Genomic DNA, 52,382 nt, shown 5'->3' with positions numbered 1-52,382 from the left:
GGCTTATCGTTTCCAGTAGCGTTGGTGCGATGATGGTCTGGCAACGGATATTCCGGTTGGTTAGGTCGACGTGACGCAGACGACGGTTCTTCATCGTCGGCCGTGTCGGCCTGGTCGCGCTTGCTATTCCGGCATTCATGCTCATCAACAGCGGCGTACTGGGGGTGATCTTTGCCGGGCTGCTGATCATTGCCGTGCTGCTGAACTTCTTCATCGGCGTGATGGCGTCGACGCTACCGGCAATGTTCCCCACGCATATCCGCTACAGCGCCCTCGCCAGCGCCTTCAACATCTCGGTGCTGATCGCCGGCCTCACCCCGACCATCGCCGCCTGGCTGGTGGAAAGTACTGGCAACCTGTACATGCCGGCCTATTACCTGATGGTGATCGCCGCCGTGGGGCTGGTCACCGGCCTGACCATGAAGGAAACCGCCAACAAGCCGCTGCGCGGCGCGGCACCGGCAGCATCGGATATCGAGGAAGCGCGTGAGCTGCTGCAGGAGCACCACGACAACATCGAGCAAAGGATAGAGGACATCGATGCGCAGATTGCCGAACTGGAGGCCAAGCGCAAGTTGCTGGTGCAGCAGCACCCGCGCATCGAGTGATCAGTGTGGCATGTAGCCACGCTGCCATGTTCGTGGAATGAACCGCGACACCAGGGCCAGCACGCAGGCCAGCGAGCAGCTGCCGGCTAGCGCCTGCAGGCCCAGGTGGTGCTGCAGCCAGGCACCCAGCGCGGCGCCCAGCAGCATGCCGGCCCAAGGCACCAGTTGCACCCGCCAGCCATTGCGCCGCTCGCCCAGCAGCCAGCGCCCCAGCCCACGACCGAAGCGTGACAGGGCGCCGGTGACGTAGGTCAGGCCGATGGGCAGGCCGTTCACCTGTTCGACCACGGCGTTGATCATGCCCATGGCCAGTGTGGCGGCGAGCAGCGCGGGCAAGGTCGCTGCCAAGGGCCATGCGGCTGCAAAGCCCAGCAGGGCCGCGACCACCAGCAGCACCGGCCAGGCCCGACGACGGAACGCGCGCGCCAGCAGCACGCCCAGGGCGTTGCCGATGACGAAGCTCAGCACTGCAGCACTCAGGCGCAGCACCAGGGCCAGGTCCGCATCGCTGATGGCGACGGCCAGACGCGTGGTGTTGCCACTCATGAATGACACGAAGTCGCCCAGCGCCAGCAGGCCGATGGCATCGGTCATGCCGGCCAGTACGGACAGGCCGGCGACCAGGCCGAGGCCGACACGACCACGCAGAATCTGCAGGCGCAGCCGCTTGGCAGTGCGCGCGGGGAGGGTGTTGGGCAGCATCCTCGGGAACTCAGCGAGGCATTTCGCGGGCCAGGGTGCTCTTGATCGTGCGCTCCACCACATCGACCAGCACCATTGTCTGGTGGTCCACTTCGATGTTGAGCAGTTCGCCGGCTTTGTAGCTGGGGAAGGTGGTCTGGCGCAGGGTTTCCGGGATCAGGTTGATGGTGATCACGTTGTCCTCGACATCGGCTACGGTCAGGCTGCAGCCGTTGACCCCGATGAAACCGCGCGGGAACACGTACTTGCCCCATTCCGCTGGCATGCGGAACTTGATGAAGGCGCCGGTTTCCTTGATCGACAGCTCGACGATTTCGGCGGTGGTGGCGATGTGGCCGGCCATCAGGTGGCCGCCGACTTCGGCGTTCATCTTCGCCGAGCGTTCGATGTTGACGCCCTGGCCGGCCTTGAAGTTGCGCAGGTTGGTGCGCTCGAGGGTGGCGGTCATGGCGTCGAACCTGACCTGGGTGCCGTTGATTTCGGTGACCGACAGGCAGGTGCCTTCGACACTGACGCTGGCGCCGATCTTCAGCTCGTCGAGCAATTCCGGGGTGAGGTCTATGGTGAACTGGTTGTGGCCCGGGTAGGTGGTCACATCAAGCAGAGGGCGGACGGCCTGGACGATGCCGGTGTACATGGAGTTGCTCCTGGGCACGGAAAAGAAAACCTCCGAACGCTATGCCCGTGGAGCGGTAAAAGCAAGCCAGCCATTGGTCTGGACACTGGAAACCCACAGGCACGGCGCACTTTGTCAGCTGGAGGTGACCCTGTGGGAGCGGGTTCACCCGCGAAGCAGGCGACGCGGTAGATGGCACCGGCTGCGCCGGTGTTCGCGGGGTGAACCCGCTCCCACAGGTATGGTGCATTCGTTCAGGTGGTGGGGCCCCTGTGGGAGCGGGTTCACCCGCGAAGCAGGCGACGCGGTGGATGGCACCGGCTGCGCCGGTGTTCGCGGGTGAACCCGCTCCCACAGGTATGGTGCATTCCTTCAGGAGGTGGGGCCCCTGTGGGAGCGGGCATGCCCGCGAAGCAGGCGACGCGGTGGATGGCACCGGCTGCGCCGGTGTTCGCGGGCGCGCCCGCTCCCACAGGTATGGCGCATTCCTTCAGCTGGTGGGGCCCCAGTGGGAGCGGGTTCACCCGCGAAGCAGGCGATGCGGTGGATGGCACCGGCTGCGCCGGTGTTCGCAGGTGAACCCGCTCCCACAGGAATCGCGTGGCTGCCGTTCAGAGCTTTACCGGCGAAGGCAATGGGGCAAATCCAACTCAGACATGCCCACTGCTGTTGACGATCCGCAGGCACAGCGCCTCATACGGGTCCAGGTTCACCATCAGCCGCCCATCCTCGGTCAAATCCCCTTCGACCGTTTCATTGATCATGTCCACCACCGGCCCCGGCGTGAACCCGGTCAGTTGCAGCTCCTCGGCAATCACTTCCTGGCCAAAGTTCAGCGCAGTGATCTGGATGCCACGCCCGGCCGGCAGCTCATGCACCATCACCAGCAAGCCGGGGCTGCTGACTTCGGGCACCAGCACCTGGCGGCTGGTGGCAATGCCATAGGCCTGGCGCACCGCCAGCAGCTTCTTCACCTTGCAGGCAAACGAATCGCCGTTCTCCAGCTGGCTGTCCAGGCTGCCATACAGCGCCCGGGCTCGGGGCATGCCACGCACAGACGTCTGGGCCTGCGGCTCCAGCCCGGCCAGGTCGTAGCCGCCGCGGTGAATCCAGCGGGTATCGCCATCCAGCATCCGCTGGGCGACCGCTTCGGCTGGCAAGGGCAGGGCGCCTACCAGGTCCCAGCCGGACAGCGCCACCACACCCGGCTGCATGGCGTTGTACATGACCAGCAGCAGGTGCATCTTCTGGATCAGCTCGATTTCTGCCACCCCGATCTGCCCAAGGTCGCGGATACCCAGCGCGGCAGCGATCAGGCTGGCCGTGGTACAGGCTATGCCATTGGTGACGAAGCGCAGGTTGTATGGTGCATGCTCGCCCGACAGCCGTTCGTAGATCTCTTCGCGGATGTGCTCGCGCAGGATGCCGCCGGGCAAGGTCTGGCCTTTGTACAGGTACATGTCGTGGGCATGCAGGGTCCAGAAATGCACCAGCTCCACGGTCAGCTCGTCATGATTCTGCAGGGCATGGATCAGCGAGGCCGGGTCGATGCCGAAAGCATGCATCTCCTTGAGCATCAGGCGCAGGAACTCGGTGTCGCCAGTCAGCAGCGCATGCTGGTAGGCCGGCCGGGTAATGAAATCGTAGGACAGGTCGGCACCGCCCCTGGACATCTGCGCGATGTCGTCGAGGGTCAGGTTCAGCTCCTGGAAGCTGAAACCGCCGGCCTTGCGGATCATGCCGCCGATCAGCTGGTTGCTGACGATCGACAGCGGGTGGCTTTCCGACCAGGCAGTGCCGCTGGCGCGGGTCTCCACACCGAGAAAACCGTTGGCATCCAGGCGCAGGCCACGTGCACCCAGGCAGTCCAGGGCGTGCAGGGCATCGCCAATGATCATCTGCTGGGCGGCGAAGGTCGGGTCCAGCCAGTTCAGCGATGGCTGGCCTTCCTTGAAGTAGTGCAGGTACACCCAGCGCCGTGTCTTGCCATCCACACCGGTCACCGGCGGCGTGGCGCTCCAGTCGGTTTCCTTCACACCTGGTTCGAAGAAGATAACCCGTTGCAGCTGGCCAACGATGTAATGGCGGGCCTTGAGCTCGTCGCACTGGGCCGGCAGCAGATTGACCGCGTCGCGCCCAGCAGCCACTTCGGGCAGCAGCGGCCAGTCTTCCTCGCGGATTTCGACCATGTGGTACAGCCCCGGATAGGGACCGTAGGCCAGCTCGGCCAGGCGAAAGTCGGCGCCCTTGCCCGTGTGCGAGGGGATCAGGTCGTCGATGGTCACGGCGTTGTGCGCGGCGGCCATGCGGCTCATCTGGATCAGCTCCTGCTCGCTGCCGTACAGCGGGTCGATGTCGAAACTGATGCGGTCGAAGTTGCCGTCCACGCTGGGGGTGAGTTCACGGCCACGAATGCCGCCGGACAACTTGATCGGGCCGGTGTGCAGGCCCTGAATGCCGATCTCCGACAAACGCTTCCACAGCGCCTCGTGGCCCAAGGCGCCAAGCACCGAACAACCTTCGGGGGCGATGATGGCATCGGGGTAGACGGTCAGCCAGACCGAAGCGATTTCAATGGCGCGGCGGGGCTGCGCTTCGGCGTAGGGCTGTTGCCACAGGCGCGACTGGCCCGAGTACAGGTGGGTGCGTTGCTGGGAGGCCTTGAGCATGGCACGGTCTTCGAGCCATTTGACGTATGACGGGTCGGGTTGGGTCATTTCGCGTCCTCTTTGCGTGTCGGCAGCGGCTCAGGTTATGACGGCTGTGGCGGCTGATCGTTCGGCTTGGGATTGCTTTTGGCTGTTTCGCGGGCGCGCCCGCTCCCACCGGATCTCTACACACTTCGAGAACTGTGCAATACCTGCGGGGGCGGGCATGCCCGCGAAGAAATTCCCACTGATCAAGGTTTGCGAATACGCAACTACCGTATGGGCTTGCTGATTTGTTTGCCAGCCTGAGAGGCGACCTCCAGTGCTTGGCCGTCCCGTTGCTTGCCTTGCCGAGCCAGGCCTTCGAGCTGCGGAATCAGCATGCCCTCCGGCAAATGACGCCAGAACCGCCCGGGCATGTGCAAGCGCAAGGCGTCGGGGTTGAGGCGGGCGGGGTTGAAGGTATGACGATAGTAGGTGCGCCATAATTCGGCACCAGGGTCTTCGGCGTTGCGGGCCCATTGGCGCCAGGGTTCGGGGCACTGTCGCTGGTAGTCGAAAGCCTGGCCATCGAAGCGTATGCCGTCGTGGGCCGTGGCAATCATCCAGCGCAAACGCCCCAGGCGGTCGGCGAAATGCTCACTGGCGCTTTCCAGAATGTCATGCGCCGGCTCGTGATAGGCCACCAGGTCGAGTTGCAGCTGTTCAGCCAATACTTCGGGTAGTGGCACGAAGCGTACAAACGCATGCAGGTGGTGTGCTTCGCGATTGACCTGCTTGATCCGTCTATGCAGCTCACTGCCCAATCGGTCACCCGGCAGCATTGCAGTGCGGTCGCCATGGGCCACCCGCCAAAGTACCTCGTAAAGCAGGTTCCAGCGGTGCTCGCAACGGTAGCGGGCCGCCTGTTCCAGCTGGCCGAGCAGCGCCGCAGGCACCTTGGCGCGAAAGGGACCGGAGCCTTCCGGCAGCGCTGTCGGTACGGCCAGCAAATCAGCCACCGGCCCTTGCGCCCAGGTGACCTCCGACGGGTCGATGCCATGCCCCAACAACACCCGGGCCTGGTCACGCCAGGTGGCGAACAGGCCGTCGCAATCGAGCGCGATCATCCCCACAAGCCCATCTGCACCGGGGCCTGCGGCTCACGCAAGCGCGCCCTCAGCAGGCCGCTGCGCAGTTCGGCCTGGGGCGGGCGGTAGTCGCTGGTGACAATGAATGGCCGCGCCTTGTCCAGCACGCAGCGCAACTGGATCAGGTCATCGTAGCGAATGCGCCGTTCGCGTCGCAGGGCTACCAGGCGCTGCACGCTGCGCAGGCCGATGCCGGGAATGCGCGCCAGTAGCGCCGGCTCGGCACGGTTCACATCCAGCGGGAACACGTCGCGGTTGGCCAGCGCCCAGGCCAGCTTGGGGTCGATGTCCAGTGCCAGATTGCCGCTCTGGCCCAGCAGCTCGCCGGCCTTGTAGCCATAGCCACGCAACAGGAAGTCAGCCTGGTACAGACGGTGCTCGCGCAGCAGCGGTGGTGCGGCCAGGGGGACGCTGCCGGGGCTGTCAGGGATGGGGCTGAAGGCGGAGTAGTACACACGCTTGAGGCCGTAGCCTTGGTACAGCGATTCGGCATTGCGCAGCAGTGTGCTGTCGTCGGTGCTGTCGGCCCCGACGATCACCTGGGTGCTTTGCCCGGCCGGGGTAAAGCGCGGCGCCTTGGGTTCGTGGGCCACGGCTTGCTGGCCCTGGTGGATCACGCCCATGGCCTGGCGAATGGTGTGCGCCTGTTTTTCCGGTGCCAGGCGTTTCAGGCTGGCGTCGGTCGGCAGCTCGATGTTGACGCTGAGCCGGTCTGCCAGGCGCCCGGCCTCCTCTATCAGCAACGGGTCGGCATCGGGGATGGTCTTGAGGTGGATGTAGCCACGGAAGTCGTGCTCTTCGCGCAACAGCCGCGCCACGCGGACCAGCTGCTCCATGGTGTAGTCCGCCGAACGGATGATGCCGGAGCTGAGGAACAGGCCGCTTATGCAGTTGCGCCGGTAGAAGTCCAGGGTCAGCCGGACCACTTCCTCGGGGCTGAAGCGTGCGCGTGGCACGTTGCTGGATCGGCGGTTGACGCAGTACTGGCAGTCGTAGAGGCAAAAGTTGGTCAGCAGCACCTTGAGCAGCGATACGCAGCGCCCATCAGGGGTGTAGCTGTGACAGATGCCCATGCCATTGGTAGCACCCAGCCCATCAGCCCCGCGCGAGTTGCGTTTGGGCGCGCCGCTGCTGGCGCAGGATGCGTCGTACTTGGCAGCATCGGCAAGGATGCCGAGTTTGGCGATGAGTTGCATGGGCCTGACCTGTGATACTGAGTATTCATACAGTATTTTGAGACGTGGCGGATTGCAAGTGATTGTGCACCAGCCACGCCCGACCAAATCCGTCATCTAAGCTTGTGGCTGACTTACGGATAGCAACGAGGCAAGGGGGAGGTTATGAGGATCACCATCAAGCCGGTACTGGCGCTGACCGGGCTGGCCTTGGCATTCGGCATGCTCGATGCCCAGGCCGCGGAAACCAGAAGGGTCGATGTCATGCTGGTGGGCGGCGGCATCATGAGTTCAACCCTGGCCGTCTGGCTCAATGAGCTGGAGCCGGGTTGGTCGATGGAAATGGTCGAGCGCCTGGACAAGGTCGCCGAAGAAAGCTCCAACGGCTGGAACAACGCTGGTACCGGCCACTCGGCCCTGGCCGAACTGAACTACACCCCGGAGAAGGACGGCAAGGTCGATATCAGCAAGGCGGTGGAGATCAACGAGTCGTTCCAGGTCACCCGTCAGTTCCTCGCCTGGCAGGTCAAGCAGGGCGTGCTGAAGAACCCGCATTCCTTCATCAACACTACTCCGCACATGAGCTTCGTCTGGGGCGACGACAACATTCGCTTCCTGAAGAAGCGCTACGAGGCGCTGCAGGCCAGCCCGTTGTTCAAGCCCATGCAGTACTCCGAGGACCACGAGCAGATTCGCAAGTGGGTACCGTTGATGATGGAGGGCCGCGACCCCAACCAGAAACTGGCCGTGACCTGGACGCCGATCGGCACCGACGTCAACTTTGGCGAGATCACCCGGCAATACGTGGGCTATCTGCAGACCCGGCCGAACTTCGACCTCAAGCTGTCGACCGAAGTGCAGGCGATCACCCGCAACGACGACGGCTCCTGGCATGTCGAATACAAGAACCTCAAGGACGGCAGCAACGCGGCCACCGACGCCAGGTTCCTGTTCATCGGCGCAGGTGGTGCAGCGCTGCCACTGCTGCAGAAGTCGGGTATCGAGGAGGCCAAGGACTATGCCGGTTTCCCGGTCGGTGGTTCGTTCCTGGTCACCGACAACCCGGCCATCGCCCAGCGTCACATGGCCAAGGCCTACGGTATCGCCGCCACCGGCGCACCACCGATGTCGGTGCCGCACCTGGACACCCGTGTGCTCGATGGCAAGCGCATGATCCTGTTCGGGCCGTTCGCCACCTTCTCGACCAAGTTCCTCAAGCAGGGCTCGCTGCTTGACCTGTTCGCCAGCGCCAGTGTGCACAATGCCTGGCCGATGGTAAGAGTCGGGGTGCGCGAGTTCGACCTGGTGCAGTACCTGATCGGCCAGGTACTGCAATCTGACGATGACCGTTTCGAAGCGTTGCGCACCTACTTCCCCGAGGCGAAGAAAGAGGACTGGCGGCTGTGGCAGGCGGGCCAGCGGGTGCAGATCATCAAGAAGGACGAAGCATTGGGTGGTGTGCTCAAGCTCGGCACTGAAGTGGTGACGTCCAAGGATGGCAGCATTGCAGGATTGCTGGGTGCCTCGCCTGGCGCCTCGACCGCGCCGCCGATCATGCTCGATGTGCTGAGCAAGGTGTTCAAGGACAAGATGGCATCGCCGCAGTGGCAGGCGAAGATCAGGCAGATCATCCCGTCCTACGGCATCCGCCTTAACGACCACCCGGACCAGGTGCAGAAGGAGTGGGCATACACCAACGAGGTGTTGCAACTGAATCCTCCCGAGGGCGCCGTTACGCCGTAGCAAGGTACCATGCGGCGACCACCTCGATGCCTGCTTCGCGCAGGCGCCGTGCAATGTGGTCGCCGATGAAGCCGGCCACGCCGGTAATCAGTACGGGCATGCTGGCTGCACCTGGCCGCGGCCGATGCCGTAGTAAGTCAGGCCGGCGGCGGCCATGTGCTCGGGTTCGAACAGGTTGCGCCCGTCGAACACCACCCGGTCGGCCAGTTGTTGCGGCACCTTGTCCAGGTTGAGCACGCGGTATTCCTGCCATTCGGTGACGATCACCAGGGCATCGGCGCCGCGCAGCGCGTCGTCCTTGCACGGTACCAGTTGCAGGTCGGCGCGGGCGCCATAGTGCCGCTGGATTTCCTCCATGGCCTGCGGGTCATGGGCCTGCACCCGCGCGCCGGCGGCCCACAGCGCTTCCAGCAGGACTCGGCTGGAGGCCTCGCGGATGTCGTTGGTATTGGGCTTGAACGACAACCCCCACACGGCGAAGACCTTGCCTCGCAGGCCGCGTGGGTAGTGGCGCTGGATCTTGCCGAACAGCCGGTTCTTTTGCTGCTCGTTGACCGATTCCACCGCACGCAGCAACTGTGGTTCGAAGCCCTCGGCCTCAGCGCTGCGGCGCAGGGCTTGCAGGTCCTTGGGGAAGCATGAGCCGCCAAAGCCGCAGCCGGCATAGATGAAGTCGTAGCCGATGCGCGGGTCCGAGCCGATGCCGCGTCGCACCAGTTCGATGTCGGCGCCCAGATGCTCGGCCAGGTTGGCGATTTCGTTGATGAACGAGATCTTGGTCGCCAGCATGCAGTTGGCCGCGTACTTGGTCAGCTCGGCGCTGCGCGCGTCCATCACCATCAGTTTTTCGCGGTTGCGGCTGAACGGCAGGTACAGCTCGCGCAGCAGCTCTACTTCGGCGGGCTCCGCGCCACCGATGATGATGCGCTCGGGGCGCATGCAGTCATCGACCGCCGAGCCTTCCTTGAGGAACTCGGGGTTGCTGACGACGCGCAAGCGGCTGGTATCGGCCACGGCCTGGGCGATGCGCGCCTTGATGCGGTGCACCGTACCAACCGGCGCGGTGGATTTGTTGACGATCAGCTTGGGGCCATCGGCATGTTCGAGGATGCTGTCGACCACGGCGAACACGTGCTTCAGGTCGGCGCTGCCATCGGCCTGAGGCGGGGTGCCGACGGCAATGAACTGCACCTTTGCGTAGTTGGCCGCTTCGCTGGCGTCGGTGGTGAAGCGAAGGCGACCGCAGGCCAGGTTCTTCTCCAGCATCGGCGCAAGGCCGGGCTCGAAGATCGGGCAATGGCCTGCATTGAGGCTGGCGACCCGCTCGGCGTCGACATCCATGCACAACACCGAATGGCCCACCTGGGCCAGGCACACTGCCTGGGTGAGGCCGACATAGCCGGTACCGAAAACCGTGACCTTCATCTGACAGCTCCTTGGCGAGAAAGCTGAGAAAAAATGTCACATCGTTGTTTAGAAATTGTTACTCGCGCAGGCGGCTGCCTCTTGGGCGACGTTCCACAGCTGTTGGCGAAACCAGCGGCGCAAGGGGTCGGCGTGGGTGCGTTCGTGCCAGATCTGCATCACCTCGATCGCTGGCAATGTCAGCGGCAGCGGGTACATGAGCAGGTCGTCGTCACGTTCGACGGCTTCGGTGGCCAGCGAGCGCAGGCAGGTGAGCAGCAGATCGGTGCCGCGCAGCAGGCGCATGGGGGCCAGGAAACTCGACAGGCCAGCCACGACCCGCCGTTGCATGCCCTGGCTGCGCAAGGCGCGGTCGACCAGGCCATCGAGGTCGCCGGTGAGGGTGGTAAGCAGGTGGTCGCTGGCAAGGAAGGTATCGAGGTCCAGGCCGTTTTCCAGGCCTGGATGGCTGCGCGAGGCCAGCACTACCAAGTGCTCACTGAGCAGGCGCTGTTGGTGGAAGGTTTCCGGCAGGTCGGTGTAGAACCCGGCAACGGCCAGGTCACAGGTGCCTTTCTCCAGTTCTTCGCGAGGCAGCAGACCGCGGGTGTTGCAGGTGACCAGCGTCAGGTTCGGTGCCTGGCTACGCAGGATCGGCAGCAGCCTGGGCAACAGGGTCTGCTCCACATAATCGGTGCTGTACAGGTGCAGTCGGGCAGGGCGGGCGAGGAAGTCCTGCCCTTCGCAGCGCTCATAAAAACCTTCCAGGCCCACTACCAGGCGTTCTACCTCAGGCGCCAGTTCGTGGGCGCGTGGCGTCGGGGTCAGGCCCCTGGGCGCGCGCACGAACAGCGGGTCGCCAAACTGATGGCGCAGCTTGTTGAGCTTGTGGCTTAGGGCCGGCTGGCTCAGCGCCATGCGCTGGGCGGCGAGGGTGGCGTTGCGTTCCTGGTACAGCACATGGAACAGGTACAGCAGGTTGAAGTCCTTGCTGGAGATATTCATTTTCTGGATCACAGGCATGAGAGCTTTCGAATTATCGAATCATAGCCTCGCCGTTAGCATGAACGCATCCCCGCCAACATGAGCGGACAGCTCTATTTGCCTGATCAGGAGACTGTTGCATGACCAAGATGTCCCGGCTTGCCCTGGCTGTTGCCAGCACCCTGCTTGCCACCGGCGCCCACGCTGCGCCCAAGGGAGAGGTGCTGGTGCTGTTGTCCAGCGAGCACCAGCTGCCCCTGCAGGACGGCAAGCGCTACGCCACCGGCTACTACCTGAACGAATTCGGCGTGCCTGCCGACCAGTTGCTCAAGGCTGGCTACAAGCTGGTGCTGGTTACCCCCAAGGGTAATGCCCCGAGTGTCGACCAGCGTTCGATCGACCCGAGCTACTTTGCCGGCGATGCGGTGGAGATGCGCCGGATCGAGAAGGTCGTGCAAGGCCTGCCGGGCATTGACGATACCCTGTCGGTGAAAGAAGTACTGGCAGGTGACCTGGGCCGCTATGCCGGGCTGTTCATCCCCGGCGGCCATGCGCCGTTGATCGACCTGGCCAACAACCCGGACGTGGGCGCCTTGCTGCGGCATTTCCATCAAGCCGGCAAGCCTACAGCCGCGATCTGCCACGGCCCCATCGCCTTGCTCTCGGCCCAGCAGGACCCGGCCAGCTACCAGTCGGCGCTGGCGCGTGGTGAAAAGCCTGCAGCCACCGACTGGTTGTACAAGGGTTACAAGATGACCATTTTCTCCGACCCGGAGGAGCAGGTATTCGAAGGTTCGCTCAAGGACCAGCGGCTGCTGTTCTACCCGGCCAACGCCATGGCAATGGCAGGGGGCGACATGGGCTACGCCAAGGCCTGGCAACCCAATGTGGTGGTGGACCGCGAACTCATCACCGGGCAAAACCCGTTCTCGGACAAGGCGCTGGCCAAGGTATTGCTGGAAAAGCTGGCTGAGCAGGCAAAGCCCTCTGGCCAGGGCATCTAGACTTACACGTGGCCTGCAAAAGCAGAGGGGGCGCCTTGATGGCGCCCCCTCTGCTTTGCTGCTTAGGCTTCAGCGTCCCAAGGACGATCGCCTTTTTCATCCTTGACGCGGGTCGGCAGGCCCATGACGTCCAGTGCCTTGAGGAACGGCTCGGCTGGCAGCTCCTCGACGTTGACCATGCGCTTGGCATCCCACTCGCCACGGGCGACCAGCAGGGCGGCAGCCACTGGCGGTACACCGGCGGTGTAGGAAATACCCTGGCTGTCGGTCTCGGCGTAGGCTTCTTCGTGGTCGGCCACGTTGTAGATGAACACTTCGCGCGGCTGGCCATCCTTGGTGCCCTTGACCAGGTCACCGATGCAGGTCTTGCCGGTGTAGCCCGGGGCCAGGGAGGCTGGGTCCGGCAGCACGGCCTTGACTACTTTCAGCGGTACCACTTCCAGGCCTTCGGCGGTTTTCACCGGTTGCTCGGAGAGCAGGCCCAGGTTCTTCAGTACGGTGAACACGTTGATATAGTGCTCGCCGAAGCTCATCCAGAAACGCACGTTCGGCACGTTGAGGTTCTTCGAAATCGAGTGAACCTCATCGTGGCCGGTCAGGTACAGGTTCTGCGAACCCACCACCGGCAGGTCGTCCGTACGCTTGACCTCGAACATGGTGTTGCTGGTCCACTGGCTGTTCTGCCAGCTCCACACTTGCCCGGTGAACTCACGGAAGTTGATTTCCGGGTCGAAGTTGGTGGCGAAGTACTTGCCATGCGAACCGGCATTGACGTCGAGGATGTCGATCGAGTCAATGCTGTCGAAATACTGTTGCTGCGCCAGCTTGGCGTAGCTGTTCACCACACCCGGGTCGAAACCGACGCCGAGAATGGCGGTAATGTTCTTTGCCTGGCACTCTTCGAGGTGTTTCCACTCGTAGTTGCCGTACCACGGCGGGGTCTCGCAGATCTTGCCCGGCTCTTCGTGGATGGCGGTGTCCAGGTAGGCGACACCGGTATCGATGCAGGCACGCAGCACCGACATGTTGAGGAAGGCGGAACCAACGTTGATCACGATCTGCGATTCGGTCTCGCGGATCAGTGCCTTGGTAGCCTCGACATCGAGAGCATTGAGCGAGAAGGCCTGGATGTCGGCGGGTACCTTGAGGCTACCCTTGGCCTTGACGCTGTCGATGATGGCCTGGCATTTGGAGATGTTCCGTGACGCGATGGCGATACGACCCAGTTCGTCGTTATGCTGCGCGCACTTGTGGGCCACCACCTTGGCGACACCTCCTGCACCAATGATAAGAACGTTCTTCTTCAATTTATCCCTTGCTCCTTACTGAAAGCCGGTCTTACGACAGGCTGGAAACGTAGTCTTCGAAACCGAACTCGCGCACCACTTCGACGCTGCCGTCGAGTTGCTTGACCACGATGGATGGCATTTTCAGACCGTTGAACCAGTTTTTCTTGACCATGGTGTAACCCGCCGCGTCGACGAACGACAGGCGATCACCGATGGCCAGCGGACGATCGAATTGGTATTCGCCGAAGATGTCACCGGCCAGGCACGACTTGCCGCAGACCATGTAGGTGTGCGCGCCGTCGTTGGGGGCCATCTTGGCGTTGAGGCGGTAGATCAGCAGGTCGAGCATGTGCGCTTCGATCGAGCTGTCGACCACGGCCAGGTGCTTGCCGTTGTACAGGGTGTCGAGCACGGTCACTTCCAGCGAGGCGCTGTTGGTGATGGCGGCTTCGCCCGGCTCCAGGTACACCTGCACGCCGTATTTTTCCGAGAAGGCTTTCAGGCGCGCGCAGAAGGCGTCCAGCGCGTAGTCTTCACCGGTGAAATGGATGCCGCCACCGAGGCTGACCCACTCGACCTTGTGCAGCAGGTGGCCGAAGCGCTCTTCGATGTGCGTGAGCATCTTGTCGAACAGGCCGAAGTCGCCGTTCTCGCAGTTGTTGTGGAACATGAAGCCGGAGATCTGCTCGATCACCTGTTCGACCTTGGCCGGGTCCCATTCGCCCAGGCGGCTGAACGGGCGGGCAGGGTCTGCCAGCAGGTAGTCGGAGCTGCTGACCTGCGGGTTGACGCGCAGGCCACGGACCTTGCCTTCGGACTGTTCGGCGAAGCGCTGCAGCTGGCCGATCGAGTTGAAGATGATCTTGTCGCAGTTCTCGAGCATTTCCTCGACCTCGTCGTCGGCCCAGGCCACGCTGTAGGCGTGGGTTTCGCCGGCGAACTTCTGGCGACCGAGCTTGAGCTCGTACAGCGACGAAGAGGTGGTGCCGTCCATGTACTGTTGCATCAGGTCGAAGACTGACCAGGTGGCAAAGCACTTGAGGGCGAGCAGTGCCTTGGCGCCGGAGTGTTCGCGCACGTAGGCGATCTTCTCCATGTTGCCCAGCAGCTTGGTTTTATCGATGAGGTAGTACGGCGTCTTGATCATTTAAAGGCCCCCGGCCAGGCCGGCCAAAAAAAGGACACGCATTGTGCCTTCACTTGCCGCAGACCGAAAGGGTGGGTTACGCATTTCGTCGTGGTTGACGCTGTTGCGACGGGAATTTTCCGGTTGCGGTGGGCTTAGTAGAACAGCGGCATGTGACTATCGTAATCAGCAACCGGGTGCCGCAAGGAGAATCCGATGAGTGTCGTATTGGATGGCACCGGCTTCGCCGGTGTTCGCGGGTGAACCCGCTCCCACAGGAAATGCGCTTGCTTCAGACCTTGCGCAGTCCAATCTGTGGGAGCGGGCAAGCCCGCGAAGAGGCCGGTACAGGTAACCTCAATCCACCTGCTGCAACCACGCCTGGATCTGCTCCAGCGTGGCGGTAGCCCCGCCACAAACCACCACCAGCACATTCTGGTACTGCGCCAGGGCGCCCGGTGCATAGGCCAACGCCAAGGCTGCTCCACAAGCTGGCTCCACCAGCACGCGATGGTCCAGCAGGAACCGCTCGCAGGCTTCCAGCGCAGCGCGGTCACTGACCAGGTGGCTGTGCACCGGATGCTGCTGCACGCTCACCAGCGCCTGGTCAGCCACACGCTTGGCCCCCAGCGACGTCGCCACCGAGGCAATACGTTCCAGCTCCACCGAATGCCCCGCCCGCATGGCCGCATGCAGCGATGCCGCGCCTTCGGTTTCCACCGCCAGAATTGGTACATCGCCCCAGCCGTTGCGCTGTAGCCCCTCGACCACGCCACTGAGCAAACCGCCACCGCCCACCGACAACACCACGGCGTCCGGCCTCACGCCGGTCTCGGCGACTTCATCCACCAGGCTGGCATGCCCGGCCCACAGCAGCGGGTCATCGAATGGGTGGATGAAGGCGTCATCCGGGCCGACCAAGGTCTGCGCCAGGGCGTTGGCCTCCTGCCAGGAGCTGCCATGCACCACCACCTTGGCGCCCTCCAGGCGCAGCAGGTCCTTGGCCCGCTCGGTGGTGGTCTCGGGTACCACCACGGTCACTGGCACGCCCAGCTTGCGCCCGGCATAAGCTACAGCCAGGCCGGCGTTGCCGCCCGAGGAAGACACGAAATGCCGAGCGCCACGGGCATGGTGCACCTCGCAGGCATGGCCCACGCCGCGCAGCTTGAACGAGCCGCAGGGCTGCAGGGCATCGAGCTTGAGCCAGACGTTGCTGCCCGCGGCCAGCGACAGCGGGCGGGACTCGATCAGGGGGGTATGGATATGCAAGGTCATTGGCTGGCTCCGCGCAGTTGCTCGAGGTAGTTGTAAACGGTGTAGCGGGTCACACCCAGGGCGCTGGCGGCCTTTTCCACGCCGCCCTTGACGATGAACAGGCCGCGCTCCTGCATCACTCTTACGGCTTCTACCTTGGCCTGCTTGTTCATTCGCCCCTGGCCGCTGCGCTGCAGGGATGCCTGGATTATCTCGCTCATCAGCAGTTCCATGTCGGCGGGTTCACTGACGGCAGGTGCGGCCGCTGTTGGTTGGAACTGCCGGAGAAAATTCATGGCTGCATCCAGGCCGGTGACGTCGGTGTTGACGCAGAGGCTGGCGAAGGGGTGGCCGCTGCTGTCACGGAAGATGGCCGTGGCGCTGCGCAGTGTGCGGCCCTTCAGCGTGGTGGGGTAGTCGGGCAGCACCACCGGCTCGCAGCCGTGCTGATCGGCCGAGGCCTGCATCAGTGCCTTGAAACCCTGGTCCTGTTCCGGGGCGGCGAGGATTGGGCTACCGACGCTGCGCCCGGAAAGATGGCCGTTGACGATCGCCACCACGGAGTGTTCCGGGTGGTCGAGGTCGTGCAGGAGGATTTCCATGTTGCGCGCCGCAACGCTGCCCAGGGCCTGGATGGCGGCCTTGAGGACGGTGAGAGTGAGCTGGCGTTCTTCGCTGGGGGTAATAGGCATGGCAGATCACGAAATCAACGTTTTGTGTATTTTTACACATAAAGTTGAATTAGGCGATTTGCTTTTCCAGGCCCATTCGCGGGTAAACCCGCTCCTACAGGGACCCCACGGTATTCAATACCTGTGGGGTCCCTGTGGGAGATTACTCAGCCCTTTTGGGCTGCGCTGTCGCGCAGAGAACAAATATCGCTCGTCTGACGCGGCCTTTGTAGGAGCAGCCTTGTGCTGCGAAGAGGCCGGTACAAGCAACAGACAGGCCTTGTCAGTACCGGCCTCTTCGCAGCACAAGGCTGCTCCTACAGAACCTCGCCGAACCAATGAGTCATGTGTTGTTCTATGAGAGCGGGTTTACCCGCGAATGGGCCGCAAAGCGGCCCTTTTAACCCTCAGCCCAGGGGCGGGGTACGCGGCGGGATCATTCGACGCGACCCGGTCGCCTCGAAGGCTGCACCAAAGCTCAGCAGCGCATTGTCGCTGTAAGCCCGGCCAGCAAAGGTCAGCCCCACCGGCATGCCGATATCGGCCATCACGCCCATCGGCACGGTCACGGTAGGCACGCCCAGGTGACGGATTGCCAGGTTGCCGTTGGCCACCCAGATACCGTTGCTCCAGGCGATGTCCGCCGACGCCGGGTTGACGTCGGCATCCGCCGGGCCCACGTCGGCCACGGTGGGGAACAGCACCGCGTCCAGGCCCAGCTTGTCCATCCAGTCTTCCAGGTCGATCTTGCGGGTCTGCTCCAGGCCGCGCAGGCCGTCGGGCAGGGTCTCGATCTGGTCCCAGGTCTTCAGGCCACGCTTGGCCATGTTGACGTACTCGTCCATGCCAGCGGCCAGGTCGTCCTCACGGTTGGGCAGGGTGCCCGGGTCGTGGGGGAAGATCTGCGGCCCGTCGACATCGGCCAGGCGGTTGAGCCTGGGGTCATCGTTGGCGCGCAGGAAGTCGTCGAAGGCCCAGCCCGACAGCTCCCACAGTTCGTCATGCAGGAATTCCTTGCTGACGATGCCGCGGTTGTACACGGTCGGTGCGCCAGGGCGATCGCCTTCGCAGTTGGATACCAGCGGGAAGTCCACTTCCAGTACTTCGGCACCAGCCGCCTCCAGTGCCTGGCGGGCCTGCTGCCACAGGTCGATCACCGTGGCACGGGTGTGGATGCGCTGGCCAGTCGGGCCGCCGATGCCTGGCTTTTCGGAGGTGCCGGCTTCGGCATCGGCATTGATGTACATGCGTGGCACGCCAAAGCGCTTGCCCTTGAGCGCGCTGGCATCCACGGCCAGGTCCAGGTACGAAGCCGGGCGCACCGTCGAAGCCGCCGGGATTGGCACCCAGGGTTGCAGGCGCCACAGGTCGCCGCGCTTGTCGGCGTCGTCGGCTACGACCACGTCGAGGATTTCCAGCAGGTCGGCCATGGTACGGGCATAGGGAACCACCACGTCCATGGTCGGTGTCAGCGGCCAGTTGCCACGCACCGAAATCACCCCACGCGACGGGGTATAGGCGCACAGGCCATTGTTGGATGCCGGGCCGCGGCCGCTGGACCAGGTTTCTTCGGCCAGGCCGAAGGCACTGAAACTGGCGGCAGTGGCGGTGCCGGCACCGTTGGACGAGCCCGAGGCGAACGGTGCGGTCAGGTAGTTGGCGTTGTACGGGCTTTCGGCGCGGCCATACACGCCGCGCTGCATGCCGCCGTTGGCCATGGGCGGCATGTTGGTCTTGCCCAGGCATACGGCGCCGGCGGCGCGCAGGCGTTCGATGGTAAAGGCGTCGCGCTGGGCCACCAGGTCCTTGAAGGCAGGGCTGCCGGAGGCAGCGGTCAGGCCTTTGACCAGGTAGCTGTCCTTGGCGGTGTAGGGGATGCCGTCCAGCGGGCTCAGGACCTGGCCTTTGGCGCGACGGGCGTCGGAGGCTGCGGCCTCATTCAGCGCCTCGGGGTTGCGTACCACAACGGCGTTCAGGGCGGTGGCGGTGTCGGCGCCATCGTAGGCGTCGATGCGCGCCAGGTAGGCCTGGACCAGCTCGACCGCCGTCGTGCGGCCCGACTCGAGCGCATCGCGCAGCTCGGCAATGGAAACCTCGGTTACCTCGATCATGCGTTCACCAAAAAATGTGCAGGTGGGGGCTAATGCGAGGAGTGTACAAGAAGGGCTTGGCGGGCGCAGGTTTGCGCGGGGGCAAACGGTTTTTTGCAGGCGAGCATTGTCGGGTCTTCCCGAGTCGTCCCACCATCCCTTCGAGTATCACCATGCAGGCGGCTTCAGCCGCAAAAGGGCCCTTGCAGGCCACCGATCAATGCGGCCCGCGCGGAATGGTCTTCAGCAGGTCTTCCGGGCTGATGTGCCCAACCACCTGGGCCACCGCGCTGCCCGGGGTCGGCAGGTCGATGATGTGGCTTTTCATCTTGCCGATCACGTGCATTTCGCACGGCTTGCAGTCGAACTTCAGGGTCAGCACTTCATCACCCTGGATCAGCTGCATCGGCGCCACCTTGGTGCGCACGCCGGTCACGCCCTTGGCCTGCTTGGGGCACAGGTTGAAGGAGAAGCGCAGGCAGTGCTTGGTGATCATCACCGGCACTTCGCCGTGCTCTTCATGGGCCTCGTAGGCCGCGTCGATCAGCTGCACGCCGTGGCGGTGGTAGAAGTCGCGGGCCTTCTGGTTGTACACGTTGGCCAGGAACGACAGGTGCGACTCCGGGTAAACCGGCGGTGGCGTGGTCTCGGCCTTGCGCCCGCCACGCGGGTGCGCCTGCACCCGTGCTGCCGTCAGCGCCTCGATGGCTTCGCGGCGCAGGGCCTTGAGCTGCGAGTTGGGGACGAAGTAAGCCTGTGGGGCGTCCAGCTCGATGCTGTCGGCGTGGTACATGGTGGTGCCCAGCTGGCCGAGCAGGTCGTGCAGCTGGTCCAGCGCCTGCTGCGGCTTGTTGGCCGGGCCGAACGGGCCTTCCAGTGCCACTTGCGTGCCCACGCCTTCCTCGCTGGTGACGGTCAGCACCAGGCGTTGCTCGCGCAGTACCGCGTGCCATTGCACGCCGACGCGGCGCTCGGCCGAGGTGCGTTGCAGGGCCTGCTGCCAGTTGTGGTCGAGGTTGCGCGACAGCGGGTGGTTGGGCCGCAGCTTGTGCAGGCCTTCAGGCATTTCGTTGGGCTCGACGCGGTAGCGGTAGCGCTTCTGGCCGTCTTCCTCGAATTCGCCACGCGGTTCGGCGATGTTGGCACGGAAGCCCACCACCTCACGCTTCACCAGCACATTGAGGCCGTCGCCGTTGGTCAGCGGCACCTCGGTGACCACCTGCATGTCACGCTTGCCGACCTTTTCCACCACGCCCACCGGCAGGCCGGTGAAGGTTGGCGAGTCGAAGGCGCCGATGTCGACCTTGCGGTCGGTGACGAAGTAGTCGGTGCTGCCGCGGTGGAAGGTCTTGTCCGGGTCGGGCACGAAGAAGTGCTGGGTGCGGCCGCTGGAGGCACGGGCCAGCTCCGGGCGGCCTTCGAGGATGGCGTCGAGTTCCTTGCGGTAGTGGGCGGTGATGTTCTTCACATAGGCCACGTCCTTGTAGCGGCCTTCGATCTTGAACGAGCGCACGCCGGCGTCGACCAGGTCAGCCAGGTTGGCGGTCTGGTTGTTGTCCTTCATCGACAGCAGGTGCTTCTCGAACGCGACCACGCGGCCCTGGTCATCCTTCAGGGTGTAGGGCAGGCGGCAGGCTTGCGAGCAGTCGCCGCGGTTGGCGCTGCGGCCGGTCTGCGCATGGGAGATGTTGCACTGGCCGGAGAAGGCCACGCACAGCGCACCGTGGATGAAGAATTCGATGGCGGCGTCGGTTTCGGCGGCGATGGCGCGGATCTGCTGCAGGTTCAGCTCACGCGCCAACACCAGCTGGGAGAAGCCGGCCTGGTCGAGGAACTTGGCCCGTTCCAGGGTGCGGATGTCGGTCTGGGTGCTGGCGTGCAGCTCGATCGGCGGGATATCCAGCTCCATCACCCCCAGGTCCTGCACGATCAGTGCGTCGACACCAGCGTCGTACAGCTGGTGGATCAGCTTGCGCGCGGGCTCCAGCTCGTTGTCGTGGAGGATGGTGTTGATGGTGGTGAACACGCGTGCATGGTAGCGATGGGCGAACTCGACCAGTTCGGCGATATCGCTGACTTCGTTGCAGGCGTTATGGCGCGCGCCGAAGCTCGGGCCACCGATGTAGATGGCGTCTGCGCCGTGCAGGATCGCTTCGCGGGCGATGGCCACGTCACGGGCAGGGCTGAGCAGTTCCAGGTGATTCTTTGGAAGGGACATGTCGTTATAGGTTCGGGCTGTCACGGTTTAGGCGGGCATTGTAGCGGCGAAACGGGCTGGCGGCATCATCGGGGTGCTTGTAGGAGCGGCCTTGCGTCGCGAAGGGCCGCAACGCGGCCCCGGCAATATATGCTGCGGAGCTGATAATCTGGGGGTGCTTTGCACCCCATCGCGACACAAGGCCGCTCCTACAAGGATCGTGCCTCAGGCAAAAGTCAGCGCTTGGCAGCCATTGCGGTCACTTCCACGCGCATGCCTTCGAACGCCAGTGCAGCCACACCCACGGCGGCGCGTACCGGCCAGGGCTTGCTGAAGAAGCGCTGGTACACCTCGTTGAATGCCGCGCGGTCGGCCATGTCGGTGAGGTAGATGGTCAGGTGCAGCACGCGGTCCATGCCGCTGCCGGCCTTCTCCAGCGCCACCTTCAGCGCCTGCAGGGTGCACTCGCTCTGCTCGACGATGCCGCCCAGCTCCAGGCTGCCATCAGCGTGGGTCGGGATCTGCGTGGTGACCAGCACGCCGTTGTATTCGGCAACGTCGGAAGAAATCGACTCGGCGTCCGGGTCCGGGGTGTAGATGATGTCTGCTTGTGCCATGGTGTGTTTTGCCTTGCTACGGAAGGAAAGCGGCAAGCCTACGCGAGCGCGCCGGCCCGGTCGAGGGCGCCCCGGTGTTTGAAATGCGTGGCGTTCGCCGTCAGAATCGCGGCCGATTGCAAAGCAGGGGTTTACGTTGAACGAACAGACATTGTCCAGGCGCCTGGAGCGCGTGGCTGCACAAGTACCGCAAGGCGCGCGCCTGGCCGACATCGGCTCGGACCATGGCTACCTGCCGGTGGCCTTGATGCTGCGCGGCATATTGGACGCGGCGGTAGCGGGCGAGGTGGCGCAGACGCCGTTCGCCTCGGCCCAGCGCAACGTCCGCAGGAACGGCCTGGAAGGACGGGTCAGCGTGCGCCTGGCCGATGGCCTGGCAGCGGTCGAGCCGGGAGATCGCATCTCGGTGATCAGCATCTGCGGCATGGGGGGCGACACCATGTGCGAGATCCTCGAGGCCGGCAAGCAGCGCCTGGCTGGCGTCACGCGCCTGGTGCTGCAGCCCAATGGCGCCGAGCGCGAACTGCGCCAGTGGCTGATGGGCAATGGTTACCGGATCGTCAGCGAAGAACTGCTGCGGGAGAACCGCTTCGACTACGAGATCATCGTCGCCGAGCCGGGCAGGGCGGCGTACACCGCTGAACAGCTGTACTTCGGCCCGGTGCTGGTGAAGGAGAAAAGCGAGGCGTTTCTGGTCAAGTGGCGGCGCATGCTGCGGCAGAAGCAGCAGACCCTGGCCAACTTCGAGCGGGCCCGCGGTGCGGTGCCTCAGGCGAAAATCGACGACTTCAGGCAACAGGTCGGCTGGATCACCGAGGTACTGGCCTGACTCACTGCTGCGAGCAGTTGCCCATTTCCCGGTAGTCGATTTCGCGCTTCTGCCCCTGGTGGTCGACATACACCATGTGCGCGGTACCAACCTGGCAGTCGGCGGCGTTGCTGGGCGGGGTGATGGAGATGACCTTGGCCACGTCCAGCGGCATGCCGTATTCGTAGTTGCTGCTGCTGACCGGCTGGTTGCTGCCGGTGTCGGCAAGGGCACCGAACGAGGCGAGGGCAGCGGTAACGGCAAGGACAGCGATCGAACGTTTCATGGCAGGCTCCTTTTTTCAATGTATGACTAATGATCCATTCATTGGCCATCCACAATAAATGGGCTAACCCGTGATAGATTCCTGCCTGTAACGCAAGAATAAGACCGAACAAGGAGCACCTTCATGGACATGCTGCATGCCATGCGTACCTTCGCCCGTGTGGTGGAATGCGGCAGCTTCGCTGCGGCCGCCAATGCCCTGGATATTTCCGCGGCGCAGGTTTCGCGCATCGTTGCCGAGCTGGAAAACCAGCTGCAGACCCGCCTGCTGCACCGCACCACGCGGCGTTTGCGCATGAGCGAGGCGGGCGAGCGGTTTCTCGAGCGCGCGCGGCAGATCATGTTGCTGACCGAAGAGGCGGTGGGTGAAGCCCGTGGCGCGCACCTCACGCCCCGCGGCCGCCTGCGCTTGCATTGCCCGCACGGGATGGGCCTGTTGCTGATGCCGCTGGTGGCCGGCTACAACGCATTGTGCCCGGAGGTGGTGATCGAACTGACCCTGTCCCAGCGCAACCCCGACCCGCTGGCCGAAGGGCATGACGTGGTGATTACCGTGGACGGTGCGTTACCGGATTCGCAGCTGATCGCTGTGCCGCTGGGCAACATTTTCAGCATCCCCTGCGCGGCGCCGAGCTACCTGTTGGCCCACGGCGTGCCAGAGCGCCCGGAAGACCTGCACCAGCACCGTTGCCTGCGCATGGCTTATCCGATGTACGAAGGTGACTGGGTGTTTCCGCAAGGGGTGGACCAGTGCGTGATCGCACCGAACGACAGTTTTTCCACCAACGTCGCCGACGCCATGCTGGTGGCCAGCGAGCTGGGCATGGGCATTGGCCTGCTGCCGTTCTACACCGCCAGCCAGGCGATCGAGCAGGGGCGGTTGTGTCGCTTGCTGGCGCCGTATCGCCTGCGCGAGAGCGCGCTTTATGCGATTTACCCGTCACGGCATTATCTGGATGCCAAGGTGCGCACCTGGATCGACTACCTCAAGGAGCAACTGCCGGCGCTGTTCGAGGGGCATGCCAGGGTGGTGGATGATTCGCGGTATTGGCGATAGCCGAGTGCGGGGCGGTTAACGCTGGCCCTTGTAGGAGCGGCCTTGTGTCGCGATAGGGCCGCAAAGCGGCCCCAGGATGTCAGCTTCGATGCACAAATTGCTGGGGCCGCCATGCGGCCCTATCGCGACACAAGGCCGCTCCTACAGGGATCGCGCAAGGTTTTAAAGCGGGTAGTGCTTCAACTCCCGCGCAATCAGCATCCGCTGGATCTCGCTAGACCCTTCATAGATCTGCGTGATCCGCGCATCGCGGTAGTAGCGCTCGACCGGGTAATCCTCCAGGTAGCCATACCCGCCATGCACCTGGATCGCCATCGAACACACCCGCTCGGCCATCTCCGAGGCGAACAGCTTGGCCTGCGAAGCTTCCGACAGGCACGGCTTGCCGGCGCTGCGCAGGCGTGCGGCATGCAGGATCAGCAAGCGCGCGGCATTCACCTGCACCTGCATGTCGGCCAGCAGGTTGGCGATGCTCTGGTGTTCGTTGATCGGCTTGCCGAACTGCACCCGATCACGCGAGTAGGCCAACGCCGCCTCGAACGCGGCGCGGGCAATGCCCAGTGCCTGGGCAGCAATGCCGATACGGCCACCCTCGAGGTTGGACAGGGCGATGGCCAGGCCCTTGCCACGCTCACCGAGGATATTGGCGGCAGGGATGCGGCAGTTGTCGAAGGTGACCGCGCAGGTGTCGGAAGCGCGGATGCCCATCTTGTGCTCGCTGCGATCGACCTTGAAGCCCGGGTTGTCGGTGGGCACCAGGAACGCCGACAGGCCCTTTTTGCCCAGCTCCGGGTCGGTCACCGCGAAGACGATGGCCAGGCCGGCGCGGCGAGCGTTGCTGACGAACTGCTTGGCACCGTTGATCACCCACTGGCCATCCACCAGTTCGGCGCGGGTGCGCAGGTTGTGCGCCTCGGAACCGGCCTGTGGCTCGGTCAGGCAGAAGCAGCCGATCACCTCGCCGGTGGCCAGGCGTGGCAGCCACTGCTGTTGCTGTTCGGCCGTGCCGTAGGCCAGCAGCGGGCCGCAGCCCACCGAGTTGTGGATGCTCATCATCGCTCCGGTGGCACCGCAGCCGGCGGCGATCTCTTCCACCGCCAGGGCGTAGGCGACGTAGTCGGTGTAGCTGCCGCCAAAGTCTTCCGGCACCACCATGCCCAGCAGGCCCAGTTCGCCCATCTTGCGCACCACGCCATCGTCGATCCAGCCGGCCTTTTCCCAGGCCTGGGCATGCGGGGCGATCTCGCCACGGGCAAAGTCCCGGGCCATGTCGCGGATCATGATCTGTTCTTCGCTCAGTTCCAGGTCTTGCATCTGTGTACTCCCGGGCTCACAGGCCTTCGAAGAATTGGTCGACCCGCTGGCGTTGCAGTGCGGCCAGGGTCGGCGGGTTCCAGCGTGGCTGCTTGTCCTTGTCGATGATCAGCGCGCGCACGCCTTCGATGATGTCGCCGTGCTGGAACCACTGGCGGTCCAGGTGCAGCTCCATTGCAAAGCAGTCGTCAAGGCTCAGGTGGCGACCCCGGCGCAGCATCTCCAGAGTAACCGCCATGGCCAGCGGCGAGCGGCTTTCCAGCTGGTCGGCGGTGGCTACCGCCCAGGCATGGCTGTCGCCAATGCTCACCGCACGCAGTTGCTCGACGATGGCGGGCACGTCGGGCAGGGCGAAGAAGTGGTCGATGACCGGGCGCAGTTTTTCCAGCGGCGCATCGTCGAGCACCTGGGTGCCGAGCCTGGCCAGCAGGTTCTGCAGGTCCTTGAGTGGCTGGTCGCCGAAGTGCAGCTGGTCCAGGCCCTGGTCGAGGGCTGCCAGCTGGTCGCTGGCCAGGTACCAGTCGGCCAGGCCGCAGTACAGTGCATCGGCTGCCTGGATCTGGCCGCCGCTGACCCCCAGGTAGGTGCCCAGCTCGCCAGGGATGCGCGACAGGAAGTAGCTGCCACCCACATCCGGGAAGTAGCCGATTGCCACTTCGGGCATGCCCAGGCGGCTGCGTTCGGTGACCACGCGCAGGTCGCAGCCCTGGGCCAGGCCCATGCCGCCACCGAGGGTGAAGCCGTCCATCAGCACCAGCACCGGCTTGCGGTAGCGGTGGATGGCCAGGTCGAGGGCGTATTCCTCGACGAAGAAGGTTTCATGCAGCGTTTCGCCGGCCTTGAAGCTGTCGTGCAGCGAGCGGATATCGCCACCGGCGCAGAACCCTTTCGGGCCTTCGCCACGCAGTACCACGGCGTGCACGTGCGGGTCTTCGGCCCACTGGTCGAGGTGCTGGCGCAGGCTGCGGACCATGTCCAGGGTCAGGGCATTGAGGCCGGCGGGGCGGTTCAGGGTCAGATGGCCGATCTGGTTGCGGACCTCGGCCAGCACATGGTCGGTTGCCGAGGTATGAGCGTGCGCAGTCATTGCGTTCTCCCTGCTTTGTTATTGATTTTCCAAGTGAAGTCTGGAGTTCGCTGGAGGATCGCAGGATCCTGTCATGCGAATTTGCCTTGCACAATCGACAATTGTGCAAGGGCATCGTGCATTTTTGCCCTGCCCGAAGGTAGCGCGCTCCAATCATTAACCTGACAGTAACGAAAGCGCCAGTAGCTTGATTGATCCCCCCACCACCCCAGCCCTAAGGTGACCCCACGACAGCGAACCCGTGGAGTCACCATGACAACAACCAAGAATCCACCGCCGCAATGGTCGCGGCGGCGCGCCGAAAAGCAGCGCCGCCTTGACCGGGTCCGCCACCTCGCCGACGGCGTGGTGCTGCCCACCGAGCGTATCGTCGAAGCCCTGGAACTGCTGCTGGCTCCCGGCGACCGGGTAGTGCTCGAAGGCAACAACCAGAAGCAGGCCGACTTCCTTTCCCGCGCGCTGGCCAAGGTCGACCCTGCGCGCCTGCACGAACTGCACATGATCATGCCCAGCGTCAGCCGGGCCGAGCACCTCGACCTGTTCGAACGTGGTATAGCCCGCAAGCTCGACTTCTCGTTCGCCGGCCCGCAGAGCCTGCGCATTGGCCAACTGCTGGAAGACGGCCTGCTCGAAGTCGGTGCCATCCACACCTATATCGAGCTGTACTCGCGGCTGCTGGTCGACCTGATCCCCAACGTCACCCTGGTGGCTGGCTTCATGGCCGATCGCGACGGCAACCTGTTCACCGGCCCCAGCACCGAAGACACCCCGGCCTTGGTGGAGCCGGCTGCGTTCAGCGACGGCATCGTCATTGCCCAGGTCAACCAGCTGGTGGACCGCGTGGATGACCTGCCACGGGTCGATATCCCGGCATCCTGGGTCGATTTCGTGGTGGTTGCCGACCAGCCTTTCTATATAGAGCCCCTGTTCACCCGCGACCCGCGCCACATCAAGCCGGTGCATGTGCTGATGGCGATGATGGCCATTCGCGGCATCTACGAAAAGCACCAGGTGCAGTCGCTGAACCATGGCATTGGCTTCAACACCGCCGCCATCGAGCTGATCCTGCCCACCTATGGCGAGTCCCTGGGCCTGAAGGGCAAGATCTGCCGCAACTGGACACTCAACCCGCACCCGACGCTGATCCCGGCCATCGAGACCGGCTGGGTGGAAAGCGTGCACTGCTTCGGCACCGAGCTGGGCATGGAGGACTACATCGCCCAGCGCCCGGACGTTTTCTTCACCGGCCGTGATGGTTCGCTGCGTTCCAACCGCATGATGTGCCAGCTGGCCGGGCAGTACGCCGTCGACCTGTTCATCGGCGCCACCCTGCAGGTAGATGGCGATGGCCATTCCTCGACCGTGACCCGCGGCCGCCTGGCCGGCTTCGGCGGTGCCCCGAACATGGGCCACGACCCCCGTGGCCGGCGTCACGCGACCCCGGCCTGGCTTGACATGACCGTGCCGGAAACCATGCTCGAACGCGGTCGCAAGCTGGTGGTGCAGATGGTCGAGACCTACCAGGAAGGCGGCAAGCCCACCTTCGTGGAAACCCTCGATGCCGTGGAAGTGGCCAGGAAAGCCGGCATGCCGCTGGCGCCGGTGATGATCTATGGCGACGACGTCACCCACCTGCTGACCGAGGAGGGCATTGCCTACCTGTACAAGGCCCGCAGCCTGGAAGAGCGCCAGCAGATGATCGCCGCCGTGGCCGGGGTTACCGCCATCGGCCTGCGGCACGACCCCAAGGACACGCAGCGCCTGCGCCAGCAGGGCCTGGTCGCCTTGCCTGAAGACCTCGGCATCCGCCGCACTGACGCCAGCCGCGAACTGCTGGCCGCGCGCAGCATCGCCGACCTGGTCGAATGGTCCGGCGGCCTCTACAACCCGCCTGCACGCTTCAGGAGCTGGTGATGAAAGCACTTGACTTGCAACCGCGTGGGCTTCTTCGCGAGCATGCTCGCTCCCACAGGGAAAGTGATGCACTTGAAGATTGCGCGGTCCCTGTGGGAGCGGGCGTGCCCGCGAAGAGGCCAGCACAGGCAACCGTATTACCCCTGGCCGATCACCTGGCCGACCTGGCCGTGGAAGCCCTGATCGACGAAGCCGACCTGTCCCCCAAACCCGGCCTGGTCGACCGCCGTGGCAATGGCGCCCACCACGACATGACCCTGGCCCTGATGCATGCCTCGGCCCTGGCCCTGTGGCCATGCCTGCGCAATATGGCCGAAGCCGCCCAGGCCATCGGCACCCTCGGCCAGCCCCTGCGCGCCACCCTGGGCCAGCTCGGCCGCGAAGGCGAGGCGGCGATGCTGGCCGCGACCGGTGGGGTCAACACCCACCGCGGCGCAATCTGGGCCCTCGGCCTGCTGGTAGCATCCAAGGCCCTCGACACCCAGGCCGATACCAACACCCTGGCTGCCCGTGCCGGGCGCATCGCACTGTTCGACGACCCCGCCATGACCACCCAGGACAGCCATGGCCTGCAGGTACGCCGCCGCTATGGCACTGGCGGCGCCCGCGAACAGGCGCAACAAGGTTTCCCGGCGGTTATCGGTCACGGCCTGCCACAACTGCAGCGCAGCCGCGTCGCCGGTGCCAGCGAGCCGCACGCCCGGCTGGACGCGCTGCTGGCGATCATGGCCGTGCTCAACGATACCTGCGTGCTCTGGCGCAGCGGCCCGACCGGGCTGGCTGCCGTCCAGCAAGGCGCCCGTAGCGTGCTGAGCGAAGGCGGCAGCGCCACGCTGGCCGGGCGCCGACAGCTGCGCCGGCTGGACCAGCACCTGCTGCAGCTGAATGCCTCACCGGGCGGCGCCGCCGATCTGCTGGCCGCCTGCCTGTTCCTCGACAAAGCCGGGAGCCTGTGACATGGAAACCCTGACCTTTCAATTCCCCGCCGCCGCCCCTGGGCGTGGCCGCACGCTGGTGGGCTGCGTCAGCTCCGGCGACCTTGAAGTGCTGATCGAACCCGGCACCGCCGGTAGCCTGCAAATCCAGGTGGTGACTTCGGTCAACGGCAGCGCTGCCCGCTGGGCGCAGCTGTTCCAACGCCTGTTCGAGGGCCGCACCTGGCCGGCCGTGAACATCGACATCCATGATTTCGGCGCCACCCCAGGCGTGGTGCGCCTGCGCCTGGAGCAAGGCTTCGAGGAGATCGCCCATGACTGATATCGCGCGCTTGCTGCACAGCCGCAGCTTTGTCGAACTGGGCGCCCGCCAGCGCGCCCGCGCCGTGCTCGACCCGGGCAGCTTCCGTGAACTGCTGGGGCCGTTCGACCGGCTGATGTCACCGTGGCTGCCGCGCCAGGGCATCGTGCCCCAGGCCGATGATGGCGTGGTCATCGCCAAGGGTCTACTGAACGGGCGCAACGCTGTGGTCGCTGCCATCGAAGGCAGTTTCCAGGGCGGCAGCATGGGCGAGGTGGGAGGGGCCAAGATCGCCGGTGCGCTGGAACTGGCCATCGAAGACAACCGCAACGGCATCCCCACCTGCGCCGTGCTGCTGCTGGAAACCGGCGGTGTACGCCTGCAGGAAGCCAACCTGGGGCTGGCGGCGATTGCCGAAATACAGGCGGCGATTGTCGAGCTGCGGGCCTGGCAGCCGGTGGTCGGCCTAGTCGCAGGTTCGGTCGGCTGTTTCGGCGGCATGTCCATCGCCGCTGGCCTTTGCAGCCACTTGCTGGTCACCCGCGAGGCCCGCCTGGGCCTCAACGGCCCGCAAGTGATCGAGCAGGAAGCGGGCATCGGTGAATACGACGCCAAGGACCGCCCCTTCATCTGGAGCTTGACCGGCGGCGAGCAGCGCCACGCCAGCGGCCTGGTCGATGCCTGTGTGGCCGATGACATCGAGGCGTTGCGCGAACGCTTGCTGCAATTGCTCGACGAGCCTTCAAGGGATCGCGCCGGTCAACACGCCTGGTTCCTCGAACGCCTGGCCCGGCTGGGCGATGACTGCACGCAACTGGATGCCGCTGCCGTGCGTGACCTGTACCAAGGAGAAGCCAAATGAACCGTGCCTTGAACTGGCTGCCGGGCCTCGCCGGTGGGCAAGCCTTGCCCGGCTACCCCGCGTCGTTGCGGGTAATCGACGGCGAACTGGACAACCGCCTGGCGCGTTTCATCGCCGTGGTGCCGGACGCCGACAACCCGTTCCCTCGTGCGCGCTCGGGCGAAGTCGGCCTGCTGGAAGGCTGGGGCCTGGCCAAGGCTGTGAGCGAAGCGGTCGAGGCTGACCGCCACGGTCAGAAGCGCGCCATCGTCGCGGTGATCGACGTGCCCAGTCAGGCCTATGGCCGCCGTGAGGAAGCCTTGGGGATTCATCAGGCGTTGGCCGCTGCGGTGCAGGCCTATGCCCAGGCACGGCTGGCCGGGCACCCGGTGATCGGCCTGCTGGTCGGCAAGGCCATGTCTGGTGCCTTCCTGGCCCACGGTTACCAGGCCCAGCGCCTGATCGCCCTGGATGATGCCGGGGTCATGGTGCACGCCATGGGCAAGGCGGCGGCAGCGCGCATCACCCTGCGCAGCGTCGAGCAACTGGAAGCCCTGGCCGCCGAGGTGCCGCCGATGGCCTACGACCTGGCCAGCTACGCTTCGCTGGGCCTGCTGTGGCGCCGCCTGACGGTGGACAACGCCGAGACGCCGAGCAGTGCCGACATCGCCCAGGTACGTGCCTGCCTGGCAGATGCGGTGCGCGACATCGGCAGCTCGAGCGACCTGTCGTCGCGGCTGGCGGGCGAAAACCGCAGCGCCTCGCGCCAGGTGCGCGAACAGCTGCGCCGCCAATGGCAGGGCGCTTGAGATGAACGCGCCAAGGCCGCACGACCTGCTCTGGGGCATGCCCGTATCGGGCCTGCCTGCTGATGCGCCGCGTTGGGCGCAGGATGTGCTGCTGAGCGGCCAGCCGGTGGTGGTGCGCCGTGCCACCTGTGCGAATGGCTGGGTGGCGGTGGGGCTGCGTGGCCAGGGCAGGGCGCAGCGGTCGGGTGTACTGATGCGGCTGGCCGATATCCAGTGTCAGCAAGGCCCCGAAGTGCTGCGCTGGCAAGCTGAGAGCCCTTGGCCTGCATTGCAGGCCCTGGCCTCGGTCGCCCCGGTACTGGATGCCAGCGGCCTGGCCTGGGGGCCGACAGGTGGGGTGGGGTACCAGATCGCCACCGGTATGGAGGTGGTACACGCCGACAGCGACCTGGACTTGCTGCTGCGCACGCCACAACCGCTGGCCCGGGCGCAGGCGCGTGAGCTGCTGGATATCCTCGATTGCGCGCCTTGTCGTATCGACCTGCAGCTGGAAACCCCGGCGGGTGCCGTCGCCCTGCGTGAGTGGGCCGGCTTCGCCCGCCGCGTGCTGCTCAAGTCGGCCCATGGCCCACGCCTGGTCAGCGACCCATGGGCAGCGATGGAGCGTGCCGCATGAGCAGCCTGTTCGCCTTCCCCGGCCAGGGCGCCCAGCAGGTGGGCATGCTGCAGCGCCTGCCTGAGGGGGCCGCGCAATTGCTGGAAGAGGCCAGTGACACCCTCGGCCAGCAGGCCCTGGCGCTGGACAGCCAGCAGGCCCTGCAGACGACCCGTGCCGTGCAGCTGTGCCTGCTGCTGGCTGGCGTGGCCTGGGCGCGCTGGCTGATGCAGCGCAGCCCCGCGCCGGATTACGTGGCGGGCTTGTCGATTGGCGCCTACCCGGCGGCGGTCATGGCGGGCGCCCTGGGCTTTGCCGATGCCGTGCGCCTGGTTGCCCTGCGTGGCGAACTGATGCAGCGCGCCTATCCGCAAGGCTACGGCATGACCGCACTCAGCGGCCTGGACCTGGCCTGTGTCGAACGCTTGTTGAGCGATACGGGCGGCGAGGTTTATGTCGCCAACCTCAACAGCGACAACCAGATCGTCATCGCCGGCAGCGATGGTGCGATGGCTGCGGTTGCCGCCAAGGCACGCCGCCTGGGCCATGGCGTTGCCCGGCGCCTGGCGGTCAGCGTGCCGTCGCATTGCCCGTTGCTGGATGGCCCGGCGGCCGAACTGGCCAGTGCCTTCGCCACGGTCGAGCTGCAGCGACCGCGTATCACCTACCTCAGCGGCAGCAGCGCTCGACCGATATTCGACCCACAGCGTCTGCGCGACGACCTGGCCGGCAACATGGCGCGGGTGGTCGACTGGCGTGCTACGTTGCGCAACGCCTATGAGCGTGGCGTGCGCCTGCACCTGGAACTGCCGCCCGGCAACGTGCTCGGCGGGCTGGCCCGGCCGGTGTTCGAACAGGGCAGGGTGGTTGCTGTTGAAGGCACCCGCTGGGACACCCTGGATGCGCTGCTGCGCCAGGAGGTGGCCGACGAACGATGACAGCGGCACTGCGGCGGATGGCGACCCCTGTGGGAGCGGCTTTAGCCGCGAAGAATCCAACGCGGTGCATGGCACCGGCTGCGCCGGTGTTCGCGGCTAAAGCCGCTCCCACAGAGTTCAGTTCCATGGGGGCAAAAGCTGCACAAAAGTGTGTTTACGAAGAACAACAACAAGCAACTTCGACACTACCTGAGGACAACAACAATGATCATCTATGGTGTGGCACTGCTGGCGGTCTGCACGCTTGCCGGCGTCATCGTCGGCGACTTCCTGGGCGTGCTGCTGGGCGTCAAATCCAATGTGGGCGGGGTCGGTATCGCCATGATCCTGCTGATCTGCGCACGCCTGTACATGCACCGCAACGGCGGCATGAGCAAGGAATGCGAGTTTGGCGTGGGCTTCTGGGGCGCCATGTACATCCCGGTGGTGGTGGCCATGGCTGCCCAGCAGAACGTGGTCACGGCCCTGCACGGCGGGCCGGTGGCGTTGCTGGCGGCGGTGGGTGCGGTACTGGTGTGCGGTGCGACCATTGCCCTGATCAGCCGCAGCCACCGCGGCGAACCCCTGCCGGCAGTGGAGGCCGGCCCCGAAAGCAATGTGCAGGCCGCCCCTGCAGGAGGGCGTTGATCATGTGGCCAATCATTGACAATGCCCTGGAACATAACGGTTTGATCACTGCCTTTGCGGTGGTGGGCGCGATCATGTGGTTGTCGGTGGTGCTGTCGAAGTACCTGACCTTCGGCCGCGTGCACGGCTCGGCCATCGCCATCGTCATCGGCCTGGTGCTGGCCTGGGTCGGCGGCACCATTACCGGTGGCCAGAAAGGCCTGGCCGACATGGCGCTGTTCTCCGGCATCGGCCTGATGGGCGGGGCCATGCTGCGCGACTTCGCCATTGTCGCCACGGCCTTCGAGGTGCAGGCCACCGAGGCGCGCAGGGCCGGGATGATCGGCGCGGTGGCGCTGCTGCTCGGCACGGTGCTGCCATTCATTGTCGGCGCTGCGGTGGCCTACGCCTTCGGTTACCGTGATGCGGTGAGCATGACCACCATTGGTGCGGGTGCGGTGACCTATATCGTCGGACCGGTGACCGGGGCAGCGTTGGGGGCCAGTTCGGACGTGATGGCACTGTCGATTGCCACCGGGCTGATCAAGGCGATCCTGGTGATGGTGTTCACCCCGGTATCGGCGCGCCTGCTGGCGCTGGACAACCCACGTTCGGCGATGGTGTTCGGCGGGTTGGCGGGGACGGTGTCGGGGGTGACGGCCGGGCTGGCGGCGACCGACCGGCGCCTGGTGCCGTACGGGGCCCTGACAGCCACCTTCCATACCGGGTTGGGCTGCCTGATGGGCCCGTCGATCCTGTACTTCTGCGTACGCGCCCTGGTTGGGTGACATCAATCCCCTGGACTGCGCAGACCCCTTGCAGGAGCGGCCTTGTGTCGCGATCGGGCCGCAACGCGGCCCCGATAATTCCTAAGCGGGTCGTTTCTGAAGTATTTGGTTTCATGTTCAGAAATGTCTTACAGGTGATGGCCTTGTTGGCTGTGGGGTGTAGGTCGAGAGGTTGGGGTCAGGGCTGCCATGTGTCCGGCACTGCATTTTCAGTGCCTGTGAGATCGAGCGCCGCCCGCGCGGCGCTTCGCAGCACAAGGCTGCTCCTACATCTGTTTCTGGCCAGTAACGCCTGTGCCAACGCGCGCGACCGCCTTGTTTGTCCAGCACGATATCGAGGTGGACGCCAAGGGGGCGCGCGCCTTTGCCTCAGGAATAATTGGCCCGAAACAGATGTAGGAGCAGCCTTGTGCTGCGAAGCGCCGCGCGGGCGGCGCCCGATCTCCCAGGCACTGAAAATCTTGTGACGAGCACCCGCAACCCACCCCCCGTTTCGGGGAAAGCCGCTGGGGAATCCTCCCCAATCTGTTTCGTTTGCCGCTGCAACCTACTGAAAATTAAAGCAATCTGCTCCTGGCATGCACCTTGCTCCAGCTCCACGCAGAGATCCTGTGTCCCGGAGGTGCAGCATGTCCATGCCACTCAAAGGCCCCATCCTGTCATCACTCGTTCTGGCCTTGCTCGGCTGGGAGACGACCAGCGAAGCCGCCGTGCAGTGCCAGCGCACCCTCGTCGCCAACGTTGTGGCGCTGGACCAGCCACTGATGTTCAACCGCCTTGGCGCGCAAAACGCCAACGGCATGATGTTCGCCCTGCGCGAGGATGTGGTGGACGACAAGATGGTCCCCCTCAGCAGCGGCGGGGCGGCGGTACCGGGCAAGGTCACCCTGCGCCCGGACAAGCGCCCGCGGCCCATCGTGCTGCGGGTGGCCGCCGGTGAATGCCTTACCGTCAACCTGACCAACCTGCTCGACTACAAGGCCAACCCCAACAAGGACGGCATCGAGGCCGAAGAGCCTGAGGGCGAAGGGGAGGGGCCGGAGCTCGAAAATGAAGCCGCCGAAGGCTTCGTCGCCGACGAGCAGGTGGCCGAGCGCATGGTCGGCTTCCAGGTCAACGGCATGCAGGCGGTCAACAGCATCGCCGACATTTCGGCCTACACCGGGCGTAACGGCAACTTCTTCGTCAGCCCCGGCAGCACCCGCAGCTATACCTTGTACGCCGAACGCGAAGGCGCTTTCGCCGCCACGAGCAAAGCCGCCACCTTCGGCGGCGAGGGCACTGCGGGCAACGTTGCCAACGGCCTGTTCGGCCAGGTAGTGGTAGTGCCCAAACTCGGCCGCACCTACCGCAATACCCTCACCGAAGAAGAAATGCGCCTGGCCACCACCGGCCGCACCGCCACCGGTCAGCCGGTAATCGATTACGAAGCCCGCTACCCGCAAATGCAACCCTGGATCGCCGAGGGCAAGGCCGGCAAACCGATCATTGCCATGGTCGACGGCAACGAAATCATCAACAGCGAAACCGATGCCATCGTCATGGGCCCCAACCCCGATGGCAGCTTCCCCAAATCCACCTACCCGCTGGAAAACCTGGGCAAGCGCAACCCGGCGCTGCCCAACCGCCTGGAGGCGTTCCGTGACTTCGCCTCGCAGTTCGCCGACGAGGTCGCCGGCACCCAGGCGTTCCCGGGCTACTGGGCCGACCCGGTGATGGGCCACGTACTGGAACCCACCCGCGACTCGTTCATGATCAACTACGGTTCCGGTGGCATGGGCGCGGAAGTGGTGGCCAACCGGCTGGGCGTGGGGCCGATGCACGACTGCCTGTCGTGCGCCTACGAGGAGTTCTTCCTCAGTGCGCACACTGTCGGTGACGTCGGTACCCTGGTGGACGTGCCGGCCAACGTCGGCCTGGAGCACATTCGCCCTGGCGAGGTGCCACCGGCCAGCGCCGTCGGGGTCAAGGCCAGCATGGCCCTGTTCCCGGCGGAACCGGCCAACGTGCACCACAGCTACATTGGTGACTTCACCAAGTTCCGCAACACCCACAACGGCCATGAACAGCACATCTTCCACCTGCACGGCCACCAGTGGCTGTTCAACCCCAATGACGACAATTCCGACTACATCGATGCCCAGGGCATCGGCGCGGGGGTCGGCTACACCTACGAAATCGCCAACGGCGGTGCGGGCAACCGCAACCGGGTGGCAGGCGATGCCATTTACCATTGCCACTTCTACCCGCACTTCGCCCAGGGCATGTGGGCCATGTGGCGGGTGCACGACGTGTTCGAGGAAGGCACCCGCCTGGAAGTGAGCGGGCAGGGCGAGAACGGCTTCCACAGCACCCCGTTCGCCCTGCGCAGCGGCAAGCCGGCGGTTGGCGCGCGGGCCTTGCCCGATGGCGAGATCGTTGCGGGTACGCCGATCCCGGCCATCGTGCCGCTGCCCGGCAAGGCCATGGCGCCGATGCCAGGCAAGGTGGTGGTGGTACCGAAGCTGTCCGAAGAGCTGGTTGCCGCCAATGACGACGAGCCCGAAGAAGAAGAGGATGAAGAACCAGCCAACCAGGAGCCGGTTCGCAAGGCCATCGGCTCGCTGGCGCTGGTCGACCGCAGTGACGCCAACCGCAACGCCGACGGCACCTTGAAAAACCCTGGCTATCCGTTCTGGATCGGCGGCATGGAAAGCAGCGTGGGCAACCGCCCACCAACCCCGCCATTGGACATGCTCGACCCGGCCATGGCACGCCAGCTCAAGGAAAGCGGCAAGGCGCTGTGGGCCAACCTTGACCCGAACCAGGTCGATGGCTGGGATGGCGGCCTGGGGCGCCACGCGCTGGACGGCGTATCTGCAGGCGGCGAGGCCGAAACCACCACCACCAAGCTCGATTTCACCAAGGTGGTACAAAAGGCCAAGCCCATCTACCTGCCGGAAGAGGGCACCGATGTCGAGCAGGCGGCCATGCAGTTCCATGCCCAGGCCGAACACCAAAGCTTTGCCCTGATCCCCGGCAGCCAGCCGGTGGCCAAGGCGTTCCGCACCAACGGCGCCTTGCCGACTGCCGGCGCGCCGTTCTACGAGCCATGCATGGATGACCGGGGCAAACGCCTGACCCAATCTTCCGGGGTAGGCGAGTTCTTCAGCGGCGAAAGCCTTTCGGGCCTGAACTTCCGGGGCTCCTCGGCCTTCACCGCCGACCACCCACGCATCTACAAGGGCGCCAACATCCAGTTCGACGCGGTGTACAACAAGGTCGGCTACCACTTCCCGCAGGCCCGCATCATCGCCCTATGGGAGGACGCCTGGCCGGTGATCACCAAGCAGCGCCCGCCAGAGCCACTGGTGATGCGCATGAACACCTTCGACTGCACCATGTACCAGCACACCAACCTGATCCCGAACATCTACGAGATGGACGATTACCAGGTGCGCACCCCGACCGACGTGATCGGCCAGCACATCCACCTGCCCAAGTGGGACCTGACCGCCGCCGACGGCTCGGCCAACGGCTGGAACTACGAAGACGGCATCCTCTCGCCCGGCAGCGTGGTCGAGCGGGTGCAGGCCATTCGTGCCTACAACGGCTGCACCCAGGGCGATAGCCGCGACGGCACCGCCGCCTGCCCGCAAGCCCGGCAGCACCCATACTTCGGCCGCTTCGGCCGGGCCGACTGGCTGGGCGCACGCACGGCCATGCAGCGCTGGTTCGCCGACCCGCTGGTGAACGTGTACAACGTCGACCGTGGCCTGGGCACCATCTTCACCCACGACCACCTCGGCCCATCGACCCACCAGCAGCTTGGGCTGTATGCCACCGTACTGGCCGAACCGGCCAACTCCACCTGGTACCACGCCGAAACCGGCGAGAAGCTGTACAACCCGGCCACGCGCCAGGACGGTGGCCCGACCTCGTGGCAGGCGGTGATCCAGACCGGTGACCACGATGGCGACGGCAAGAACGACAGCTACCGCGAGTTCTTCCTGGAATACAGCGACTTCCAGCACGCCTACGAGGCTGGTGTGTACGTCGGCGCCGGGCCGGACGGCATCCCCAATGCCCAGTCGTACCCGGCCACCGCCGACAGCTTCCGCTACGCCATCAACCCGCCGGTGCGCGGCAAGGCGTCGAACCTGCTGGAGGCCATCGTCGAGGAACGCGGCGGCATCAAGCCGGGCTGCCCAAGCCGGCCCTGCCCGCAGGCAATCTCGGTGGATGACCCGGGCATGTTCGTCGTGAACTACCGCAACGAGCCCCTGGCCCTGCGTGTGTACGACCCGAACAAGGTCGGCCCGGACGGCAAGCGTGGCATGCAGGCCGACGGCCTGGCCGGCGACCTCAGCTATGCCTTGCAAACCCGTACCGACCGGGCGATTCCGGCCATGAACCTGGCTCCGTCGGCGATTACTTCGGCCGTGGGCCCCACCGGCGGCACCACGCTGTTCCCGCCGCACATCAACGCGGCCGGCAGCGAACCGGGCGACCCGTTTACCCCGATGCTGCGCACCTACTCCGGTGACAACGTACGCCTGCGCATGCACGCCGGCGGCCATGAAGAGGAGCACAACGTCACCTTGCATGGCGTGAAGTGGCTGCAGAACGGCACCGGCTACGGCAACAGCTCCAACTCGGGCTGGAAGTCATCGCAGATGATCGGTATTTCCGAGCAACTGGGCTTCATGGCGCCGGTGTCGATGATCTCCAGTTCGGCGGCCACCAACGGTGACTACCTGTATTCCCTGGATGCGGCCCTGGAGGGCTACTGGAACGGCATCTGGGGCATCATGCGCAACTACACCGCGCAGCGTGCCGACCTGTTCCCGCTGCCCAACAACCCGCAGCCAGTGGCCATGCGCAACACCGTCAACTTCGACGGCATCTGCCCGAAAACCACGGCCAACCCCAACGGCATCGGCAGCCGCCCGACCGTCAAGCGCAGCTACGAAATCGTCGCGGCACTGGCCAACGACATCCTCGAGAACCGCAACGGCGTCAGCATCAACGACCCGGCGGGTGTCGGCCAGCATGTCGGTGGCCCGCTCAAGGCCAATGGCGGCACCTTGGTGTTCAACAGCCGCAAGACCGCCATCCCGCTGGTCAGTGGGGTAGACCCCGAAGATGGGGAACCCTTCACCATCGGTGGCCACAGCGCGCCGCTGCACGACCCGACCGCGATCCTGTACGTGCGCAAGGCCGACCTGGACGCCACCACCGGAAAGCTCAAGGCGGGCGTGCCCGTGGAGCCCCTGGTGCTGCGCGCCAACGCCGGCGACTGCATCAGCATCACCCTGGAAAACCGCCTGCCGCTGGTGATGCCGGACCTGCCCAGCACGGCGGTGATGCACAACGTGGTCAAGCGTGACCGCTTCGACAGCGAGGGTGCCACCGCCTTTGCCAACAACCTGATGCGGCCGTCCAGCCACGTGGGCCTGCATGCCCAGCTGCTGGCCTACGACATCACCAAGTCCGATGGCGCCAACGTCGGCCTCAACCCGGTGCAGACCGTAGCCCCGCGTGCCGGCACCAGTGGCGCCTGGCCGACCCGTACCTACCAGTACTATGCCGGCCACCTGGAGCGTGAAGGCAAGCCGGTGTCGCAACTGGGCCGCACGGTGGACAACATCAACACCACGGCCATCGAGTTCGGCGGCCTCAACCTGACCCCGTCGGACTTCATCAAGCAGCCGCAGAAAGGCCTGGTGGGTGCCATGAGCATCCTGCCACAGACCGCCACCTGGACCGAGGACACCGCAACACGGGCCCAGGCCACGGTCAAGGTCACCGGCCAGCCGGATTACCGCGACTTCGTCACGGTCTGGCAGCGTGCGCTGAACATGCGCTGGGCCGACGGCCGCCCGGTGGAGGGCATCAATACCGAAGGCAACGGCGCCGCCGGCGACCCGCAGGACAACGGCAACATGGCGGTCAACTACAAGACCGAACCCCTGTGGCTGCGCTTCGGCATGGCCCCCGACTCACCCTTCGGCCGCGCCGGTGGCCTGGGCTTTGGCGATGTGCCCAATGCCCACATGGCCTACGCCAACGCCCTGGTCGGTGGCGACCCGCAAACCCCGGTGCTGTACGCCAAGCCCGGCCAGCCGGTGCGCAACCATATCGTGATGCCCAGTGGTGGCAGCCGCGGCATGGTCTACCAGCTGGATGGCCACTTGTGGCCGCTGCACAACTACCAGGCCGAGAAGAACGACGTGGACGGCTACCCGCTGAGCCTGCCTGGCATCGGCTCGGTGCGCTTCGGCTACAACCCGATGGCCATGTACATCGGTGCCCAGGAAAGCGTGCTGCCGGCCGCGCACTTCAGCTTCATGCTGCCCAGTGCCGGCGGCGCCAACGCGGTGGCGGGTGACTACCTGTTCCGCGACTACGCCGCCTACGGCAACCTCTCGGGGCTGTGGGGGATCTTGCGGGTGACCAATGAAGCGCCGCCGGCAACGGCACCGGCGCAGTGACGGTAAATGGGGGCGCGAAAATGAACAAGAAGACCCGCCTTGCATGCATGGGGGTAGCACTGGGGGCAGCGCTGATCGGCCTGGGCGTGGCCTATGAAAGCCTGTGGTGCGATCCGCGCGAGTATTTGCAGGGCTCTGCCGACCCGCAGGCCCCGCATCGGCTCAGCCGCGACGGTGTGACCGTGGAGTTCGAGGCCCGGCCGCTGGCGGGGGATCAGTTGCAGGAGGGCAGCTTCGCCAACATCCGTTTCAAGGTCAGCGACCAGGCCAGTGGCCAACCGCTGTCGGGCATGGCCCCGGGGGCGTGGCTCGACCCGACGCAGTCGGCCCCGGAGGGCGACCGCGACCAGAGCTGCAAGGCCCGTGTCGCGCTGTTCCTCAAAAGCAGCATTGGCGCCCGGCCTTTGCTCGACCTGAACAGTTACTTCCTGTTGATGATGAACAAGGACGCCAGCCTGACGGTGATCGACCCAACCGTATCGGTGGGCGGCGTCACCAGCACCATGGCCCGCATCGACCTGCCTGGACGGCCCATGGACTGGGTAGCCACCGCTGACGACAGGCAGGTGTTCGTGTCCATTCCCGAGCGCGGCAAGGTCTCGGTGATCGACACCGAGACCTTCACCCGCGTGGCCGACCTGGACGCTGGCGACCAGCCGCTGCGCGTGGCCCTGCAACCGGACCAGCACCGGCTTTGGGTAGGCAACAACAGCAGCGACCCGGCCAAGGGCGGGGTAACGGTGATAGACGTACCGGGGCGTAACACCCTGAAAACCTTCAACACCGGCGGCGGCCACCACGAAATCGCCTTCAGTGGTGACTCCCGCTACGCCTATGTCAGCAACCGCGACAGCGGCACCCTGAGCGTGATCGACATCCCGGAAATGCGCCTGGCCAAGACCATCAAGGTTGGCCCGCACCCGCTGTCGGTCAGCTATTCGGCGTTGTCCCAGGCGGTGTACGTGGTCGATGGCGAGGAGGGCAGCGTGCGCGTGTTCGATGCCCGCAACCACCAGCTGCGCCACACGGTCCAGGCCGAGCAGGGCCTGGGGCCGATGCGTTTCAGCAGCGATGGCCGCTATGGCATCGTGCTCAACACCCTGGAGAACCAGGCCCTGGTGATCGACGCCAGTACCGACAAGCTGATCCACCGGATCCCGGTGGCGGCCGAACCGTATCAGCTGACTTTCACCAAGGGCTATGCCTACGTGCGCGGCCTGGCTTCACCGAAGGTGAGCATGATCAACCTGGCCAGCCTGGGCGAAGGGCGTTCGCCGATCATCCAGGGCTTCGAGGCCGGCCCGGCGGCGCCACGCCAGGCTGGCGACCTGCCGCTGGCTCAGGGGCTGTCGGTGTCGCGCGATGACAATTCGGTGTTCGTGGTCAACCCGGTGGACAACACCACCTACTTCTACGCCGAAGGCATGAACGCACCGATGTCCGGCTACAACAACCGTGGCCACCAGGCCCGTGCCGCCATCGTCGTCGACCGCAGCCTGCGCGAACTGGCGCCGGGCGTGTATGGCTCGACGGTGAAGATGCCCGCCGCCGGCAAGTTCGACGTGGCCTTTTTGCTCAACCAGCCGCAGATCATCCACTGCTTCAGCACCGATGTGGTCGCAGCGCCGAATGCCGGCAAGCGCAAGGGCGCACATGCCGAGTTCATCGGCCTGGACCGGCCGTTGTCGCAACACAGCGCCGTGACCGCACGGGTGCGCATCGTCGGCGACGACGGCCTGCCGCGCCTGGGTCTGAGCGACCTGAGCCTGCGCTACTTCCTGGCGCCTTCGTCGATGCCACGCAACCTGCAGCTGGAGGAGGTGGGCGAGGGCATCTATGAGGCGGCCCTGACCCTGCCCGAAGCTGGCGCGTGGTACCTGCACGTGCAGTCGCCGTCGCTGGGGCGCAAGTTTGCCGAAGAAAACTACACCAGCCTGCGCGTGCTGCCGGCCGCAACGTCCACCGCTTTCGATAATGACGTGAGGAATCTGCGATGAACGCCAAGCATGCTTGCACACTGTTGGCCCTGAGCCTGGCTTTTGCCGGCAACCTGGCCCTGGCCCATGGCGGCCACGACCACAACGGCCACGCCGAACAGCCGCCGGCGGCGCGCCAGGAAAAGGCCAGCGTGCGCTTTGCCGATGTCTCGCTGCTGAACCAGGACGGCATGCCGGTACGCCTGGAAAAAGACCTGGTGGGCGACCACCTGGTGGTCATGGGCTTTATCTACACCAGCTGCACCACGGTGTGCCCGGTGGTGTCGTCGATCATGGGCAAGGTCCAGCAGCAACTGGGTGGCCGGGTGGGGCAAGACATTCACCTGGTATCGATCAGCGTCGACCCGCAACGTGACGACGCCAAGCGCCTGCAGGACTACGCCAAGGCCTTCCAGAAGGGGCCGGGCTGGAGCTGGCTGACCGGCACGCCATATGCCATCAGCGAAACCCTCAAGGGCCTGGGCAGCTTCAGCGCCGACCTCAGCCAGCACCCGCCGCTGATTCTGGTGGGGGACGGGCGCACCGGCCACTGGACGCGCTACTACGGCTTCACCGACCCGGCAGTGCTGATCGACGAAATCAACCGCCTAGGCGCCCGCCGGGTGCATGCCAAAAGCACGGCGATTGCTGACCATCACGAGGTGCAACCATGAGCCAGGTAAGCTCCCGCCGCGCAGGCATGCGCGCTTTTGACTGGCTGATGCTGGGTGGCTGCCTGTGGATCCTCGCCTCGGTGGCGTTCGCCCATGAAGGCCATGCCCCGCAGGCGCCAGAACCGCAGCCGGCACCGCAGGCGATGACCAGTGGCGGCGGTACCCGCGATGCCCAGGCCTGGTTCACCGACACCGTGCTCAAGGACCAGAATGGCCGCGAGCTGCGCTTCTACAGCGATGTGCTCAAGGACAAGGTGGTGATGCTCAACGTGATCTTCACCCATTGCACCGACGCCTGCCCGCTGATTACCCGCAAGTTGCGCGAAGTGCGCGAGACCATGGGGCCGCAGCTGGCCAGCCAGGTGACCTTCGTGTCGATCAGCAGCGACCCGCTCAATGACACCCCCGAAGTGCTCAAGGCGTTTGCCGGGAAGCAGGGCGTGGATGGGCCCAACTGGTTGTTCCTGACCGGTGACAAGGCCAATGTCGATTTGGTGCTCGGGCGCATCGGCCAGTTCCTGCCCAGCCCCGAGCAGCATTCGACACAGCTGATTGCCGGCGATGTGGCCGGCAAGCGCTGGAGCAAGATCCGCCCGGATGCACCGCCGGCGGCGATTGCCCAGCGCATGCAGCTGCTGGCACTGCCTTTGGCAGGGCGGTGAGTATCATGCGCAGTACTTCGCCAATGCCCACGCCAAATTTGGCGCGAATCCCGGCGCGAATCCCTGTAGGAGCGGCCTTGTGTCGCGATCGGGCGCGCAGCGGCCGTAAAACCGGCATACCCGGAGTACCTGATGAAACACATTCGCCGGTCCTGCGGCCGCTGCGCGCCCGATCGCGACACAAGGCCGCTCCTACAGGGATTCGCGTCCGTATTGAAGCAGTGCTGCGCTATCTGGCATTCGCATTAGGCATTGCCATGTGCAGCGGTGCACTCGCCCTGGACCTGACCGAACATGAACAAGCCGGCAAACACCTCTACCGCCAGGGCGTCTCCAGCAGCGACGCACAACTGCAAGCCCGGGTCGGCGCCAGCGACATGACTGTCCCCGCCAGCGTGCTGCCCTGCGCCAGCTGCCACGGCAACGATGGCCGCGGCCGTGCCGAAGGGGGCGTACGCCCGCCCAGCCTCGACTGGCAGCGCCTGGCGCAAGGCCAGGGCGAACGCGAGGTCAACGGCCGCCGCTATCCGGCCTACACCGACAGCAGCCTGGCCCGGGCGATTCAGCACGGCGTCGACCCGGCAGGCAATCGCCTGGACCCGGCCATGCCGCGCTTCGAACTCACCTTGGCCGACCAGCGCAACCTCACGGCTTACCTCAAGCGCCTGGCCCAGGAGCGCGACCCCGGCGTGGAGGAAGGCGTGCTGCGCCTGGGGACCTTGCTGCCGGCATCCGGCCCGCTGACCGAGGCCGGGCAGGTGGTGCGTGCGGTGCTGGAAGACGGCCTGACGCAACTCAACCAGCAGGGTGGCATCCACGGGCGACGCCTGGAGCTGGTGGTGCTCGACCCGGGATCCGACCCGGCCAGCGCCGAACGGGCGCTGAAGCAGTTGCTGGAGCAGGAGCAGGTTTTCGCCCTGATTGCGCCATTGGTACCCATGCTCGACCAGCGCCTGGCAACCTTGCTGGCGCCCCACAATGTACCGCTGATCGGCAGTACCCCACGCAGCGGCGGCAGCCCACAGATTTTCGACCCGTTGCCCGGCTTGCCCGCGCAATTGCTGAGCCTGGCCGGCCACGCCCGCGCGGCGCTGGGGCTGGCTGCCAACGACCTGCGTGTGGTGTATGCCGGCAATGAACAAGCGGCGTTGGCCGAACAGGTGCGCGAACGCCTTCAGCAGCAGGGCTGGTCACCACCTGCGGCCCAGGCCTTTGCTGGCCAGGCCGTGGACGGGCAGGGCATTGTCTTCCTCGGCCGTGCCCAGGCCTTTGCCGAACTGGCTTCGGCGCTGCAGTCAGCCGGCCGCCAGCCGTACCTGTTTGCCGCCTCCAGCCAGGTGACCGGCGCCGTGGCGCGCTTGCCCGAGTTTTGGTCGCAACGGGTGTTCCTGGCTTATCCCTACGTGCCTGGGGACTGGACCGAACAGGGCCAGGCGATTCTGGCCGGCCTGCAGCAGCGTCAGGGCCTCGACCCTCGCCAGGCGTCGTTGCAGGTCAACACCCTGTGCGCGCTGCGCCTGCTGAGTGAAGCGTTGAAGCAGACAGGCCGCGACACCAGCCGCGAGCAGCTGATTGCCGCGCTGGAAGGCCTGCATGATGTGCCCACCGGCCTGACCCCGGCCCTGGGCTTCGGCCCCGGTCGCCGCCAGGGCATGGCCGGTGCCCATGTGGTGGCGGTGGCCCTGCCCGGGCCGCGCTTCACCGCGGTCACCCCGTACCGGCCACTGCCGGACAGCCCTTGAGCGGAGGTTGCCATGCGCGTTCTGTTGTTGTGCCTGTTGCAGGTGTTGGCCAAGGCAAGCTGGGCCGATATGCCGGCGGCGCGGGTCAATGGTGTGGAGATCGAGACGATGCGCCTGGAGCGCTATTTCAGCGAATACCTGGATGCCCAGGGCCGCGCGGTGGCCAGCATCCGCAACCCGAACCTGTACCAGCGCCTGCGCGACCAGGCACTGAATGAACTGATCGACAAGGAGCTGTTGTGGCAGGAGGCCCAGCGCCGCGGCATAGCCATCAGCGACGAGCAGGTGTCGGCGCATGTGGGCGAGGTCGAGGCCGCGCTTGGCAGCCCGGCAATCTTTGAACGGCGGCTGGCGGAAGCGGGCTTCGATAGGGCACAGTACAATGAGTACACCCGGCGCGAGCTGGCCGCGCAGCAGGTGTATGCCCAGCTCAGCGCTGTCGCCGCGCCCAGCCAGGCCGAAGTGGAGGCATTCTACGATGCCAGCCTGGAAACCCTGCAAGGAGTGCAGAAACAAAATGACGAACCTTCGGTCATACGCGAACAGGGACTGGTTCAAGCCAGGGCCACGCTCATCGGGCAGCGGGAGGCGCAGGCGCGCCAGTCCGTGCGCCAACGTTTGCGTGCGTCCGCTATCGTGGAGATTGCCGACTGAGGTGACTGATGGCGTTTCCCCAATCATGGGGAATAACGATCTGGCAGTGTGCCATCAGTTTCCCCGCATGTGGGGAACCAGGCCGGTGCGCCTGCCCGCTGCGTTACGGATGTTGATCGGTACCCCCTGGCGAATCAATGACTTACAGTGGTGCAGCATGATTTTTCACGCCTGGCACGAAGCCTGCTCAAGCCTGTACAGGGGCGCACTTCGCAGACCGGGTTACCGGGCAGTTCTTGGGAGTCGACCTTGGTGAACAGAGTATTGGTAGTCGATGACGAACAGACTCTTGCGCAGAACCTGCAAGCGTACCTGCAGGCGCAAGGCCTGGAAGTTCATGTTGCCCACGACGGTGCCAGTGGTATCGAGCAGGCTGCAAGCCTGGCACCGCAAGTGATCGTGCTGGATTACCGCTTGCCCGACATGGAGGGTTTTCAGGTTCTGGAGACCGTACGCAGGAACAGGCAGTGCCACTTCGTGCTGATTACCGCCCACCCCACCGTCGAGGTGCGTGAGCGGGCCGCCGAACTGGGTGTGAGCCATGTCCTGTTCAAGCCGTTCCCGTTGGTGGAACTGGCCCGTGCAGTCTTCGACCTGATGGGCATCGAGCGCCGGCGCAGGGCCACGGACACCCCGGCTGAAGGGTTTGTCGAACGACGCCAGAACAGGAACGAATCGTTCCCCCTGCAGTTGTACGATGGAAGCTGGGTATTGGCCGACCGCCGCCGCAACGGCGCCAAGCCCCCGGGGCCCGACGACGATCAACTGCTCACAGGGGAATAGCGGCGCCCGCACCCCTGGCCGAGCCAGCCTGCGACGCGCCCCTGAGCGGAGTCGCAGGCCATGCCAGAAGCATTCGATGCAACCCAGGACGCTCCACCGCCTGCACCGGCCTCTTCGCGGGTAAACCCGCTCCCACAGGGGCACTGCAATCCTGAAGATATCGAAAATCCTGTGGGAGCGGGTTTACCCGCGAAAGGGCCGGCACAGGTAAAAGCATATTCTGCCTACCCCCGCGACCTCTTGGCCCAGGCCCGCCTGCAAACCAGCGACGAACGCCTGCTCACCCGCCTGGAACAGCTGGCCTGCGACACCCCCGACACCTTCACCCAGCGCCTGGGCCTGACCCTGCATTACCCGGTGCTGGACAGCCACACCCTGCTGGCCAGCACCCCACGCTTCGACAAGGTCAGCCTGGCGATGTGCCTGAAGCGTGAATTCGTGCTGATCGAGCAGGGTGGCCAACTGCTGGGCGTGTTCGCCGACCCCTTCGACCACGCCCGCCTGGCCTGGATCGACGATGTGCTGCAAGGCGCACCGCTGTACCTGGCCCATGCCGCAGACCTTGCCACCTTCCTGGCCCGCCACGAAGAAAGCTTCCACGCAGTGGACGCCCTTGACCACGACGCCGAAACCAGCAGCGAAAGCGACCCGCTGCAGCGCCTGTCGCTGGCCAGCATCAGCGAAGACCAGAGCCGCGTGGTCAAGCTGGTCAACTCCACCCTGTACGACGCCCTCAAGCTGCACGCCAGCGACATCCACCTGGGCATGACCGGCCAGGGCCTGACCATCAAGTACCGCATCGACGGTGTGCTCAATGGCGCCGGCAAGGCCAGCGGCAGCGCCTTTGCCGACCAGGTGATCTCGCGCATCAAGGTGATGGCCGAGCTGGACATCGGCGAAAAACGCGTGCCCCAGGACGGCCGTTTCAAGGTTGCCGTGGGCGACCGGCAAATCGACTTCCGGGTATCGATCATGCCCAGCATCTTCGGCGAAGACGCGGTGCTGCGGGTGCTCGACAAGCAGGACCTGTCCGACCGGGTCAGCGGCGTGCAGCTGCAGGCCCTGGGCTTTGCCGAGGAAACCCTGCGCGCCCTGCGCCGCCTGGCCGCCGAACCCTACGGCATGATCCTGGTCACCGGCCCCACCGGCAGCGGCAAGACCACCACCCTGTACGCCATGATCAGCGAGATCAACCACGGCGTGGACAAGATCATCACCATCGAGGACCCGGTCGAATACCAGCTGCCTGGCGTGTTGCAGATCCCGGTCAACGAGAAGAAGGGCCTGACGTTCGCCCGCGGCCTGCGCTCGATCCTGCGCCACGACCCGGACAAGATCCTGGTCGGTGAAATCCGCGATCCGGACACCGCGCAAATCGCCGTGCAGTCGGCGCTCACCGGCCACCTGGTGTTCACCACCATCCACGCCAACAACGTGTTCGATGTGATCGGCCGTTTCAGCCAGATGCAGGTCGACCCCTACAGCTTCGTCTCCGCGCTCAATGCGGTGCTGGCCCAGCGCCTGATCCGCCTGGCCTGCCCGCACTGCGCCACGCCGTGCGAAGTCGACGACGACACCCTGTACGGCGCGGGCCTGACCCGCGAGGGCGTGGCCGGCTGGAAGTTCGTCCGCGCCCAGGGCTGCGGCCAGTGCCGTGGCAGTGGCTACCGCGGCCGCAGCGCCATCGCCGAACTGCTGCACCTGGACGACGACCTGCGGCAGATGATCGTCGAGCGTCGCCCTCTGTCGCAAATCAAGAACCTCGCCTGCCAGCGTGGCCTGCGCCTGCTGCGGGCTTCGGCTCTGGACCTGGTCCGGGATGGCCGTACCACACTCGAGGAGATCAACCGTGTCACATTCATCTGATCGTGGCGCTTACAGATACAGTGCCGTACTCGGTGCCGAAGGTGTGGGCCTGGGTAGCTGGCACGCCAATCACCACCAATGGCTGGGCAGCCGCGACTTTACCTGCGATGCCGCCCAACCGGCCTGGGAGGCCGCCGTCGACGCCCTGGCCACGCTGCTGGCCGAGCATGCCGTGCGCGGTGCCCAGTTGCGGCTACTGCTGTCGGCCCGGTACAGCCGCTTCTGCCTGGTGCCCTGGAGTGATGCCATCAGCCACCCGCGCGAGCTGGACGCCTACGCCCGGGCCTGTTTCGAAAACCTCTACGGGCAGCCGCTGGACGACTGGCGCATCGTGCTGTCGCCCGAGCCGGCCGGTGCCGCGCGCATCGCCACGGCGTTGCCCGAAGCCCTGCTGCAGCGGCTGCAGGCGCTGGGCCGGGAGAGCCACCTGAGCCTGCGCTCGGTACAGCCGTACCTGATGGCCGCCTACAACCGCTGCTCGGCGCAGCTGGGGCAGGGCGACTTCCTGTTCGTCCTGGCCGAACCGCGCCGCAGCGTGCTGCTGCTGGCCGCCGGCGGGGCCTGGCAGCAAGTGCTGACGCAAGGTTGTGCCGACAGTGACCAGGCCCTGCAAGCACTGATCGAGCGTACCTGCGAGCTGTACGGCGAGCACCTGCCACGGGTCTACCTGCATGCCCCGGGCCGGGGTGACGTGCCGCAACTGGCGGCGGTGCAGCTGTGCCAGCCGGCCAGCGACGCCGACCCGCTGTGCGCCATGTGGCGGGCGGTGGCCTGACATGCGCCGCCTCGACCTGGAATTTCAGCCCCGGCGCAGCAGCCCGTTGGCCTGGTCGCTGCTGGCCGTGGCGAGCGCCACCGTTGCCGGCCTGGTGCTGCTGCAACAAAGCTTGCAGGCCGAGCAGGTCGAACGGGAGGCCAGCGTGCACAGCCTGGAGCAGCAACTGGGCCGTCGCCCGGCCACTGTCGCGCCGCTGGGCAGCGCCGCCAGCCGCGAACAGGCCGAGCGCCTGGCGCAGATGCAAAGCGTCTCGCAGCAGCTGCAACGGCCTTGGCAGCAGCTGTTCGCCATGCTCGAAGCGCAGCCGCAGGACGACGTGGCGCTGCTCAGCCTGGCCCCCGACGCGCGCAAAGGCCAGCTGCGCATCACCGCCGAGGCGCGCAACCTGGAAGCGATGCTGCAGTACCACCAGCGCCTGGAGGCCAGTGCCGAGCTCAGCGATGTGTCGTTGCTCAACCACGAAGTGCTGGCCGCGCAGCCCGAACACCCGGTGCGCTTCACCCTCACCGCTACCTGGGAGACCGGCCATGCGCGCCCGTGAATCGCTGAACAGCCTGATCCTCCAGGAGCGCCTGCGTCGCGTCGGCCCGGTCGGCCTGGCTGCGGTTGCGGTGGGCCTGCTGGCCGTGGGCGTGCTGTGCGCCGGGGTGTTGCCGCAATGGCAGAACCTGCGCGAGCTGCGCGCCACCGAAGCGGACGCCAGCGTGCAGGTCGAGCGGGTCAGGCGTGGCGAGCTGAAGATTGCCATCAAGCCCGAGCAGCAGGCCCTCGACAGCCTGCGCCAGCAACTGCCGGGGCAGCCCCGGGCCAGTGAGCTGATCGAGCGCCTGTACCACCTGGCCAGCGCCGAACATATCAGCCTGGCGCGTGGCGAATATGCCCTGGGCATCGACCCCAAGACGCAACTGGCGCGCTACCAGATCGTGCTGCCGGTACGCGGCAGCTACCCGCAGATTCGCGGTTTTCTCAAGGGCCTGCTCAAGCAGTTGCCGACCCTGGTGCTGGAAGACCTGGAGCTGCAACGCAAACGCATTGGCGACAGCGAGCTCAACGCCCGCCTGCGCATGACCCTTTACCTGTCGAGGTCATGATGAACACACAACGTGCTGTCATCTGGGTTGGCTTCCTCGGCGTGAGTGCGGCGCTGGCCTGGGCCCCGGGCCATTGGTTCGGCGAGGAAGACAGTGTTGCCCCCTTCGCGGGCAAACCCACTCCCACAAAATCGGCGGTATCCACGGTCCCTGTGGGAGCGGGTTTACCCGCGAAAGGGCCGGAACAAGCCTCAAGAGATCTCTTCCCGACCCAACAATGGACCAAACCCCAGGCCCTGGCCACCGTCACCGAACAACCCGTGGTCACCGCACCCGCCGTAGCCGCAGCCCCGACTGCACCGGCCCTGCCATTCCAGTTCATTGGCCGCATCGGCGACCGCGGCGACCTGCAGATCTTCCTGCAGAGCGGCGAAAAACTCTACGTCGTGCGCCAGGGCGACGTGATCGAAGACACCTACCGCCTCGAGCGGGTATCGGCCAGCGAGCTGCACCTGGTCTACCTGCCTTTGCATCAGTCGCAGACTTTGTCTGTAGGGAGCGCACCATGAAGTCGTCAAAGCTGTGCAAACCGGCTCCATTCCTGCTTGTGGCGCTGTGCGTGGCCATTGCCGGCTGCGGCTCCAGTGCGGTACGCAAGGACAGCGAACAGCTGATGAAGGAGGGCCAGTACGAAGCCGGCATCGCCAGCCTGGAAGAAGCCCTGCGCGAAGACCCACGTGACACCGAGCTGAACATCGCCCTGGCCCACAGCCGCCAGGCCGCGGTCGAGGCGCTGCTGACTCAGGCCGACGCCGACCGCATCCGCCACGACTTCGCCAGCGCCCGCATGGGTTATGGCCGGGTGCTGACTCTGGAGCCGAACAACCGCCGCGCCCAGGAAGGCATCCGCCAGCTGGAGCTGATCCGCACCCTCGACGAGCGCGTGGCGCTGGGCCAGGCGGCGCTGCGCCAGGGCGACCTGTTCGGTGCCGAGCGCTACATGCGCGAAGTGCTGCGCCTGGACCCGCAGAACCAGAAGGGCATTGCCCTGCGCAGCGACATCGAGAACGTGCAGGCGCGCACCGCGCAACCGTTCCCGCAACTGCGCAGCAAACTGGAGCGGCCGGTGACCCTGGAGTTTCGCGATGCCAACCTGAAGACCATCTTCGAGGTGCTGTCCCAGGTTGCCGGCATCAACTTCATCTTCGACAAGGACATGCGCCCGGACATGAAGGCCACCATCTTCGTGCGCGAGTTGCGCATCGAGGACGCCGTGGCGCTGCTGCTGGAACAGAACCAGCTGCGGCAGAAGATCGTCAACGAAAACACCCTGATGATCTACCCCGACTCGCCGCAGAAGACCAAGGACTACCAGGAACTGGTCATGCGTACCTTCTACCTGACCAGCATCGACTCCAACACCGCGCTGAACATGGTCAAGACCATGCTCAAGACCCGCGACGTGTTCGTCGATGAACGCCTCAACACCCTGACCATGCGCGACACCCCCGATGCCGTGCGCATGGCCGAAAAGCTGCTGCAGTCGCAGGACCAGTCCAACCCCGAGGTGGTGCTGGAAGTTGAGGTGATGGAAGTGGCCACTTCGCGCATCCTCGACCTCGGCCTGCAATGGCCCAACACCTTCGGCGTGCTGAGCTCCGACGGCCAGCCGGTAAGCGTGCTCGACCAGCTCAAGGGCATCGACTCCAGCCGCATCAGCATCGCGCCGGCACCCCAGGCCAAGATCAACGCCCAGGACAAGGACATCAACACCCTGGCCAGCCCGGTGATCCGCGTCAGCAACCGCGAGCAGGCGCGCATCCACATCGGCCAGCGGGTGCCGATCATCAGCGCCACTTCGGTGCCGTCCACCCAGGGCCCGGTGATTACCGAAAGCGTCACCTACCTGGACGTGGGCCTGAAGCTTGAGGTGCAGCCCACCGTGCACCTGAACAACGAAGTGGCGATCAAGGTAGCCCTGGAGGTGAGTAACGCCACCCCGCTGGAAGCCACCCGCCAGGGCACCATTCCGGTCCAGGTCGATACCCGCAACGCCCAGACCACCCTGCGCCTGCACGATGGCGAAACCCAGGTGCTGGCCGGCCTGGTGCGCAACGACCATAACGCCAGCGGCAACAAGATCCCTGGCCTTGGCGACATCCCTGGCCTGGGCCGGCTGTTCGGCAGCAACAAGGACGACATGAGCA

44 protein-coding genes and 1 pseudogene (1 of these 45 only partly in view) are annotated in these 52,382 nt (G+C 65.3%); 27 read left to right on the top strand and 18 right to left on the bottom strand.

What is annotated here, in order from left to right:
- Window positions 1-77: 77 nt before the first annotated feature.
- A pseudogene (locus WM94_RS27660) lies at window positions 78-608 on the top strand (MFS transporter); the annotation flags it as partial.
- On the opposite strand, the gene WM94_RS27655 reads toward WM94_RS27660, so the two are convergent.
- From WM94_RS27655 to WM94_RS27635, 5 genes are all read right to left on the bottom strand, one after another.
- Window positions 609-1,310, bottom strand: coding sequence for a YoaK family protein (locus WM94_RS27655; RefSeq protein WP_013972898.1), 702 nt, complete (start codon window positions 1,308-1,310; stop codon window positions 609-611).
- A gap of 10 nt (window positions 1,311-1,320) precedes the next feature.
- Window positions 1,321-1,947 carry a riboflavin synthase gene (locus tag WM94_RS27650; RefSeq protein WP_061552621.1) on the bottom strand — a complete coding sequence of 209 codons (627 nt, stop codon included), beginning with the start codon at window positions 1,945-1,947 and terminating at the stop codon, window positions 1,321-1,323.
- Between the two features lie 629 nt (window positions 1,948-2,576).
- A complete protein-coding gene (gene treS, locus WM94_RS27645; RefSeq protein ID WP_061552620.1) occupies window positions 2,577-4,643 on the bottom strand; it encodes a maltose alpha-D-glucosyltransferase in 2,067 nt (688 codons plus the stop codon).
- Between the two features lie 203 nt (window positions 4,644-4,846).
- Window positions 4,847-5,689 carry a TIGR03915 family putative DNA repair protein gene (locus WM94_RS27640; RefSeq protein ID WP_061552619.1) on the bottom strand — a complete coding sequence of 281 codons (843 nt, stop codon included), beginning with the start codon at window positions 5,687-5,689 and terminating at the stop codon, window positions 4,847-4,849.
- Window positions 5,680-6,900 carry a putative DNA modification/repair radical SAM protein gene (locus WM94_RS27635; protein WP_013972894.1) on the bottom strand — a complete coding sequence of 407 codons (1,221 nt, stop codon included), beginning with the start codon at window positions 6,898-6,900 and terminating at the stop codon, window positions 5,680-5,682. The genes WM94_RS27640 and WM94_RS27635 overlap by 10 nt, the downstream gene beginning before the upstream one ends.
- A gap of 144 nt (window positions 6,901-7,044) precedes the next feature.
- On the opposite strand from WM94_RS27635, the gene mqo reads away from it, so the two are divergent.
- Window positions 7,045-8,622 (top strand): malate dehydrogenase (quinone), encoded by a 1,578-nt coding sequence (mqo, locus tag WM94_RS27630; RefSeq protein WP_023660582.1) that lies wholly within the window; start codon window positions 7,045-7,047, stop codon window positions 8,620-8,622.
- On the opposite strand, the gene WM94_RS27625 is transcribed toward mqo, so the two are convergent.
- Genes WM94_RS27625 through WM94_RS27615 form a run of 3 tightly spaced genes read right to left on the bottom strand, consistent with a single transcriptional unit; the run spans window position 8,612 to window position 11,031 of the window.
- A complete protein-coding gene (locus WM94_RS27625) occupies window positions 8,612-8,722 on the bottom strand; it encodes an NAD-dependent epimerase/dehydratase family protein (protein WP_061552618.1) in 111 nt (36 codons plus the stop codon). The genes mqo and WM94_RS27625 overlap by 11 nt on opposite strands.
- Entirely contained in the window at window positions 8,710-10,047 is a 1,338-nt protein-coding gene (locus tag WM94_RS27620; protein WP_015270620.1) for a UDP-glucose/GDP-mannose dehydrogenase family protein, read from the bottom strand. The genes WM94_RS27625 and WM94_RS27620 overlap by 13 nt, the downstream gene beginning before the upstream one ends.
- A 48-nt stretch (window positions 10,048-10,095) precedes the next feature.
- On the bottom strand, window positions 10,096-11,031 hold the full coding sequence (locus WM94_RS27615) for a LysR family transcriptional regulator (protein WP_024087242.1): 936 nt from the start codon (window positions 11,029-11,031) through the stop codon (window positions 10,096-10,098).
- Between the two features lie 119 nt (window positions 11,032-11,150).
- On the opposite strand from WM94_RS27615, the gene WM94_RS27610 reads away from it, so the two are divergent.
- On the top strand, window positions 11,151-12,014 hold the full coding sequence (locus tag WM94_RS27610) for a type 1 glutamine amidotransferase domain-containing protein (RefSeq protein ID WP_013972890.1): 864 nt from the start codon (window positions 11,151-11,153) through the stop codon (window positions 12,012-12,014).
- Between the two features lie 62 nt (window positions 12,015-12,076).
- Here the strand turns inward: WM94_RS27610 and WM94_RS27605 are convergent, their stop codons facing one another.
- From WM94_RS27605 to WM94_RS27575, 7 genes are all read right to left on the bottom strand, one after another.
- Entirely contained in the window at window positions 12,077-13,321 is a 1,245-nt protein-coding gene (locus WM94_RS27605) for a saccharopine dehydrogenase family protein (RefSeq protein ID WP_003248123.1), read from the bottom strand.
- A 31-nt stretch (window positions 13,322-13,352) separates the two neighbouring features.
- A complete protein-coding gene (gene nspC, locus WM94_RS27600; protein WP_013972889.1) occupies window positions 13,353-14,450 on the bottom strand; it encodes a carboxynorspermidine decarboxylase in 1,098 nt (365 codons plus the stop codon).
- Window positions 14,451-14,786: 336 nt separating this feature from the next.
- The gene (locus tag WM94_RS27595) at window positions 14,787-15,704 is read right to left on the bottom strand and encodes a pyridoxal-phosphate dependent enzyme (protein WP_061552617.1); all 918 of its coding nucleotides are present in this window, start codon (window positions 15,702-15,704) and stop codon (window positions 14,787-14,789) included.
- The gene (locus WM94_RS27590; protein WP_039615221.1) at window positions 15,701-16,375 is read right to left on the bottom strand and encodes a transcriptional regulator; all 675 of its coding nucleotides are present in this window, start codon (window positions 16,373-16,375) and stop codon (window positions 15,701-15,703) included. The genes WM94_RS27595 and WM94_RS27590 overlap by 4 nt, the downstream gene beginning before the upstream one ends.
- Before the next feature lie 386 nt (window positions 16,376-16,761).
- Window positions 16,762-18,465 carry an amidase gene (locus WM94_RS27585; protein WP_061304581.1) on the bottom strand — a complete coding sequence of 568 codons (1,704 nt, stop codon included), beginning with the start codon at window positions 18,463-18,465 and terminating at the stop codon, window positions 16,762-16,764.
- A gap of 196 nt (window positions 18,466-18,661) precedes the next feature.
- Window positions 18,662-20,662 carry a U32 family peptidase gene (locus WM94_RS27580; protein WP_061552616.1) on the bottom strand — a complete coding sequence of 667 codons (2,001 nt, stop codon included), beginning with the start codon at window positions 20,660-20,662 and terminating at the stop codon, window positions 18,662-18,664.
- Between the two features lie 215 nt (window positions 20,663-20,877).
- Complete coding sequence (locus WM94_RS27575; RefSeq protein ID WP_015270613.1) at window positions 20,878-21,258, bottom strand: RidA family protein; 381 nt, start codon at window positions 21,256-21,258, stop codon at window positions 20,878-20,880.
- Window positions 21,259-21,394: 136 nt separating this feature from the next.
- On the opposite strand from WM94_RS27575, the gene WM94_RS27570 reads away from it, so the two are divergent.
- Complete coding sequence (locus WM94_RS27570; RefSeq protein ID WP_061552615.1) at window positions 21,395-22,087, top strand: tRNA (adenine(22)-N(1))-methyltransferase TrmK; 693 nt, start codon at window positions 21,395-21,397, stop codon at window positions 22,085-22,087.
- A 1-nt stretch (window position 22,088) separates the two neighbouring features.
- On the opposite strand, the gene WM94_RS27565 is transcribed toward WM94_RS27570, so the two are convergent.
- Window positions 22,089-22,352: a DUF2790 domain-containing protein gene (locus WM94_RS27565; protein WP_015270611.1), complete on the bottom strand. Its 264-nt coding sequence runs from the start codon at window positions 22,350-22,352 to the stop codon at window positions 22,089-22,091.
- 123 nt (window positions 22,353-22,475) lie between these two features.
- Here WM94_RS27565 and WM94_RS27560 point away from each other — a divergent pair, with 123 nt between their 5' ends.
- Window positions 22,476-23,408: a LysR family transcriptional regulator gene (locus tag WM94_RS27560; RefSeq protein WP_013972881.1), complete on the top strand. Its 933-nt coding sequence runs from the start codon at window positions 22,476-22,478 to the stop codon at window positions 23,406-23,408.
- A gap of 162 nt (window positions 23,409-23,570) precedes the next feature.
- On the opposite strand, the gene WM94_RS27555 is transcribed toward WM94_RS27560, so the two are convergent.
- Complete coding sequence (locus WM94_RS27555; protein WP_003258582.1) at window positions 23,571-24,722, bottom strand: acyl-CoA dehydrogenase family protein; 1,152 nt, start codon at window positions 24,720-24,722, stop codon at window positions 23,571-23,573.
- Between the two features lie 16 nt (window positions 24,723-24,738).
- On the bottom strand, window positions 24,739-25,809 hold the full coding sequence (locus WM94_RS27550; RefSeq protein ID WP_061552614.1) for an enoyl-CoA hydratase/isomerase family protein: 1,071 nt from the start codon (window positions 25,807-25,809) through the stop codon (window positions 24,739-24,741).
- A 252-nt stretch (window positions 25,810-26,061) separates the two neighbouring features.
- Between WM94_RS27550 and mdcA the strand changes: the two genes are divergently transcribed.
- From mdcA to WM94_RS27440, 22 genes are all read left to right on the top strand, one after another.
- Window positions 26,062-27,723, top strand: coding sequence for a malonate decarboxylase subunit alpha (gene mdcA / locus WM94_RS27545; RefSeq protein ID WP_061552613.1), 1,662 nt, complete (start codon window positions 26,062-26,064; stop codon window positions 27,721-27,723).
- Complete coding sequence (locus WM94_RS27540; protein WP_061552612.1) at window positions 27,723-28,679, top strand: triphosphoribosyl-dephospho-CoA synthase; 957 nt, start codon at window positions 27,723-27,725, stop codon at window positions 28,677-28,679. The genes mdcA and WM94_RS27540 overlap by 1 nt, the downstream gene beginning before the upstream one ends.
- 1 nt (window position 28,680) lies before the next feature.
- Window positions 28,681-28,980: a malonate decarboxylase subunit delta gene (locus WM94_RS27535; protein WP_024087234.1), complete on the top strand. Its 300-nt coding sequence runs from the start codon at window positions 28,681-28,683 to the stop codon at window positions 28,978-28,980.
- Window positions 28,973-29,821, top strand: a complete 849-nt coding sequence (locus tag WM94_RS27530; protein ID WP_039615228.1) for a biotin-independent malonate decarboxylase subunit beta — start codon at window positions 28,973-28,975, stop codon at window positions 29,819-29,821. Before WM94_RS27535 ends, WM94_RS27530 begins: the two co-directional genes overlap by 8 nt.
- Window positions 29,818-30,609, top strand: coding sequence for a biotin-independent malonate decarboxylase subunit gamma (gene mdcE, locus WM94_RS27525; protein ID WP_061552611.1), 792 nt, complete (start codon window positions 29,818-29,820; stop codon window positions 30,607-30,609). The genes WM94_RS27530 and mdcE overlap by 4 nt, the downstream gene beginning before the upstream one ends.
- A gap of 1 nt (window position 30,610) precedes the next feature.
- Complete coding sequence (locus WM94_RS27520; RefSeq protein WP_061552610.1) at window positions 30,611-31,225, top strand: malonate decarboxylase holo-ACP synthase; 615 nt, start codon at window positions 30,611-30,613, stop codon at window positions 31,223-31,225.
- The gene (gene mdcH / locus WM94_RS27515; protein WP_061552609.1) at window positions 31,222-32,142 is read left to right on the top strand and encodes a malonate decarboxylase subunit epsilon; all 921 of its coding nucleotides are present in this window, start codon (window positions 31,222-31,224) and stop codon (window positions 32,140-32,142) included. The genes WM94_RS27520 and mdcH overlap by 4 nt, the downstream gene beginning before the upstream one ends.
- Before the next feature lie 204 nt (window positions 32,143-32,346).
- Window positions 32,347-32,769, top strand: a complete 423-nt coding sequence (gene madL / locus WM94_RS27510) for a malonate transporter subunit MadL (protein WP_003258591.1) — start codon at window positions 32,347-32,349, stop codon at window positions 32,767-32,769.
- A gap of 2 nt (window positions 32,770-32,771) precedes the next feature.
- Window positions 32,772-33,536, top strand: a complete 765-nt coding sequence (madM, locus tag WM94_RS27505) for a malonate transporter subunit MadM (protein WP_024087229.1) — start codon at window positions 32,772-32,774, stop codon at window positions 33,534-33,536.
- Window positions 33,537-34,165: 629 nt separating this feature from the next.
- Window positions 34,166-40,009, top strand: a complete 5,844-nt coding sequence (gene mnxG, locus WM94_RS27500; RefSeq protein WP_061552608.1) for a manganese-oxidizing multicopper oxidase MnxG — start codon at window positions 34,166-34,168, stop codon at window positions 40,007-40,009.
- A 20-nt stretch (window positions 40,010-40,029) separates the two neighbouring features.
- Window positions 40,030-42,006: a YncE family protein gene (locus WM94_RS27495; protein ID WP_061552607.1), complete on the top strand. Its 1,977-nt coding sequence runs from the start codon at window positions 40,030-40,032 to the stop codon at window positions 42,004-42,006.
- Window positions 42,003-42,659: an SCO family protein gene (locus WM94_RS27490; protein ID WP_015270598.1), complete on the top strand. Its 657-nt coding sequence runs from the start codon at window positions 42,003-42,005 to the stop codon at window positions 42,657-42,659. The genes WM94_RS27495 and WM94_RS27490 overlap by 4 nt, the downstream gene beginning before the upstream one ends.
- Entirely contained in the window at window positions 42,656-43,321 is a 666-nt protein-coding gene (locus tag WM94_RS27485; protein ID WP_061552606.1) for an SCO family protein, read from the top strand. The genes WM94_RS27490 and WM94_RS27485 overlap by 4 nt, the downstream gene beginning before the upstream one ends.
- A gap of 257 nt (window positions 43,322-43,578) precedes the next feature.
- Window positions 43,579-45,063, top strand: a complete 1,485-nt coding sequence (locus tag WM94_RS27480) for an ABC transporter substrate-binding protein (protein ID WP_371264052.1) — start codon at window positions 43,579-43,581, stop codon at window positions 45,061-45,063.
- 12 nt (window positions 45,064-45,075) lie between these two features.
- Window positions 45,076-45,717, top strand: coding sequence for a SurA N-terminal domain-containing protein (locus WM94_RS27475; RefSeq protein ID WP_013972866.1), 642 nt, complete (start codon window positions 45,076-45,078; stop codon window positions 45,715-45,717).
- Between the two features lie 249 nt (window positions 45,718-45,966).
- The gene (locus WM94_RS27470; RefSeq protein WP_061552626.1) at window positions 45,967-46,500 is read left to right on the top strand and encodes a response regulator; all 534 of its coding nucleotides are present in this window, start codon (window positions 45,967-45,969) and stop codon (window positions 46,498-46,500) included.
- Window positions 46,501-46,560: 60 nt separating this feature from the next.
- Window positions 46,561-48,366 carry a GspE/PulE family protein gene (locus WM94_RS27465; protein WP_256207068.1) on the top strand — a complete coding sequence of 602 codons (1,806 nt, stop codon included), beginning with the start codon at window positions 46,561-46,563 and terminating at the stop codon, window positions 48,364-48,366.
- Window positions 48,350-49,141 carry a hypothetical protein gene (locus WM94_RS27460; RefSeq protein ID WP_061552605.1) on the top strand — a complete coding sequence of 264 codons (792 nt, stop codon included), beginning with the start codon at window positions 48,350-48,352 and terminating at the stop codon, window positions 49,139-49,141. The genes WM94_RS27465 and WM94_RS27460 overlap by 17 nt, the downstream gene beginning before the upstream one ends.
- A 1-nt stretch (window position 49,142) precedes the next feature.
- The gene (locus WM94_RS27455) at window positions 49,143-49,685 is read left to right on the top strand and encodes a PilN domain-containing protein (protein ID WP_061552604.1); all 543 of its coding nucleotides are present in this window, start codon (window positions 49,143-49,145) and stop codon (window positions 49,683-49,685) included.
- The gene (locus tag WM94_RS27450) at window positions 49,672-50,235 is read left to right on the top strand and encodes a GspMb/PilO family protein (RefSeq protein WP_013972861.1); all 564 of its coding nucleotides are present in this window, start codon (window positions 49,672-49,674) and stop codon (window positions 50,233-50,235) included. The genes WM94_RS27455 and WM94_RS27450 overlap by 14 nt, the downstream gene beginning before the upstream one ends.
- Window positions 50,235-50,744, top strand: coding sequence for a hypothetical protein (locus WM94_RS27445; RefSeq protein WP_061552625.1), 510 nt, complete (start codon window positions 50,235-50,237; stop codon window positions 50,742-50,744). The genes WM94_RS27450 and WM94_RS27445 overlap by 1 nt, the downstream gene beginning before the upstream one ends.
- Window positions 50,741-52,382, top strand: the 5' portion of a protein-coding gene (locus tag WM94_RS27440) for a secretin N-terminal domain-containing protein (protein ID WP_015270590.1). 224 nt of this gene lie beyond the right edge of the window; only the first 1,642 of its 1,866 coding nucleotides appear in the window; it begins with the start codon at window positions 50,741-50,743; the stop codon falls past the right edge of the window. Before WM94_RS27445 ends, WM94_RS27440 begins: the two co-directional genes overlap by 4 nt.

The sequence above is a fragment of the Pseudomonas sp. ABFPK genome, assembly GCF_001586765.1.
In the GTDB taxonomy this organism is placed as follows: domain Bacteria; phylum Pseudomonadota; class Gammaproteobacteria; order Pseudomonadales; family Pseudomonadaceae; genus Aquipseudomonas; species Aquipseudomonas asiatica.
Note: the sequence above shows the minus strand (reverse complement) of the source record. Positions and strands in the feature narration are given on the sequence as shown.

Bases quoted from the DNA above. Each gene is read 5' to 3' on its own strand.
- WM94_RS27655 (WP_013972898.1), bottom strand. From the start codon at position 1,310: ATGCTGCCCAACACCCTCCCCGCGCGCACTGCCAAGCGGCTGCGCCTG.
- WM94_RS27650 (WP_061552621.1), bottom strand. From the start codon at position 1,947: ATGTACACCGGCATCGTCCAGGCCGTCCGCCCTCTGCTTGATGTGACC.
- treS (WP_061552620.1), bottom strand. From the start codon at position 4,643: ATGACCCAACCCGACCCGTCATACGTCAAATGGCTCGAAGACCGTGCC.
- WM94_RS27635 (WP_013972894.1), bottom strand. From the start codon at position 6,900: ATGCAACTCATCGCCAAACTCGGCATCCTTGCCGATGCTGCCAAGTAC.
- mqo (WP_023660582.1), top strand. From the start codon at position 7,045: ATGAGGATCACCATCAAGCCGGTACTGGCGCTGACCGGGCTGGCCTTG.
- WM94_RS27625 (WP_061552618.1), bottom strand. From the start codon at position 8,722: ATGCCCGTACTGATTACCGGCGTGGCCGGCTTCATCGGCGACCACATT.
- WM94_RS27620 (WP_015270620.1), bottom strand. From the start codon at position 10,047: ATGAAGGTCACGGTTTTCGGTACCGGCTATGTCGGCCTCACCCAGGCA.
- WM94_RS27615 (WP_024087242.1), bottom strand. From the start codon at position 11,031: ATGAATATCTCCAGCAAGGACTTCAACCTGCTGTACCTGTTCCATGTG.
- WM94_RS27610 (WP_013972890.1), top strand. From the start codon at position 11,151: ATGACCAAGATGTCCCGGCTTGCCCTGGCTGTTGCCAGCACCCTGCTT.
- nspC (WP_013972889.1), bottom strand. From the start codon at position 14,450: ATGATCAAGACGCCGTACTACCTCATCGATAAAACCAAGCTGCTGGGC.
- WM94_RS27595 (WP_061552617.1), bottom strand. From the start codon at position 15,704: ATGACCTTGCATATCCATACCCCCCTGATCGAGTCCCGCCCGCTGTCG.
- WM94_RS27590 (WP_039615221.1), bottom strand. From the start codon at position 16,375: ATGCCTATTACCCCCAGCGAAGAACGCCAGCTCACTCTCACCGTCCTC.
- WM94_RS27585 (WP_061304581.1), bottom strand. From the start codon at position 18,465: ATGATCGAGGTAACCGAGGTTTCCATTGCCGAGCTGCGCGATGCGCTC.
- WM94_RS27580 (WP_061552616.1), bottom strand. From the start codon at position 20,662: ATGTCCCTTCCAAAGAATCACCTGGAACTGCTCAGCCCTGCCCGTGAC.
- WM94_RS27575 (WP_015270613.1), bottom strand. From the start codon at position 21,258: ATGGCACAAGCAGACATCATCTACACCCCGGACCCGGACGCCGAGTCG.
- WM94_RS27565 (WP_015270611.1), bottom strand. From the start codon at position 22,352: ATGAAACGTTCGATCGCTGTCCTTGCCGTTACCGCTGCCCTCGCCTCG.
- WM94_RS27560 (WP_013972881.1), top strand. From the start codon at position 22,476: ATGGACATGCTGCATGCCATGCGTACCTTCGCCCGTGTGGTGGAATGC.
- WM94_RS27555 (WP_003258582.1), bottom strand. From the start codon at position 24,722: ATGCAAGACCTGGAACTGAGCGAAGAACAGATCATGATCCGCGACATG.
- WM94_RS27550 (WP_061552614.1), bottom strand. From the start codon at position 25,809: ATGACTGCGCACGCTCATACCTCGGCAACCGACCATGTGCTGGCCGAG.
- mdcA (WP_061552613.1), top strand. From the start codon at position 26,062: ATGACAACAACCAAGAATCCACCGCCGCAATGGTCGCGGCGGCGCGCC.
- WM94_RS27540 (WP_061552612.1), top strand. From the start codon at position 27,723: ATGAAAGCACTTGACTTGCAACCGCGTGGGCTTCTTCGCGAGCATGCT.
- WM94_RS27535 (WP_024087234.1), top strand. From the start codon at position 28,681: ATGGAAACCCTGACCTTTCAATTCCCCGCCGCCGCCCCTGGGCGTGGC.
- WM94_RS27530 (WP_039615228.1), top strand. From the start codon at position 28,973: ATGACTGATATCGCGCGCTTGCTGCACAGCCGCAGCTTTGTCGAACTG.
- mdcE (WP_061552611.1), top strand. From the start codon at position 29,818: ATGAACCGTGCCTTGAACTGGCTGCCGGGCCTCGCCGGTGGGCAAGCC.
- WM94_RS27520 (WP_061552610.1), top strand. From the start codon at position 30,611: ATGAACGCGCCAAGGCCGCACGACCTGCTCTGGGGCATGCCCGTATCG.
- mdcH (WP_061552609.1), top strand. From the start codon at position 31,222: ATGAGCAGCCTGTTCGCCTTCCCCGGCCAGGGCGCCCAGCAGGTGGGC.
- madL (WP_003258591.1), top strand. From the start codon at position 32,347: ATGATCATCTATGGTGTGGCACTGCTGGCGGTCTGCACGCTTGCCGGC.
- madM (WP_024087229.1), top strand. From the start codon at position 32,772: ATGTGGCCAATCATTGACAATGCCCTGGAACATAACGGTTTGATCACT.
- mnxG (WP_061552608.1), top strand. From the start codon at position 34,166: ATGTCCATGCCACTCAAAGGCCCCATCCTGTCATCACTCGTTCTGGCC.
- WM94_RS27495 (WP_061552607.1), top strand. From the start codon at position 40,030: ATGAACAAGAAGACCCGCCTTGCATGCATGGGGGTAGCACTGGGGGCA.
- WM94_RS27490 (WP_015270598.1), top strand. From the start codon at position 42,003: ATGAACGCCAAGCATGCTTGCACACTGTTGGCCCTGAGCCTGGCTTTT.
- WM94_RS27485 (WP_061552606.1), top strand. From the start codon at position 42,656: ATGAGCCAGGTAAGCTCCCGCCGCGCAGGCATGCGCGCTTTTGACTGG.
- WM94_RS27480 (WP_371264052.1), top strand. From the start codon at position 43,579: ATGTGCAGCGGTGCACTCGCCCTGGACCTGACCGAACATGAACAAGCC.
- WM94_RS27475 (WP_013972866.1), top strand. From the start codon at position 45,076: ATGCGCGTTCTGTTGTTGTGCCTGTTGCAGGTGTTGGCCAAGGCAAGC.
- WM94_RS27465 (WP_256207068.1), top strand. From the start codon at position 46,561: ATGCCAGAAGCATTCGATGCAACCCAGGACGCTCCACCGCCTGCACCG.
- WM94_RS27455 (WP_061552604.1), top strand. From the start codon at position 49,143: ATGCGCCGCCTCGACCTGGAATTTCAGCCCCGGCGCAGCAGCCCGTTG.
- WM94_RS27450 (WP_013972861.1), top strand. From the start codon at position 49,672: ATGCGCGCCCGTGAATCGCTGAACAGCCTGATCCTCCAGGAGCGCCTG.
- WM94_RS27445 (WP_061552625.1), top strand. From the start codon at position 50,235: ATGAACACACAACGTGCTGTCATCTGGGTTGGCTTCCTCGGCGTGAGT.